The following is a 56,846-nucleotide window of genomic DNA, read 5'->3' as shown; positions in this document are numbered from 1 at the left end:
GCAACGGCGTGATCCAGCGCTACGGCCACAAACACGGTATTGCGGTGCCAATCAGCGATGTGGTGGTGCCGCTGCTGGCGGCGGGGAGTGAAGGGCCGGGTTGAGGAGCGAAGAAAGATCCGGCCGTTGTGCGCTGGGTAACGCTTACTTAGCCTGACGGGCTTTATCTGCTTTTAGCTCTTGCATGGTTGCCTCCAGGATCCAGAGGCACTGAGCACCCTCAAACGTTTCCAGCAGCGCCTGCCGGGTGCGCTGATAGAACGCATCGATTTCAGCAGGGGATTTCTCTAAAGGCGGGGTGCAGACGATATCGCTGCCGACCATGTGCGGCCACTTTCCGGCGTCAAGGGTGCGTAGCGCTTTCAGCGTGGCGTTGGTGTTTGCTGTGAGCGCTGCGGCAAGCGCATCCTCCAGCTGCTGCGCCTGGTTACCATCAGCCGTGGCTGCCAGCGCTGGGGCTTGCTCAATCCAGCGTGTATCTCCTGATGCGATTCCCTTTAGTGCTGAAGACCAGTCAGTGCTGGCTGCAATGGCTGGGACAGTAAGAGCACAAAGTAGCAGAGCGATCGGGTATTTCATCGCACCACCTCAAGCTCACCGCCGTCGCGAAGTATCTTACGTCTCGTTGACGGTGAAAGGATAATGCATCCCTCGGACGCAAAACCGGCGGGACCATATTTGTGATCACCATGAATACGGAATTCTGAGCGACCAAAACTTTCTCCCGAGGTTTGCTCAAGAATGATGGTAATTGGTCCTTTTGAATTCGAATGACCTGCAATTTTATACGTCCCGCGAGGTAATGGCCCCAGGCCCTTCACATGCTGACGGTCTGGGTTGTTTTTATTCGTCAGAGCGCCGGAGTACCCGGTCTCAATTAATTTGCCGTCTTTATACATCTTGCCGGTAGACTGCTCATACTTCCATCCCATATCGTTCTCCTTATGCTGTCTTACGCTCATTCCAGCTATCTGAATGCATGATGTTACCGTCGACATAGCGCCAGGTAATTCTTTCGTACAACAGTTCCACAAGTTCCAGATGATTATGTTTCTCATAGTCAGGGTCTTTAATGTCAAGCATCATTGGGCAGACGCTGACGATCGTCACGCCCTCCATAAGCGTGGAAAAATATTCCACTTCCTGACCTGCATCGTTGATATGGTAAAATTTAATCTCTGCAGACTTAAGCTTCTGGCCCGTGCTGACAGCCTTGTACAAGTAGGGGCTGGAGGCATCAATCTCTTTATCGAAAGAAAAGGGGGAATGGACGCGAATACCGGTCGCCTTGCCGTTATGCTTGTCGGTGGGCTGCATCACGCCGTGATTGAATCCGATAACCTCGATACTTCCTTCACGACCGTATATATCGACAGAGCCTTTGATGTCGGCACCACCGTCGTCTTTAAGCCATAAATAAGCGGGAATAGCCATTTTTTTGAAACTCCGTTTAAGAAAATCCTAAAAAAGACCTATAATTCAGTTTTTTCACGTAACGAGCACAACGCTAGCGCTTACAAAATAATGCGTCAATTTATGTACGGTGTGGATATAAAAAGATCTGCGTTTTCGTTGACGTAAATTAAGAAATGATGGGGTCTTAAGGTTTGGAACGGGTTTATTGTTAATGAATAGTACGGTGGTTTTACTTAATTCTTGATTAAGTCAATGTTAATTGAATATGTAATAAATAGTGGGGCGGTTATTAGATTTATAGTAATTTGACGATTTATTAGATGATTAAAAGCACATAACGGCTTGTCGAAATACCCGCCATCCCTTGGCGATACGCCTGAAAACGGTTGAAGCAGTACAGCAGAAAATTCTCCTCCTGCTGCTTTTATGGACGGGTGGTTTGCTGCCAGTGTGATGTCGTGCTCAACGGCGGCGATAAGGGCGGAGGAGTCCTGGCTCAGGTCGTAGCCCGGCGGGTTGACCACCTGGCGTTCAAGCTCAATGCCAGGAGTGTAAGGATCAGAGGAAAGAAAGTCGGGTAAAGGCATGGCGTACGCCGTTGTCTGGTTTTCAGTGAGCATAGACAACCAAGCCGTTTGCCTTAGCAACGTGCTGGCACGCTCCCGCGCAGAAGCGGCAAAACCGTAAACAGAGTTGATATATTTCGTCTGTTTTTTAACCCAGGAAAACGATTGCAGAAAAATTATGGCCTTTAATCACGAACGGCTAAGCGCAAAATTTATCAATTTCACCTTTTAAATCTAAATAGCTAACGATTTATGAACAAATAAATTACCTAGTACATCAAATTAAAATAGTCATCTAAATCAATTAGTTTGGTGAATGATTAAAAAGCGTCAACCGGCGGCGTGGGTTGGATATTGACTCTTAAATTTACCTTTTGTAATGTGCTGACGCAATACGTCACTGCGTATCGCCATTCCCTTCGAATTTAGTAAATTTAACGATTTTGCTATGAAATAATATAATGAAGAACAAGCTTAACTTTACCAAGCCATTAAATCTTATCTTTATGGGCATCATCATCGCCCTTGTTGTTATCTGCTTATTTGTCACTCGAGGACAATGGCGAGAAATCTACGACTCTTATCATGATAACAATGAAACGCATTTGCATAATATCAACAGCTATTTAAACGATATCTTTGATAACTACAAATATTCTCTGTATGGCGTGGTGAAATCAACGACCGGTCTGTCAATGGCGTCGCCTGAGCAAAAAATCAAATTACGTAAAAGATTAATGGACCAGCTGTACTCCATTCCGCATATCAGCGGCATCAGCCTGGGCGACCTTTCCGGTAATTATATTCGTGTTCCCCAGCCCGGAGTTAACCCGGAAGAACTGGCGAACTTCGACCCGCGCACGCGCCCGTGGTTTAGCAATCCGTCCAACAACTCCAATGAGATTGCGTTTACGGACCCGTACAAAGATTTAGCGCTAAAAAAGAAAATCATCTCGCTCTCCCTGCCTGTACTGGATGAGAACTCCACCACGCAGGGCGTTATCGCGCTGGATATCGACTACACGTTTTTGCTCGGCTTTTTTAATCGTCTGGAGCATCCGGTGGAAGGTTCGGTGTTCATTCTTACCAGCAACGGCCAGGAGGTTCTGAAAGACATCAGCCTGCAGTCGCCTGAAATCATCAAAAAGATCTTTAATAAAGTCAGCACCAGCGATGGCTATTTTTATCTGGAAGACAATGATTCATATTACTACCATAAAACCTTAAGTAACCCGGACTGGGTCATTTTTTATCGGGTCAGTAAAGAGAAGCTCGACAACATCGTGTTGAATGAAACGCTCAGAGTGACCTACGGGGCAACGTTTGCGCTCATTATCGCGCTGTTTGCCTGGTGGATTATCAATACCAAAATTAATAACATTTACTTAGCCATTGCCAATGGCCTGCGTTATGGCGACCTGAAAAATAAAAAAGCCTCAGATATGCTTTTGGATGAAATTAAGCATACCGCTGAGCATATCGTGCATATGACGGAAGAGGTGCAAATAGATGGCCTGACCGGGCTGCTTAATCGCCGGGCGTTTGATAAAGACCTTAAACGCGTTAACGCGTCTGAAGATTGCTTTATTGCCATGGTGGATATCGACAATTTCAAATCCATTAATGATACCTACGGCCACCAGACGGGCGATGCGGTGTTAAAAAGCGTGGCAACGCTTGGAATGATTCATGAGAGTGAAGATATCACCCTGTATCGCTACGGCGGGGAGGAGATCGCCGCGATCATGAAAGGGGTCACACGCGACGAGGCCTTCACGATTATTGATGCATGGCGAAGCGACGTTGAGAAACGTAAGTATCGCGAGCCTGGCCTGAAAACCACCTTCAGCGCAGGCCTGTGCGACATGGCGGGCGGTACCGCAAGCGAAGCCTTAGCGAAAGCCGACGCGTTACTGTACGCGGCCAAACGCGCGGGTAAAAACCGGGTCTGTACCCGCGTTGATTCCTGAGGTCAGCACATTTTAGCTGCAACAAAAATCCGGAACTGCTATACTGTATATAATTACAGTTTGGAGGTGCAGAATGGCTGTTGAAACAAAATTCGTTGTCGTTAGAAAAGGTGAAGAGAAAATGACATTTGCCAGTAAGAAAGAGGCTGACGCTTACGACAAAATGCTCGACATGGCAGATGCGTTCACCGACTGGCTGTTACAAAGCGAAATGCAGTTGGATGAAACCCAGGCTGAAAATCTGGGGCTGTATCTTGCCGAGCAGAAAGAGGCCGTGCAGCATATTCTGCGTACCAGCAAGCTGCCCGATCTGAAGGCGGCCACTGCAACAGATAACCCCGAGTCAGAGGCGGCTGGCAGTAAAAAAATCAGAGCCGTGAAAGCAGCCTGAGCGCCAGACCAAAACGCTGAACCTGCCGCCGCGAGCTGTTAACCGCTCGCGGCGTTTTGTTGCGCGCCGGGAGCCACCACGGCGTTGTCTGCGCCCGGCATGACGTCGGTTAATCGGAACCGTGATGCTCGCTGATGGCCTGCGCCGCGCAGATAAGGGCGAGATGGCTCAGCCCCTGGGGCATATTGCCCACCCATTCGCCGGTGCGGGTATCAAACATCTCATTGAAGGTTTCGACATTGCCGCGATGGCACAGCGTCTTCAGAATCTCCTCCATGATCTCTTCGGCCACCGCCGGATCGCCCATCGACGCCCAGGCCTCTGCCAGCCAGAATGAGCAGGCGATAAAAGTGCTTTCCTCCTGCTCAACGCCGCTGTAGCGGTAGACCATCGCGCTGTTATGACCCAGCTCGCGCGCAATAGCCCGATAGGTCAGCTTCATGCGTTTCGGGTTGACCTTCACACCGTAGCGCGAAACCAGGGCAAGTGAGGCGTCCAGCTTCCCGCCGTCCCCCACGTAAAAGCAGTAGGACTGATGGGCTTCGGACCAGCAGTGCTCTTCAACCCAGTCGCGGATGCGGTCCCGCTCGCGTTTCCAGCGGGCCTTCCAAGTGGGTTCGATGTGGCTGGCCTCCGCCAGCACCACGGCGCAGTCCAGCGCCAGCCAGCAGGACATTTTGGAATGGGTGTAATGCTGCTCGTCCGGCAGCTCCCAGATCCCGGAGTCCTTCATGCGCCAGCGGTCGGCGCACTGATTGGCAAGGTGCCCGAGGAAGCGTGACGTGCCCGTATCCAGAATATGGCCCGCCTCAACAAACAGCTTTGCCACCCCAAGCATATCGGCATACATGCTCAGCTGGCGCTGGTTGCGGGCGTTATTGCCAATGCGCACCGGCTGCGAATTGCGGTAGCCCTGCAGTTCTGCGTACTGCTCCTCCGGGACCAGCTCGCCTTCGAGGGTGTAACAGGCCCGCATCTCCGGGCCGTGTTTGATAATGGTTTTCGACAGCCAGGAAAATGCTGCCTTACACTCTTCAAGCGTGCCCAGATAGGTAAAGGCTTTAATGATCAGGCAGGCATCTCTGACCCAGGCAAAGCGATAGTCATAGTTTTTTTCGCCGCCGATCCCTTCCGGCAGGGAGGTGGTGGCCGCTGCGGCCAGCGCGCCGGTTGGCGAATACCAGAGGAACTTCAGCGCCAGCGCAGAGCGGATAACGTGATCTTTGTACAGACCGTCATATTTAAGCCCGTTCACCCAGTCCTGCCAGGCGGTGTGGCTGGTTTCGATGCGGTTATCAATAGCCTGAATGTCCGGCACGGCCAGCGGTTCGCTCTGGGTCACGAGCAGGGCGACTACCTCCCGGCTTCCCTTCTTCAGGGTGATCTCCGCTTCGATCTCCTCGTCATCGGCACGGGTGATGACGACGTTTTCGCTGGTGTGCAGCATCGCCATGAGATCGCCGATATGGTAAACGCTGCCCTTAAAGGTGTCTGACCGCCAGGGCGATCGCGTTTCGATCATCGTGCCGAACCGCAGATGCAGCCGGAAAGGGACAGTCCCGCGCACGCCCTCGAGCCGCCGCGCCAGTTCACTCCAGGGCAGGCGTCCTGCCAGGGTGCTGTTGATCGATTCCGTTAACAACACCGCGCCGTCATCCGTCTCAAAGCGGGTTTCCAGCACGTTGCTGTCCTCGCGATAAGCGCGGGTGACGGTGTAATCAACCGCAGGTGTCAGGCTGAAAAAGCCGCCAATGGTCGGGTCCAGCAGGCGATCAAAAAGGGGCGGCGAGTCGAGATTCGGCGCCCCCCACCAGTCGATCGAGCCATCCGGCGCGATGAGCGCCACGGAGCGGCCCTCGCCGATCGCGGCATAATCCCCCAGACCAATAAACCCTTCCTCGCGTAACGGCATTGTGTATTTTGCATTTTTCAAATGAGTCATCCCTTATGTCCGGCACAGCAGACCGCGTTGTCGTCACGTTGTGATGGTGCCCATAAAGCCTGGCATACTGTGATGGATATCGCGCTTTCAGGAGGAGGATTTGAGCATTGAGCGGGGTGGAGAAGGGGAGAAGACAGCATGTACCCCGGGCCTGGCGATAGCCAGAAGCGGTCCTTCGCATTGTGCGCGCCATGCTGCCTGGTGGGCGTTCAGGACGCAGCACCCTGCGCCCGGTGAGCGACCCGTTTACTTATCTGCGGACAACTTCATCTTTTCTGCAGACTCGAGATGCTGCTCAACAACCGGGGTGTGCGCGTCGGCCAGAGCCTTCACGTCCGGGTCCTTGATATTTTTGGCGTCGCTCTGCAGTTTTGACAGCACCATCTTGTGGTCTTTGGTACCGGCGTTTTCCATATACATTTTGTCAAAGGCGTTGCCGCTCTCTTTTTCCAGCTTGTCGGCCATCGCCTTGTGGCTGGCATCTGGCTCGGTTGGCAGGGTGACGCCTTTTTGTTTAGCGACCGTCTCTACTTTTTCCAGCGCGCTGCCGTGATCGTCAACCATCTTCTGCGCGAAGGCTTTCACCTCGCTGCTCTGGGCCTTGTCCAGCGCGATTTTGGCCGCGGCGACCTCATTGATATTGGCCTGCGCCATGTCCTTGAGCGCTTTTTCGTCACCGGAACTGAGCTTAGCCATCGATCCCGTTGAGCTGGTCTGGGCGGAGGCGTCACTCTGCGCGGCGCTCGTTGTCTGGGCATACGCGCCGAAAGTGCTGAACATCGCGGCTACAGTTGAGGCAACGAGCAGCCCTTTTACGGTTTTACACTTTTGCATGTCGTTCTCCTGATGGTCATGGGTAGGGTTGATGTCAGGTAAAGAGTCGTGCAATGGTCAGTATAGTGTATTGACAGGGGGCGGCAGCAGATTGCGCTTTTATCCTGGTAGAAGGGCGGAAGAAATGACTGATGCAGGGGAGCTTTCGCCATGCCCGATGCGGCGAAACAAACCCAGCTCATGCAAGCGCCGCACCGCCGTTACGCCGCGCTCAGCATCGCCAGGAATCGTTTTACCGTGCGGGAACGTTCAAACCGCCGCCAGCAGATGGCGATATCAGTAAACAGGTCGGGGGTGGTCAGCGCGTGATAGGTCACATCCGGCGGAGAAATTGCCGCCATTGACTGTGGCACCAGCGCGAATCCGCCGCCTGCCGCAACCATACTCAGGGAAGAAGAGAGCTGCGAGGCCTGCAGCGTGGTGTGCATATTGATGCCCGCGCGTGCGCAGTAGTTGTAAACCCGATCGTACAGCCCCGGCGCGACCTCCTGCGGAAACAGAATCACCGGCGTGTCCCGCAACGCCTCCAGCGCCAGCGCATCACGGTCTGCCAGCGGATGGGCGCGATGCAGCGCCACCACCATCGGCTCCCGATCGAGGATTTTCAGGTCAAACGCCTTGCTGCTGTCGCACGGCAGACGCACGAAGGCGATATCCAGCTCCCCCTCCGCCAGCATCGCCATCAGCGATGCCATATTGGCTTCCACCTGGTGAACCGTCACCGCCGGGTTCTGCACCTGATACTGGCGGATCAGGGTGAAGATTTTGGGGTGAAAGGCATCTGAACTGGTGATGCCAATCGACAGGCTGCCGTTCAGCCCGCGTGCGATCCCCCGTGCTTTTTCCAGCGCGGCGTCGCTCATCGCCAGAATTTTACAGGCGTCCTCGTAGAAGGCTTCCCCCGCCTCGGTCAGCTCAACGCCGCGCGTGAGCCGCCGGAACAGCGGGGTGCCCACCTCCTCCTCTAGCCGCTTGATCTGCTGACTCAGCGGAGGCTGCGAAATGCCCAGCGCGTTGGCCGCTTTGGTGAAGTGTCGCTCGCGTGCAACCGCGACGAAATAGCGCAGATATCGAAGTTCCATATCAAAAACGTCTCAAACCAGCATGGTTTCTATATTGGAACTCTCTGCTGAATCGGGTCAACATTTATTTAACCTTTCTAATAAAAGTTGAAGAGGACGCATGATGACTCATTCATCTGCCTGCGACTGTGAGGCCAGCCTGTGCGAAACCCTGCGAGGGTTCTCTGCGCAGCATCCTGACAGCGTGATCTATCAAACATCGCTCATGAGCGCCCTGTTGAGCGGCGTTTATGAAGGGGAGACCACAATAGCCGATCTGCTCCGGCACGGCGACTTTGGGTTAGGGACCTTTAACGAACTGGACGGTGAAATGATTGCCTTCAGCAGCCAGGTCTACCAGCTGCGCGCCGACGGCAGCGCCCGGGCCGCGAAGCCCGAGCAAAAAACGCCGTTCGCGGTGATGACCTGGTTCCAGCCGCAGTATCGTAAAGTCTTTGATGCGCCCGTGAGCCGTCAGCACATTCACGACGTCATCGACCAGCAAATTCCCTCCGATAACCTGTTTTGCGCCCTGCGTATCGACGGCAATTTTCGCCACGCGCACACCCGTACCGTGCCGCGCCAGACGCCGCCGTACCGCGCAATGACCGACGTGCTGGACGACCAGCCGGTGTTCCGCTTTAACCAGCGCAAAGGCGTACTGGTCGGGTTCCGTACGCCGCAGCATATGCAGGGCATCAACGTGGCGGGCTATCACGAGCACTTTATCACCGACGACCGCCAGGGCGGCGGTCATCTGCTGGACTACCAGCTTGAAAACGGTGTGCTTACCTTCGGGGAGATCCACAAGCTGATGATTGACCTGCCCGCCGACAGCGCGTTTTTACAGGCCGACCTTCACCCCAGCAACCTTGATGCAGCGATCCGTTCCGTCGAAAACTAACAGGAGAACACCGTGAACAGTGATAAACAGTCACGTCAGTGGGCGCATGGCGCCGATATGATTGTCGCCCAGCTGGAAGCGCAGGGCGTGAAGCAGGTTTTCGGCATCCCAGGCGCAAAAATCGACAAGGTTTTTGATTCTCTGCTCGACTCCTCCATTGAGATCATCCCCGTTCGTCATGAGGCAAACGCGGCGTTTATGGCCGCGGCGGTCGGGCGTCTTACCGGCAAAGCCGGGGTGGCGCTGGTCACCTCCGGGCCGGGCTGTTCGAACCTGATCACCGGTATTGCCACCGCGAATAGCGAAGGCGACCCGGTGGTGGCGCTGGGCGGAGCGGTGAAGCGTGCGGACAAAGCGAAGCTGGTGCACCAGAGCATGGACACCGTCGGCATGTTCAGCCCGGTCACGAAATATGCCGTTGAGGTGAACTCGTCCGAAGCCATTGCCGAAGTGGTCTCAAACGCCTTCCGCGCCGCCGAGCAGGGCAGGCCGGGCGGAGCGTTCGTCAGCCTGCCGCAGGATATTGTCGATCAGCCCGTTACCGGGGCGATTTTACCTGCCAGCACCGCCGCGCTGATGGGGCCGGCACCGGCGTCTGCCATTAACGACGTGGCGAAGCGTATTCAGAGCGCCAAAAATCCGGTGATCTTGCTGGGCCTGATGGCCAGCCAGCCCGCCAACAGCGCCGCGCTGCATAAGCTGCTTGAGAAAAGCCGTATCCCGGTCACCAGCACCTATCAGGCCGCCGGAGCGGTAAATCAGGAGCACTTCACCCGCTTCGCGGGCCGCGTGGGTCTGTTTAATAACCAGGCGGGCGACCGGCTGCTGCATCTGGCGGATCTGATCATCTGCATCGGCTACAGCCCGGTAGAATACGAGCCGTCGATGTGGAACCGCGGCGACGCGACCCTGGTGCACATTGACGTGCTGCCTGCCTATGAAGAGCGCAACTATGTGCCCGACCTCGAACTGGTGGGGGATATCGCCGAAACGCTGAACCTGCTGGCCAGCCGCATCGATCACAAGCTGGAACTCAGCCCGCGCGCGACCGAGATCCTCGTCGATCGCCAGCATCAGCGCGATCTCCTCGACCGCCGCGGCGCGTCGCTTAACCAGTTTGCCCTCCATCCGCTGCGCATCGTGCGCGCGATGCAGGACATCGTGAATAACGACGTGACGCTCACCGTTGATATGGGCAGCTTCCACATCTGGATCGCCCGCTATCTCTACAGCTTCCGGGCACGTCAGGTGATGATCTCCAACGGCCAGCAGACCATGGGGGTGGCGCTGCCGTGGGCGATTGGCGCCTGGCTGGTCAACCCGGGACGCAAGGTTGTTTCCGTCTCCGGCGACGGCGGGTTCCTGCAGTCGAGCATGGAGCTGGAAACCGCCGTGCGCCTCAACGCCAACGTGCTGCACATCATCTGGGTGGATAACGCCTACAACATGGTGGCGATCCAGGAAGAGAAAAAATACCAGCGGCTTTCCGGCGTCGAGTTCGGCCCGGTCGATTTTAAAGCCTACGCCGACGCCTTTGGCGCGAAGGGCTTCGCCGTCGAGAGCGCAGACGCGCTGGAGCCGACGCTGCGTGCAGCAATGGATGTCGAGGGGCCAGCCGTGGTGGCGATCCCCGTCGACTATAGCGATAACCCGCTGCTGATGGGCCAGCTCCATCTCAGCCAGATTTTGTGAATCACGATAAGGATACAGATATGCAAAAAGTGGCTCTCGTCACCGGCTCCGGCCAGGGGATCGGTAAAGCAATCGCGCTTCGTCTGGTGAAAGACGGTTTTGCCGTTGCCATTGCGGATTACAACGAAGAGACGGCGAAAGCCGTCGCCGAAGAGATTGTCCGCAGCGGCGGGAAAGCCGTCGCCGTGAAGGTGGACGTGTCGAACCGCGAGCAGGTCTTTGCGGCGGTGGAAAAAGCGCGTACCGCCCTGGGCGGATTCAACGTTATCGTTAACAATGCGGGCGTGGCACCCTCGACGCCGATTGAGTCCATCACGCCGGATATTGTCGACAAGGTTTACAACATCAACGTGAAAGGGGTGATCTGGGGCATCCAGGCCGCGATTGACGCGTTTCGTAAAGAGGGGCATGGCGGCAAAATTATCAACGCCTGCTCGCAGGCGGGCCACACCGGGAACCCTGAGCTGGCGGTCTACAGCTCCAGCAAGTTCGCGGTGCGTGGGCTGACCCAGACCGCCGCGCGGGACCTCGCGCCGCTCGGGATCACCGTTAACGCCTACTGCCCCGGTATCGTCAAAACGCCAATGTGGGCCGAAATCGACCGTCAGGTTTCCGAGGCGGCGGGTAAACCGCTCGGCTACGGAACGGAAACCTTCGCCAAACGCATCACCCTTGGCAGGCTTTCCGAGCCGGAAGACGTGGCGGCCTGTGTCTCCTACCTCGCCGGGCCGGATTCCGACTACATGACCGGCCAGTCGCTGCTGATTGACGGCGGGATGGTCTTTAACTAATAACATTATGCTCTGACATGAGTTTCCCCTGCCTGAAGGCAGGGGCTTTTTTTTGTCTGTACGGCCATTGTGCATTACACTGCGCGCTGCAAAAATTGAGTTAACGATCGACAGACAGGCGGAAGCAGCAATGAACGGTACAATCACCACGTGGTTTAAAGATAAAGGCTTTGGATTTATCAAAGATGAAAACGGCGACAACCGCTATTTTCACGTGATTAAGGTTGCCAACCCCGATCTGATCAAGAAAGACGCGGCGGTGACCTTCGAGCCGACCACCAACAACAAAGGCCTTTCCGCCTATGCGGTGAAGGTGATCCCGGAAAGCAAACACCTCTATATCGCGGGCGAGCGCGTGAAGCTCACCTCGATCAAATCTTTCGTGGTGTTCAGCGAAGAAGAGCCGGTTGAGACCAAAATCGACAAAGAGAACGCGGTGCTGTCGGTAGGGCTGCTGATGAACAGCATCAAACCGAAATCCGACAAAAAACCGGGCGAGATGCGTTCGGTGAAGAAGCTGGCGATCACCACCTTCCAGAACACGACAATGATTTTCACCGAAGATGAAATTGACATCGACGCCACGGTGAAACTGCTGAAGTAATCTTTTTGCCGGGTGATGTTAGCGCTTTACCCGGCCCCCATTTCTGGTCTTTTCGTTCTCTTTTTAACCTGCTATAACCATTCCCTTACCTTTCAGGGAGTCAACGCCGTGCCCGAAATCAATCAATATGGTCAAACCGTTAACGATATCGTTCCCGACTGGAAATGTGCGCGGGCGCTAACCCGCACGCCGCTGGTGGGCCAGTATTGTCGCCTGGAGCCGCTGGATGTAGACCGCCACGCGGCGGATCTGTTTGAGGCCTACGCGCTGGGGGATGAAAGCGACTGGACGTGGCTTGCCAGCACCCTGCCTGCCAGCGTGGAGGCCACCGCCCACTGGATCCTCGGTAAAGTGCTGGATGACGACCTGGTGCCTTTTGCCGTCATTGATTTACACACCGGGCGCGCGGTGGGGCTGGTGAGCTATATGGCGATTGAGCGGATGCAGGGGTCGGTGGAGATCGGCCACGTCACCTGGTCGCGCAAGATGAAAGGCACCCGCATCGGCACTGAAACGGTATGGCTGCTGCTGAAAAACGCCTTCGAACACCGCTACCGACGGCTGGAGTGGAAGTGTGATTCGATGAATACCGCCTCGCGCCATGCGGCTGAACGGCTGGGCTTCGTCTGGGAAGGGCGACTGCGCCAGAAGCTGGTACGCAAAGGACGCAACCGCGACAGCGATATGCTTTCGATCATTGACCGCGAATGGCCGTCGCGTGACGCGGCGCTGCGCGCGTGGCTGGCGGCCGAGAATTTTGACGCGCAAGGGCGGCAGCGTCAAAAGCTGGAGGCGTTTCGCTAGCTAAAAGGTACTCGGGGGCAGCGCAGTAATCGCCTGCGCTGCCCGTCGGGCTTATTTCTCAATCATCTGCACAATCTGGTCCCGGTTAATAGCATGCTCATTACCGGCGACGTCTTCATAGGTAATTAACCCGTTGTCATCATCTACCTCGGGTTTCCCGTGGGTGATAATCATCTCCCCGTTTTTCTTCTGTAAAACATAATCGCTGGAACACCCTGCGATGCTGAGGGTGATAAATGCCAGACTCATAATTGCGACAACTTTTTTCATCTTAATACCTGTTGTAATAAGGCCTGTCGTGGCCGAATGCGTGAATAACTTTCTGGTTAGCGAAATTGCGTGAACAGCAATACGCCATAGATGACCAGGATAAAAAACAGCGAGCCTGCGACAACGCGCCGCTCAAGTGTGGTGACCTCTTTTTTTGGATGACTTTCTGATGTTGGTAACACAGACATTTTCCCCTTTATCCGGCCAGCGTACTCGATACCCGTACGGGCAGGCCGATATGTTGAGCAATGCGCAGGACGTTATCCAGATTTGCGGAATAACAATTCCACGCGTATTCCCTGTTGAGTAATGTGTATTTCCCTGTCCCAAAGCGATGGTAAGGCAATAATTCAACGCCCAGTACGTTGTCCCGTCCGTGGATTAAAGAATAAATAAGTGTCAATAATTGCTCTGCTGATTCCGGCGCGTCATTAAAATCGGGGATGACCGGGATACGAATAATTATCTTGCGCCCCTCGTCAATGAGCCGGACCAGATTGCGCACGATGATTTTATTGCTGACACCGGTAAAGCGCTGGTGCAGCGCGTCATCCGCGCTTTTAAGATCGTACAGAATAAGATCGCAGCCCGACGTGACCTGATGGAGCGCACGCCAGGAGGCATAACCCGCCGTTTCAATCGTGGTGTGAATATCTTCAGCCTTGAGCCGGGCGATCAGCGCCTGGGCAAAATCCGGCTGGGTAGCCACTTCGCCGCCGCTCAGCGTTACGCCCCCGCCAGACTGCCGAAACCAGATCTCATCAGCCATCACCCGGTCAAACACCGTTTCAACGCTGAGTGGTTCGCCAACCATGTTGAGGGCGGCGGCGGGGCAGCGTTCTTCGCACAGCCCACAGCCCGTGCAACTGCGGTCGCGGTTCAGGCTGTGCAGCCCGTCCTGCCAGCTGTGCAGCCCTGTCGGGCACAGCTGCGCGCATTGTCCGCAGTGCAGGCAGCGTTCGGCATGGAAAAAGATCTCCCGACCGGGGTGAAGCCCTTCGGGATTTGCACACCAGGCGCAGCGCATCTGGCACCCCTTGAAAAAGACGATACTGCGGATCCCTGGCCCGTCATGTAATGAAAACCGCTGAATGTGGGTGATCCAGCCGGTGACCTGTTCAGAAGTGCCGTTGCGTGGTTCGGCTGATAATTTCATCCTGCACCTCCTTGCTCAGCTCCACGAAGAAGGCGCTGTAACCCGCCACCCGAATCATCAGATTGCGATAGTCGCCGGGGTTCTGCTGGGCCTGGCGCAGGGTGTCGTCGTCCACATAGCTGAACTGCAGCTGGGCATTCCCGAGGATGCTGACCGTGCGCAGCAGGTGGATGAGGCTGTTCTGGCCCTCCGGTGTTTCCAGCATGCCGTACATCAGCTTGATATTGTGCACCATGCCAATATCCATCTCCTCGACGTTGATCCGGCTGCTGGAATTGATGATGGCCGTCGGCCCCAGATAATCCGTCTGTTGAGAGGGGCTGATCCCATCGGCCAGCGGCTTGCCCGCCAGTCGGCCCGAAGGCAGCGCACCGGTGATAAGGCCAAACGGCGTGTTATTCGAGATAGAAAGCGTGCCGAAGGCAAAAGGCGCATACAGCATCCGATACTGACGGTGCTCCTGCTCCAGGAAACGCACCAGCTCGCGGGCGATCTCATCCACCGCGCGAATGTCATTACCGTATTTGGGCGCTCTCAGGCAGGCGGTCAGAATGTCGTCGTGGCCGACAAAGTTGTGTTCGAGCGCGTCCACCACCTGCTGCAGCGTAAAGCGTTGGGTCTCAAAAACCAGCGTCCTGATGGCCATCAGCGAGTTAACGCAGTCTGCCAGCCCGGTCCAGATCAGCCCCGGCCCGGCGTTGAGCGCCGCGCCGCCCTGGGTGACGTCTTTGGCTGTCGCCATGCAGCCGTCGATCAGGCTCGACATCAGCGGTTTTCGGGCGTAATCGGCATGCAGCTTTTGCACAATCAGCGTGGCCTGCGCGGCTTTCCTGACGATGGCGGAGAGTTGCGTGCGAACGGCACGCTCCACGTCGTCATAGCAGCTGAACGCGGACACCTCACCCGTTGCCGGACCACAGGGTTTACCGGCTGACGATCGCCCGTTACGCAGCGCCAGTTCGATGGCGGCGGTGAAGGTGGTGTAACCCACCGACGTCCACTGATACATTTTGCCTGCCTTCTGCGGCTCAACGCAGCCCATCAGGCAGTAGTCGCGGGCATCCTCATAGCTGAAGCCTTTGTGCAACATCATCCGGATATGCGCATCGTCGAAATGGCAGGCCGGGAAACCCATTCCGCTGCGCACCACATCGACCACCTTGCGCATAAAGGGCTGAGGCGACTGGTTGTGGATCCGCACGGCCAGGCCGGGCTGATAGATTTTTAACTGCGCCGAGCAGTCCATGATCATCAGGGTCAGCGGATTGGTGGCATCGCCGCCCTCACGCTTCTGGCCCCCGACCACGAGGTTGATAAACGGCTGATAGCCGGCGAAATACATCGCCGTAGATTCACTGCAAATCCACAGGATCTCGGCCATCTTGATCAGCCAGCAACAGAGCAGCTCTTTTGCCTGCGCGTGCGTCAGTACGCCGTCATTAAGATCCCGTTCCAGCAACGGCCAGAGGTATTGATCGACGCGGCCCAGGGAGATACCGGTTTGGTTTTCTTCCAGGGTAAAAAGAGAATGGACGAACCAGATAGCCTGCAATGCATCGTGAAAATGGCGCGGCGGCTGTTCCGGTACGCGACGGCAGATGTCCGCCAGATGCTGCAGCTCGTCCTGGCGAAGCGGGTCGCCTTCGGTTTCAGCCAGCTCGCTCAGCCGGGCCGCGTAACGGTGGGCATAGGTCAGCACGCCATCGCAGGTGTGCAGCATCGCCGTGTAAAAGTTGAACGCCTCTGCGCCTTCCGGTGACGCCGGATCAACCGCGGCAAGCCGGGCTGCCGCCTCTTCACGGATCCCTTTTATCCCTTTAGTGAGCAGGATATTGTCGTACCCGGGGCAGGAGTCACCTCCGCCGTTTTGCGTCTTGATGGTCACATCGCAAATGCCGTCGTCGTGACACCACTCCCACAGCCCCAGAACCTGTAGCTGCGTTTGCGCCATCTCATCCAGCGAGCGGCCTTCCCAGTAGGGGAACACCTCTTCGCGAAGCAGGCGCTTTGTTTCGTCATCAATCTGATACGGGTCCTGCGCCCGCTGCGGGAGGGTATCCAGCTCGTCGGCGACCCAGCGCCAGCTGATTTCCGGCGATATCTCGCCGCCGCGTGCTCCTCCAGCCGGATGGCTCACGATCAGTTCATTATCGGCCACATACAGGGGCGCATTCTCACAGGCGCGGCGAAAAGCCAGCGCCCGGAGGAGCGTGTTATCCATGCCCGGGTTTTCTTTATAAACCCGGGTGACGCTGATCGCCCGCCGGGCAGAGACAAAGGGTTTGGCCTGCAGGTAGTTATCACGAAGCTGGCGCACCCGAAGTGAAAGCGCATCGATTTTCATTTTTTCTCCCGTTAAACCGCTATCACAATCAGACCGGCCACGATGCAGCAGATCCCCACCTTTTCCAGCACGCTGCTGCGCATCTGATAAAAGATGCTGCTCATCAACGCGATCATGACAATGCCAAAACCTGACCAGACGGCATAAGCGACTACCGGTGTTACCGCATCCATCAGCATTGACAGGGCATAAAAGGACATGACGTAACAGACCATGCATAAAAGCGTCACGGATTTATTTTTAAAGTTATCCGTTTGGGGTAGCAGTAGCGTACCAATAACTTCCATGGTGACTGAAATAATCAGCCAGAAGAGGTAAGTCAATAGTGTAAACATCATGATTCGTCGCGTGAGTTATTTTTGCTTAATAGCCAGGTTTAAAATTATCGTGCCGCTTATCACAAGGCAGACGCCGATCCATGCGCTCTGCGTCAGAATATAATCGAAGCAGCGTGTCTGAATATAGGTAATACTGAGTATGCCCACCGCAGACCAGATGGCATATGCTACGCCAATGTGAATTCTGCGTAACGCGACGGATAAGAAATAATAACTTATGCCATAAAGCAGTATTGCCGTCATGCCAATGGTAGGGCGCTGAAAACTATTGGATAACGATAATAACGTTGTGGCAATAATTTCTATGGATACCGCAGCAATTAGCGCGGTAACGCTTTTGGATAACGTCACGGAAAAATTCTCATGCTGATTAATAATGGGTTATGTCTTTTTTGCTAAAAAAATAGTAATTCGTCTTTGATAATAATAAAGAAAAAACACACGTCCGTGTGTTTACAGAATATATGCGCCTTCGATAATCAGACATGCCTCACCGGAGAGTGCGACGCGTCCGTTATCTTTTATCTCGCAGGTCAGCTCACCTTTGCGGCTGCCGCCCTGCTGCGCATGCAGCGTTTTTTTCCCGAGCTTCTCACTCCAAAGCGGGGCGAGGAAGGTGTGTGCGGAACCCGTGACCGGATCCTCGTTCACGCCAACCTGCGGGCCAAACCAGCGGGAGCGGAAATCGACGTCGCGTGACGCTACCGTGACCACAACGCCGCGGGTATCGAATTTTTCCAGCGCGTTGAAATCCGGCTTCAGCAAATCCAGCGAGTTTTCATCATTAATAACCACGATAAGGTCGGATGCCTGCCAGACTTCGCCCGCGTCCTCGTGAAGCCCCAGCGCCGCGAACAAGCCTTGCGGTGGGGCGATCCTGACGGGCGTCACAAGCGGAAAATCGAGTGTATAAACGCCGTTGCAGGCGGTGACGGTCAGCACGCCGCTGCGCGTATGAAAGCGCATCCGCTCGCCCGCCTCGTTACGGCTCAGCAGGACACTGGCCGCCGCGAGCGTCGCATGACCACAGAGATCCACCTCTACCGCGGGCGTAAACCAGCGCAGCCCGAAATCGTCGCCCTGTTTAATGACAAACCCGGTTTCAGAAAGATTGTTTTCCGTGGCGATGCGCTGCAGAACTTTGTCATCCGGCCACGCATCCAGCAGGCAAACCGCCGCCGGATTGCCCGTAAAAGGCCCGTTAGAGAACGCGTCTACCTGGTAAAACGGAATGCGTTGCTGCCCGTTATTTTTCACCCAATACCTCGAGATCGTTATAAACCGTATAACGTGTTATGCCCAGGGCCTGAGCCGCGTGCTGAACGCCGCCCCGCATTTTGAAAATGCCTTTAGCGTGCATTTCAGCAACGATTTTAAGCCGCTGCGCTTTCTGGATTTTCTTACCCGGAACCGAATGCTTATCAATAATTTCCTGAATAGACTGCTCAATCAGACCGCCGAGATTAATATCCTGAGCGTCTGAATCGGGACGCGTGCAGGCCATCACGGCGTCCAGGCTTTTGCGCATTTGTTCATACGGCGAGGTGTCCACGTTGATGCAGAAGGCCATCAGGGGAATACCGTCTTCGCTGAAATAGAGCGTCGAGGCGCTGTTGAGGATCTTTCCTGATAACGTCGCGGTTTTATAATCTTTTACCGTGACCGGGGTACTGTCCTGGCGGTTTTTAAGCAACAGGGCGAACCCTTTGTCCTTCTCAGGGCCGGACAGGAGATTGTCACCGGCCTTTCTGCCGCTAACGTGGCCGTTGATGATTTTGACAACCGAGCACTCCGGCCTGGTGAGGTTATGCAGCACCACCTCCTGATTGGCCGATAATGTGCTTGCCAGCGCATCCATTGCCGCTTCCAGCGGCCCGGAAATCAGTTCAATCTCTTTGGCGTAATCTGATTTCATTTTTACTCCCTCGTATGCAGCGTTGTCAGATGACAGTGTAGACCTTCATGTTGATCGCCATCCCGTACGGTTGAAGGAAATCAGAAAAGCCTGGTCACGGTAAATTATACGCTCTATGTGTAATAATCAACAAAAAGTTGTATTTTGATATTGCGGCATAAAGCCTTACGGCAAGGGCATGTCGATGGGGACAGAAGGGCGTAAACAGAGGCTGAAGGGCAAACGCGGGACGAATTGTTGAATAATGCTAATCAATGCATTGAGGAGGCCAGAAGAAACAGGCCTCTGCAAGAGAGGCAGACTGATGAACAGGTTGTGATTAACCTATGCGCTTACGGGCTTCTCTTTGCCGTGAGGGCAGGTAGTAAAGATACATCGCGCTGTGGAGGTACAGTGCATGTTCTCGGGTTCGGTGTCGCCTGGGCAGCTGGACATGTTCTGCATTACCCGCCAGAGCGTGGCGCTATGCTTATCTATCTGGATGATATTGATTTGCCGTAACTGGTCGGCAATAAGAAAGCCGCTGTTACAGACTTTGATCAAGTCGCCGGTTTTAATGAGATAGTCGCCCTTGTACCAAAGTACATATTTATGATTATGCTGAGTAATGATTGTCGTAAAAAATGTTCCTGTAATTGGACTGACAATGGTACCTAATGAAATCCAATTTTTCGACGTTACCATTAATTTACCTTCTGTTAAAAACATGCTCTTTTTTAACAGGTTATCTATATTGGTAAAACGTGCAAAATAGTTATCCCCTATCAATTTGATTCTATTGTAAAAGCATCTGGCGGGCATCCTGTCAAATATTTACTGCCATAAATGCAATAATAAAAAATAAAGTGGAAAAATTAACAAAATGAAGAGCGTATTCACAACATTTCGTTGGTTTTTTTACATGATGGAATAGGTTCACCGACCCGGGCGGATAATAAATGATCAGTGCAATGTGCTTCTTTCTTTCGGGTAGTGCAGCGTTATCGTTGCAATGTCGAGAGCGCTTAAACGAGAAATGCTCTAGCCTGGTTAGTTTTCATCCCAAATTGTTAAAACTTCCTCAACATTCCTCACGCCGTCCCGGAAATAATTGACGTGGTTTTTTTCAATAAGCACGATTTCAATGCAGGCGATGATCAGAACGATCAGCAGAGAAAAGGTGACAATCTTTTTAATCATAGTGGTGTTCCGTAAAACAAAATCGGTTTATCAACTGAAGAACGGTGCCGCAGGGCGTAACCTGTCACCCTGTGCACCATGCGCAGGATGACATTGTTTCTGCCGACTTAGGCCTGCTTATAGAGAGAGAATTTTTTGGTCACACATGCCATTGAGTCGGTATCGCCGTAAAGCGCGATAGCCACAAACTCGAGCGAATCCAGGGCGGCTTTTTGCGTGTCGCGGATCTGAATTTCGCTGGAAGGCCCCAACATGGTGGTGGTAAAGAAATTGGTTTCTATGCCCGCCTCCTGACACTTAAGCAGCGCTGTTTTTAATTGATTGCTATTTTTTGCCTGCAGGATCACCACCGGATAGTGGCTAAGCGAGGCACGCAGCCCGCTCTCTGCATTCGGATAATCATTAAACAGCACGTCTTCGGCTTTGCGCATGATACCGGCCGCGACATGGGCGGTGGCATTCAGAAGCAGTGCCGGATCCTGTTGACGATTGACAATGATGTAGAGCTTTTTTTGGTTGTCTTCAAACATACTCCATCCCCGATAACGATGTTCTGATACGCACTGGCCTGGCCATCAATGATGGTGATGGTAGCCATGATAATGTGAGGACTCATGGTGCCAGGAATGATGGTCCGGGTGATGGCGATCGTGGGAAGCGTGCCCGCCGATCACACAGCCACTGAGCATCAGGCTCATGGAAAACAGAGTGGCCTTCAGCAGGGCCTTAACGTTCAGCATTCTTTCTTTACCTCAATGACGGTCCGGATTGCGAAGAAAATACTAACAAAAAGTTGTGTTTTCAACAAATGATTGATTGTATCTTGACCTGTAACAAGGTGAGTGGTTTTTTGCTATCCAGAAGGGGTAGAGTTTATGGTCACCAGATGGGTAGGGATGAAAGTGGTGCGTCATCAGACATGTATTTCCAGAAGATGGGACAGTCGCTAAATAAAAATTCAGATAACGGTCTGCCATTATTTTTGTAGTGGAAGTAAACATCCATAAAATATAAATAAGGACTCTGGAAGTCTGATGCAATTTAACGGAAAGGTGACATTATCCTAAAGCTAAAATTTAGTTTAATTATGCACATTTAGTTGAATTCAGGAGTCGGATTTCCGTTGTTTTGCGTGTTTTATCGCCACTTGCTGTTGCTGATAGTGAGCATTGTTAAAGATTGAGTAACAATTATGAGATATTTAATCATTGCGTTTAAAATATACCTATCACATCAATCATCCATTCAATTAACTCCTTTTTCTTATTAACAATAATCCAAAATAATAGCGAAATTAATGTGTAAATTCGCAGGAATGGCTATTGTTACGGGTAACTTAAAGGTATAGAGTTTTCGCCCTGCCAGGGAGGTCCGCCTCTCTGGCTAAAAAGATATGACTCTCAACGCGCTCTTTTTGTGAGTTTATATATTGCATATACAGGTTAATGAAATGACGCCACGATTACAGTTCATAATTTCATTTATTATCTTTATTCTTAGCCCGATGTGTCTGTTCATAGGCTATAAAAAAACAGACAAAGAGATGAATGACACTGAGCAAAAAATCAATATCCTGATAAAGAAAAATGCGCTAATCGAGGCGATAGGCGAGGATTTCCTGTACTCTTCCACCCCCAATCCCAATCAGGGGGGGAAGTTGCGCGCTACCTATCAACACTATATCACTGCGCTTAAGAGCAGTGCGCTGCCTGCGTCTATCGTTAGCCCTGAACTTGATAAAACGAAGGCGATGATGCTGGCCGCGAGCCGGCATGATATCGCTAAAATGAGGACGTACTTTGCAACGGATACCTTTGCCAGGGAAATTCAATCTGTTAACCAGCGCTCTACCCGCAGAACGACCTGGATTAAGCTATCACTGCTGCTTTGCCTCCCGCTGTTAATTTCCCTGGTGCGGACGGTTTATCATTATTACCTCACCACCCGGTTCAAGTTACTGGCAAAGGATTATTATCGGGACTCGCTGACCAAAGTGTATAACCGGAATTATCTGGACGTGGCGTTGAAATCGCACCAGTCGTCACATCTGCTCATCGTAGACGTTGATGATTTCAAACGGGTCAATGATAAATATGGCCACTACACGGGAGATGTGGTTCTGGCGGAAATTGCCCGCAATATCTCTCAGTCCGTCAGGAGTCATGACATTGTCATTCGGTTTGGCGGCGATGAGTTCCTGGTCATGCTGCATGACACCACGCTCGAAGAAGCCAAAAAGATCGCGCGCAGAATCGCCAGGCCGGAAAAAAAGACGCTGATGGTGAACCGGGAAGAAATCACCCTGCCGACCGTTTCTATCGGTATGGCTAACTTTAATGATTCATTCGTCAACAGTTTTAATTTAGCCGATAAAGCTATCTATAAAATGAAAAATAATGGCAAGGGAGGGGTATATCATGAGTAATGCGTTTAACGCCAGGATCTATCCTCTGACATTGTTGCATACCATTCTGCTGTTTTTAGCGATCACCTTCGCGACGGTTTTCTGCACCGTGTTCTTTATGCTCAAACATGCCAGTCAGGACATACTGAACACCATGAGCGATAAGATCATCAGCTCAAAGGGGGAAACGATAAAAAATACCATCAATTACTATATTGATACCCCGCGTCAGGTGAATTCCATTATTACGCATGCGCTGCAAAAGAATACCCGCGAGCATGTCGATCTGGTGAAGGTCCGTTCCGAACTGCTCAACGTCATGGAAACTGTTTTTGCAGATAACTATTACTTAAGCTCAACGGCATTTGGATCGGTTGAGGGCGACTATGTCGGTATCGCCAGGGAGTTAAGCGCACAAAACAAAGAATACCTGACGCAAAAGTCAAAAAGCACGGGTAATAACCTGACTTTTTATAGCGGCACCTCGGAAGCCTCAGGCATTGATGATGTGATTTCAGGCTATGATATGTTTCAGCGGCCGTGGTATGCCCAGGTGTATAAAGAGAAAAAATCGTCCTGGACCAATGCCTACCGCGACATGAACTCGACCAGCGCGGTAAGTATCTCTTACAGTTCACCCACCTACGATCTCAACGGGAAGTTCATCGGTGTGGTTTCAAGCGATCTTCGCTTAACGGAGCTCAATAAGTCTCTTGAGAAGATCAAACCCTTTGACGGCAGTATCCTGATCGTGGTGAATGAAAATAATCAGATTGTGGCCGCCTCTGACAGCTCTTTAACCCGGGGAGACAAACATGGGCGATTAACCGATCAGCACGGTTTTGATATCCCCTATTTGAAGGACTCCTCCCTGCCGGTGGTAAAAAAGGTAGGGCAGTTAATTGACCATAAACTACCGGCGCGTGTATCACGTATCAGTGTAAACGATTCGCAGTATTTTGTTCTGGTACTGCCATTAATGGATAATAACCATCTGTTGAACTGGAAAAGCGTGATTATTGTTCCTGAGAAAATCATGCTTAAAGAGCTGGAGAACTTTAAATACCTCGGCTTTTTAGGCTTGTTCGGGATATTTTCGCTGGGGTTAATACTCATACTCGTTGTGGTATCAAAAGTGATATCCCCGCTTCGCGCGATATTAAATAAAACAGATGAACTTACCAGCTACCGCTGGACGTTACCGGAAGATAAGTGGGTTTTTCCCGAAATTGCCCAGCTTGAGCAATCCTTCTGGAAGCTGTCTCGTCACCTGGCGAAAAGTTTCGACGCGCTTGAAAAGCAAATCAACCTGGATGCCACCACGGGACTGCTCACGCGTGCAGGCTTAACCAGTAAAGAGGAAACCTTTGCGCAAAGGAATCTCCTGGCGGTTATCAGTGTTGATAATATGAACGCGATTACAAACTCCCTTGGATATGAGTATGGCAATGAATTTATCCGGGCGTTTATCGATAAAATGCAAACGACTTTTCCTCAGGGTACCCTGATATGTCGCGATGCGGTCGATAAATTCATTGCCATTTTCCCCGGGATGCATCAACACGCTGATGTGGAATGGTATCAACAGCTCATCACCAACCTGTTTACTGATAAATACCACCCGAAGGAGTCCCTGCCTAAGAAGTTTGTTTTTACCGGTTATGCGGGGGCTGTCCTGAGCCGGGTGACGAAAAGTACGCTGACGGAAGCGATAATGAACGCCGGGATTGCGCTCGAATACGCCCGTAAAAGCACGACCTGTCATGCCATGCTGTTTACAGAGTCCATGCACGCTCAGGAAGTCTATAACCTTCAGTTACATGAAAACTTAAGCCGGGGCATCTATAACCAGGAGTTCCATCTGGTTCTGCAGCCTATTGTCGATCTCAGCACCGGGCAATGCACTGAGGGCGAGTGCCTGATACGCTGGCATTCCAAAGAGATGGGGATTGTGCCGCCTGACAGGTTTATCGCGCTTGCGGAAGAGACGGGATTAATATTGCCTTTAGGTAACTGGATTATTGAGCGCGCCTGCCTTGAGCTGGCGGATCTGATTACGCGTGGCGCGTCAGACGATTTTAAACTGCATATTAATATTTCCGCCAGACAGCTGCTGAGCGCGGATTTCGCCTGGTTTTTACTGGACGCCATTAAATCAAACGGTTTGAAGAACCAAAATATTTGCATCGAAATCACCGAAACGGTACTGCTTCAGGAAATTGAGCGTACCCGGAAAACGTTGCAGTATCTTCGCCGACACGGCATCACTGTGGCTATCGATGATTTCGGCTCAGGCTTTTCCAGCCTCTCTTACCTGAATATTTTACCGTTTGACGCGGTGAAGATAGATCGTACCTTTACGGCGGGTGTGTTAACCGATCAAAAATGCGAGTCAATTATCTCCTCTATCGTGACGTTAACCAACGGGTTTTCCGTTCCGCTTATCGCTGAAGGCATTGAAGATGACGCTACACGGTTGAAATTAATTGACCTGGGGTGCATGAAAGCGCAGGGCTATTATTTTAAAAAACCCGCGCCGTTCAGCGACTTTGTATGCAGTAACGGCAACATTATCTTATAAAATTTTTTGCTTCTGAGTGGTTCAGGGGCGCATTACGTAACGGGAAATAACATGAGATTTGTGTGTTTGATCGTCTTCGCCACGATCCTGACGGCATGCGGCGTGCTGCATCCCTTCGGCAATTCCGCGGTGTATCAATCCTATTACGCATCTGCAGAAACGGGGCTGGAGGGGCACTATATCTGTATGCGAAATCTGCTTAGCGCCGCGGGGTATGAGGTGGAAACCATTATTCCCGAGCGGGACAGCCCTAACTTTTTTGATATTGAGAAAGGGGGCGAGCGGATTGCGCAGATAGATATGTATCAGCTGACGGGGGAGAAGGGGATTAGCATCACCCTGATTGCGGGGTCGAAACAGACCAGCGCGGACATTGACCGGACGATCGCCTCGTGCGTTAACGATTAAGCGGTAACAGGGGCCTGCGTTAGCAAGCCCCTCGGCACGTTACCGGCGCACCGGTGCGCCGTTCGCCACATAATAGGCTGCCGTGCTTTTCGCCAGCGGCTCGCGCCCGCGGATCGCATCGGCAATTTTCTCGCCAATCATAATGGTGGTGGCGTTCAGGTTGCCGGTGATGATTTGCGGCATGATCGACGCATCCACCACGCGTAACCCTTCCAGCCCGTGAACACGGCCTTCGCCATCTACCACCGCCATCTCGTCGTAGCCCATCTTGCAGGTGCCGCACGGGTGGAAGGCGGTTTCAGCGTGGTTACGCACGAACTCGTCCAGCTGCTCGTCGGTCTGGCACTCCACGCCCGGGCTGATTTCCCGGCCACGGTATTTGTCCAGCGCGGGCTGGTGCATGATCTCGCGGGTGATGCGGATCGCGTCGCGAAACTCCTGCCAGTCCTGTTCGTGGGACATGTAGTTAAACAGGATCGCCGGATGCTGATGCGGGTCGCGGGATTTGATCCGCACGTGCCCGCGGCTCGGCGAGCGCATGGAGCCGACGTGACACTGGAAACCGTGCTCTTTCACCGCGTTCGAGCCGTTGTAGTTAATCGCCACCGGCAGGAAGTGGTACTGAATATTCGGCCACGCGAACTCCTCGCGGCTGCGGATAAACCCGCCCGCTTCGAAGTGGTTGCTTGCGCCCACGCCGGTGCCGCCAAACAGCCACTCCGCGCCAATTTTCGGCTGGTTCCACCACTGCAGGGCAGGGTAGAGGGAGACCGGCTCTTTGCACTCGTACTGGAGATACATCTCCAGGTGATCCTGCAGGTTCTCACCCACGCCGGGTAAGTCATGCACCAGCGGAATGTCGAACTGCTTCAGGAGTTCAGCGTTGCCCACGCCGGAACGCTGAAGGATCTGCGGAGAGGCAATCGCCCCCGCGCACAGCAGCACTTCTTTGTTCGCCGTTGCTTTCGACGGGATAGTGCTTTCGCCCTCCAGCCACTCGACGCCCACCGCACGTTTGCCGTCAAAGATAATGTGATCGGTCATGGCGTGAGTACGGATGGTCAGGTTCGGGCGCGGTTTCGCCTGGTCCAGATAGCCGCGTGCCGTGCTGGCGCGTCGGCCCTGCGGCGTGACGGTGCGATCCATCGGCCCGAAGCCTTCCTGCTGGTAGCCATTGAGATCGTCGGTGCGCGGATAACCCGCCTGCACGCCCGCTTCCACCATCGCCTCAAACAGCGGGTTCACGCCCGGTTTGGAGGTGGTAACGCTCACCGGACCGTCGCCGCCGTGGTAGTCATTCGGCCCCACGTCGCGCGTCTCCGCCTTGCGGTAGTAGGGCAGGCAGTTGAGATAGCTCCAGTGCTCCAGCCCGGCTTCCTTCGCCCAGTTATCCAGATCCATGGCGTTACCGCGCACGTAGCACATGCCGTTGATCAGCGATGAGCCGCCCAGCCCTTTACCGCGTCCGCACTCCATGCGGCGGTTGTTCATATACGGTTCTGGCTCGGTTTCATACGCCCAGTTGTAGCGCTTGCCCTGCAGCGGAAACGCCAGCGCGGCGGGCATCTGGGTGCGGAAGTCAAAACGGTAATCCGGGCCGCCCGCTTCAAGCAGCAGTACGGTGGTGTTCGGATCTTCAGTCAGTCGTGTTGCCAGCACGTTGCCGGCAGAGCCGGCTCCAATAATGATGTAGTCAAATTGCAAATAAACCTCCCGGTTAAAATATGGACTGGAATTTACCCATCTCAACCTGGATGGACTTCACCTGGGTATAGCTCTGGAGCGTCATCACCCCGTTCTCGCGGCCAATGCCGGAGTGTTTATAGCCGCCGACCGGCATCTCCGCAGCGGATTCACCCCAGGTGTTGATCCAGCAGATGCCCGCTTCGAGCTGGTGGATTGCACCGTGGGCGCGGTTCAGATCGGCGGTGACGATGCCCGCCGCCAGGCCGTAGTCGGTGTCGTTGGCGCGACGAATGGCTTCTTCGTCAGTGTGATAGGTGAGAATGGACATCACCGGCCCGAAGATCTCCTCGCGCACGATGGTCATCTCGTCGGTGCAGTCGGTGAACACGGTCGGGGCCACCCACGCGCCGTTGTCAAAGCCTTCACCTTTCAGCACGTCGCCGCCGCACAGTACGCGCGCGCCTTCCTCTTTGCCTTTGGCGATGTAGCGCAGCACGTTGTTGCGGTGCGGGAAGCTGACCAGCGGGCCAAAGTTGGTGTTTTCATCGAACAGATCGCCCGCACGGATGCGACCCACGCGCTCGACAATTTTCTGCTCAAATGCGGCTTTGTATTTCGCAGGCACAAACACGCGGGTGCCGTTGGTGCACACCTGGCCGGAGCTGAAGAAGTTGGCCATCATGGCGATGTCTGCCGCGAGATCGAGATCCGCATCGTCGAAAATAATCAGCGGTGATTTGCCGCCCAACTCCATCGTCACCTCTTTCAGGGACGAGGCCGCCGAGTTTGCCATCACCTTTTTGCCGCTGGCGACGCCGCCGGTAAAGGAGACCTTCGCGATGCCCGGATGTTCGGTCAGGAACTGGCCGGTTTCTGCCCCGACGCCCGGCAGGACGTTAAACACGCCGTCCGGCAGGCCAGCCTCGGTGTAAATTTCGGCAAGCTTCAGGGCGGTGAGCGGGGTGACCTCGCTCGGTTTGAAGATCATCGCGTTGCCCGCCGCCAGCGCCGGCGCGGATTTCCACAGGGCGATCTGGATCGGGTAGTTCCACGCGCCGATCCCCGCCACCACGCCTAACGGCTCGCGACGGGTGTAAACGAACGAGGTGTCACGCAGTGGGATCTGGCTGCCTTCCAGCGCCGGGATCAACCCCGCGTAGTACTCCAGCACGTCCGCACCGGTGACGATGTCCACAGTGCTGGTTTCAGAAAACGCTTTACCGGTATCCAGCGTTTCGAGTTTTGCCAACTCGTCGTTACGCTCGCGCAAGATCTCCACGGCGCGGCGCAAAATGCGCGAACGCTCCATAGCGGTCATCGCCGCCCAGATCTTTTGCCCGCGCTGTGCGCTTTCTACCGCGCGATCGACATCCTCGCGACCTGCGGCCTGCACCGTCGCCAGGACGTCACCATTGGCCGGGTTGATGGTCTCGAAGGTGCGACCGCTGGTGGCGGATGTATAACCACCATTGATATAAAGCTGCTGTTCTGCCATTCGGGACATACTTTCTCCTCGGTTAATCGGTCGGTAAATGCTGGCTGATAAAGTGGCTGGTGAGCGACTGGGCCAGGGTTTTATCCAGCGGTTTGCCGCTGAGGGCAGCGCGTAGCCACAGCCCGTCGATCAGGGCCGCCAGCCCGTAGCCTGCCTCCTGCGCCTGGTCACGCGGCAGTTCACGACGAAACTCGTACACCAGGTTCGACAGCAGGCGGCGGCTGCTCACCTGCTGCAATCGGTAAAGCATCGGCTGGTGCATGCTGCTCGCCCAGAAGGCCAGCCAGGCTTTCATTGCTGCGCTGCTGACCTGGGTTTCATCGAAGTTGCCGCTGACAATTGCCTGCAAACGCTGTTCGGCGCTGCCGTGCGGCAAGGCGTGCAGGCGGTTCAGCACCGCGTCGCGCAGCTGGCCCGTGATGTCGCGCATGGTCGCTTCCAGCAGGCCGTTTTTGTCTTTGAAGTAGTGGCTGATGATCCCCGTGGATACCCCCGCCCGGCGGGCGATCTGCGCCACGGTGGCGTCGTGCATTCCCACTTCATTAATTGCTTCCAGCGTGGCGTCGATCAGCTGCCTGCGCCGGATCGGCTGCATCCCCAGTTTGGGCATTTTTGCCACTCCATTCATCAGCGTTGGTAATACATTAAAGCGGTTTTTGATTGGACGTTCAATATAAAATGTGTCTTAATTGTTGCGGATTTGGATTTCAATAGTTACAAAAACAGTGGGGATACTGGATGACAGACCTTTCACAGGACAGAGAAAAAGACAAAATCAACCCGGTCGTTTTTTATACTTCCGCCGGGCTGATTTTGTTGTTTTCCCTGACGACGATCTTCTTTCGTGATTTTTCTGCCGAGTGGATCGGGCGCACCCTCAACTGGGTGTCGAAAACCTTCGGCTGGTACTATCTGCTGGCGGCGACGCTCTATATCGTCTTCGTGGTGTGCATTGCCTGCTCGCGCTTCGGTTCGGTGAAGCTCGGGCCAGAGCAGTCAAAGCCCGAATTTAGCCTGCTGAGCTGGGCCGCCATGCTGTTTGCTGCAGGCATCGGTATCGATTTGATGTTCTTCTCGGTGGCCGAGCCGGTGACACAGTATATGCAGCCGCCGGAAGGGGCGGGGCAGACCATTGAGGCCGCGCGCCAGGCGATGGTCTGGACGCTGTTCCACTACGGCCTGACCGGCTGGTCGATGTACGCCCTGATGGGGATGGCGCTCGGATACTTTAGCTATCGTTATAATTTGCCCCTGACCATCCGCTCTGCGCTCTATCCCATTTTCGGCAAAAAAATTAACGGGCCGATTGGGCATACCGTGGATATCGCGGCGGTGATCGGTACCATCTTCGGCATCGCCACCACGCTGGGGATTGGCGTGGTGCAGCTCAACTACGGGCTGAGCGTGCTGTTTGATATCCCGGATTCGATGGCGGCCAAAGCGGCGCTGATTGCACTGTCGGTGATTATCGCCACCATTTCGGTTACCTCCGGCGTGGATAAAGGGATCCGCGTGCTCTCCGAGCTGAACGTCGCGCTGGCGCTGGGGCTGATACTGTTCGTGCTGTTTATGGGCGACACCTCATTCCTGCTCAACGCGCTGGTGCTTAACGTCGGCGATTACGTGAACCGCTTTATGGGCATGACGCTGAACAGCTTCGCCTTTGACCGCCCGGTGGAGTGGATGAACAGCTGGACGCTGTTCTTCTGGGCGTGGTGGGTGGCCTGGTCGCCGTTTGTCGGCCTGTTCCTGGCGCGTATTTCGCGCGGGCGCACCATCCGCCAGTTCGTGCTGGGAACGTTGATTATCCCGTTCACCTTTACGCTGCTGTGGCTGTCGGTGTTCGGCAACAGCGCGCTGCACGAGATTATTCACGGCGACGCGGCCTTTGCCCAGGAGGCGATGGCGCACCCGGAGCGCGGCTTCTACAGCCTGCTGGCTCAGTATCCGGCGTTTACCTTTAGCGCCTCCGTGGCGACCATTACCGGCCTGCTGTTCTACGTCACCTCGGCGGATTCCGGCGCGCTGGTGCTGGGGAACTTCACCTCGAAGCTGAAGGACATCAACAGCGACGCGCCAAACTGGATCCGCATCTTCTGGTCGGTCGCCATTGGCCTGCTGACGCTCGGCATGCTGATGACCAACGGTATTTCCGCCCTGCAGAACACCACGGTGATTATGGGGCTGCCGTTCAGCTTTGTTATCTTCTTCGTGATGGCCGGGCTGTACAAATCGCTGAAGGTGGAAGACTACCGCCGCGAAAGCGCCAGCCGCGACACCGCCCCGCGCCCGATGGGCTCGCAGGACCGCCTGAGCTGGAAAAAACGCCTGTCGCGCCTGATGAACTACCCCGGCACGCGTTACACCAAACAGATGATGGAGACGGTCTGCTTCCCGGCAATGGAAGAGGTGGCCCAGGAGCTGAAGCTGCGCGGCGCGCACGTCGAGCTGAAAAGCCTGCCGCCGGAAGAGGGCGAAACCCTGGGGCACCTGGATCTGCTGGTGCATATGGGCGACGAGCAGAACTTTGTCTACCAGATTTGGCCGCAGCAGTATTCCGTGCCTGGGTTTACCTATCGCGCACGTAGCGGGAAATCGACCTACTACCGGCTTGAGACGTTCCTGCTGGAAGGCAGTCAGGGCAATGACCTGATGGATTACAGCAAGGAGCAGGTGATTACAGACATTCTGGATCAGTATGAACGGCACCTGAACTTTATCCACCTGCACAGGGAAGCGCCGGGAAATAGCGTGATGTTCCCGGATGTGTGAGGAGTGAAATGAAGTGAAAATGCGGGGCCGAGGTGATACCACGTTGGCCCCGTTTTTATGCATATTCATATGCGACAAATGGGTTCGACGTGTAACCCGTAGCGCTTATGCCGGGTGTCGACGATGCCTTACCCGGCCTACAATCCACTCAGAGAAGCAGAATAATACTCAATGAGGTTTTCTTGTCGCGAGTTTTTTACCCGAAAGTCGAATATATTTCTGCTTTCCGGGTACCTGGCGCTGTATCCTAATAGAGAGATATTGCGTCTTCAAAATAATTAGCGCGGATTTTATTAATTATGGCGTGCTTTCTTCTTTCTGCGCGGGTTTCATCCATGCATCCCCATAAAGGATATTCCCTTTTACATAATTCCATTGAATACTTCGGAATCGTAGTCCTACCACTTCATGCATATTCGGCGCTGAGCTGCCGGGGTAATAGACATGTGTGAAATCCAGAGATGAGATCACCACGCTGTCAAGCGTAATGGTGTAGATCTCTCTTTCTGCTCCCGCTTCAACAATTTCATAATATTTGATAATGGCTTTTTGCAGACGTTTGCCCTCGCAAGCAGCAACGGCAAGATAGGGGCTGACTTTATCTAATTGCTTATGCAGAGTAAACGGTCCGTGCTGCCGTGTTCCGGTCATATTGCCGGTATGACTGTCGACTGCCCGCTTTATGCCGTAACTGCTGTTCATGATCTCGATAGCGCCTTCACGGCCTGGCATCATGCAGTCGCCCCGGACAAGCATTCCATTCTCATCGTAGAGAAATAAGTAAGCGGGTAAAGACATTACAATCCTCCTAAATTAGTAAGTTGGCCATCATTATCAATAAAGAATTCATGATGATAATTTTTATTATTTAAACCATAGCTAATAACATAGGTATAGCCATACGCCCAATTCACCTTTATGCAACTATCAGGATAAGACAAATTTAGTATATTACGACCCGAACTATCGATATTAGTGATATCAGGGCCTTTGCTGGAATCAATAGTGTAATAGTTCACGACATCTTTTTTATCAATACTAAAACATATATGGTCGCCGTCAATAAAAGTAGCTCTGGGGTGAGATAAAGACGGGCTACCAGGACACCCCGTCAGGATAATAACTAATGGGAAAATGAGTGTAATAGTTTTCATCCTGGAAATCCTTTTAAAACTGTTTTATATTTTTGCAGGAGAGAATAAACGGGTTCATTCGAATTAATATCTCGATATTTTGGCAGGAATTTATACTTTTCAAACCCATAAAATTGTAATAACCAGTAGTCACTTACGATCGATGCTTGCTGTTCTAATCCGTAATGCAATAGATCGACTTTATCTAAGCTGTAGGAGTAGTCAGCAACACCAGAGAATAATCCCCTTGTTCTGACAAACATCCCTTTTTGGGCTTGCCAGACATGCATCATTTCATGCATGAAGAGATGTTTTTTATCTAGCAGTGTTTCTAATGAAAAATCTGGGGAATAGGTGTCTTCTCTAAACCACATTTCACCGTTGGGAGTCATCGCTACGTTTACAGGTTGCAAATTAAAGGGAAGATAACTTTCCCTGTGCACCCACACCAGATGATAAAGGATGCTGTAACCATAAAGCGTCTTCGCGAGGGCGATTTCACCAATCGTGAGCTGTCGGACCCCTCCCGGGTTAATCGGCGTTCCCGATGTGGGGTAAATCCTTTCGTTAACAGGCATGCCAAATCCCTTTATTTTTTATGGGTATTGGCTGTAAATCTTACTCCGGAGTGAGAGAGAAAAAAGAACGCACTATTCCTAAAACTACCCACTGACAGCCATCGCTGACATAACTTTAATGATAACCATTTTCATTTAAATATAGCCTGTGCTATACAATATAGCACGGGCTAATTATGCTTTGATTTTAACCATATCAGGAGACGTCTGCGATGCACCCACTGCAAGGATTGAAAAGACTGCTGCTTGGCGCGCTGTTTACCGCCGTGACCACCACTGGCGCGGTAGCGGCTGAAAAGTTCCAGGTCATCACCACCTTTACCGTTATCGCTGATATGGCGAAAAACGTGGCAGGGGACGCCGCAGAGGTCACCTCTATCACCAAACCGGGCGCGGAAATCCATGAGTATCAGCCGACGCCGGGCGACATCAAGCGCGCTCAGAAGGCGCAGCTAATCCTCTCTAACGGCATGAACCTTGAACTGTGGTTTAAGCGCTTCTATCAGCACCTCAACGGTGTGCCGGAGGTGGAGGTGACGAAAGGCATTACGCCGATGGGCATTACCGAAGGGCCGTATAATGGTAAACCGAACCCACATGCGTGGATGTCACCCGATAATGCGCTGATCTACGTCGATAATATCCGCGACGCGCTGGCGAAATACGATCCGGCTAACGCCGATATCTATGCCCGCAACGCCGAGGCCTACAAGCAGAAAATCACCCACACCCTTGAGCCGCTGCGCAAGCAGGTGGCGGAGATCCCGCAAGACAAGCGCTGGATGGTGACCAGCGAAGGGGCGTTCTCCTATCTCGCCCGGGATCTGGGGCTGAAGGAGCTGTATCTCTGGCCGATCAACGCCGATCAGCAGGGCACGCCTCAGCAGGTGCGTAAGGTCATCGACAGCGTTAAGACGTATCACATTCCGGCGATATTCAGCGAAAGCACCGTCTCCGACAAGCCTGCACGGCAGGTGGCGCGCGAAACGGGTATCCACTACGGCGGCGTGCTGTACGTGGACTCCCTGAGCGCGGAAAACGGCCCGGTACCCACCTATCTTGATCTGCTGAACGTCACCACCCGCACCCTGGTACAGGGCATCCGCGACGGCATGAAGGAGTAACTATGCACGAGGGGATTGTCGTAAAGGACGTCACCGTCACCTACCGCAACGGCCACACTGCGCTGCGCGAAGCGTCGTTCAGCGTGCCGGGCGGGTCGATTGCCGCCCTGGTCGGGGTGAACGGGTCCGGTAAATCGACGCTGTTCAAGGCGGTGATGGGCTTTGTGCGCGCCACGGGTACGATTTCCATTCTCGGGATGCCGCCCTCGCTGGCGCTGCGCAAGAATCTGGTGGCCTATGTTCCGCAATCCGAGGAGGTCGACTGGTCATTTCCGGTGCTGGTTGAGGACGTGGTGATGATGGGGCGCTACGGCCACATGGGGTTTATGCGCCGTCCCAAAGAGAACGACCGGCGCATCGTGGCGCAGGCGCTGGAGCGTGTCGATATGCTCGATCTGCGCCACCGGCAGATTGGTGAGCTGTCCGGCGGGCAGAAGAAACGTATCTTCCTGGCGCGCGCCATCGCCCAGCAGGGGGAGGTGATCCTGCTCGACGAGCCGTTTACCGGCGTGGACGTCAAAACCGAGGCTAAAATCATCGACCTGCTCCGCGAGCTTCGCGACGAGGGCAAAACCCTGCTGGTGTCGGCCCACAACCTTGGGTCCGTGACCGAATTCTGCGATTACACGGTGATGGTCAAAGGCACCGTGCTGGCGAGCGGCCCGACGGAAACCACCTTCACCGCAGAGAACCTTGAACGCGCGTTTAGCGGCGTGCTGCGCCACGTGGTATTGAGCGGCTCGGAGGAGCGCATCATCACCGATGACGAGCGGCCCTTTGTCACGCACCGCCGGGAGGGAGCATGAACGCGCTGCTGGAACCGTTTGGCTATGAGTACATGCTCAACGCGATGTGGGTCTCGGCGATGGTGGGCGGGCTATGCGCGTTTCTCTCGTGCTACCTGATGCTCAAAGGCTGGTCGCTGATCGGCGATGCGCTGTCGCACTCGATTGTGCCGGGCGTTGCGGGAGCGTATATGCTCGGGCTGCCGTTTTCGCTCGGGGCGTTTTTATCCGGTGGGCTGGCGGCGGGCAGTATGCTGTTTCTTAACCAGCGCAGCCGCTTGAAGGAGGATGCGATAATTGGCCTGATCTTCTCCTCCTTCTTCGGGCTGGGGCTGTTTATGGTGTCGCTGAACCCCACCTCCGTGAACATCCAGACTATCGTGCTGGGCAATATTCTCGCCATCGCGCCGGAAGATATCCTCCAGCTGTCGATCATCGGCGTGGTATCGATGCTGGTCCTGCTGTTCAAATGGAAGGATCTGATGGTCACCTTTTTCGATGAGAACCACGCGCGGGCGATCGGCCTGCGTCCGGAACGGCTGAAGATTTTGTTCTTCACGCTGCTGGCGGTCTCGACAGTGGCGGCGCTGCAAACCGTCGGTGCATTCCTGGTTATCTGCCTGGTGGTGACGCCCGGCGCGACGGCGTGGCTGCTCACGGACCGTTTCCCGCGGCTGCTGATGATTGCGGTTGCCATCGGGAGTATCACCAGCTTCCTCGGCGCGTGGGCGAGCTATTATCTCGACGGCGCGACCGGCGGCATTATCGTGGTGGCGCAGACCCTGCTGTTTCTGCTGGCGTTTGTCTTTGCGCCGAAGCACGGCGTACTGGCTAACCGCCGACGGGCGCTTGCGGCGCTGGAGGTGCAGCCATGATGACCCTGTTACTGGAACCCTTCCAGTTTGCGTTTATGAACAACGCATTGCTGATTTCGCTGATGGTCGCCGTTCCCTGCGCGCTGCTGTCAGTATTCCTGGTGCTGAAGGGCTGGGCGCTGATGGGAGATGCCATGAGCCACGCGGTCTTCCCCGGCGTGGTGCTGGCGTGGATGGCCGGTCTGCCACTGGCGGTCGGGGCTTTTGTCGCCGGGCTGTTCTGCGCGGTGGCAACGGGTTATCTCAAGGACAACAGCCGCATCAAGCAGGACACCGTGATGGGCATCGTCTTTTCCGGTATGTTCGCCGCCGGGCTGATTTTGTACATAGCCGTGAAGCCGGAAGTGCACCTCGACCATATTCTGTTTGGCGATATGCTGGGCATTAACGGGGCGGACATGCTGCAAAGCGGCATCGTCGCCGCGCTCATCGCGCTGGTTATCGGCGTGAAGTGGCGGGAGTTTCTGCTGTTTTGCTTTGATTATCAGCAGGCGCAGGCCAGCGGATTACGCACGCGCTGGCTGCACTACGGCCTGCTGTGCATGGTTTCGCTGACCATTGTCGCCACGCTGAAAGCGGTGGGGATCATCCTGTCGATTTCACTGCTGATTGCCCCGGGGGCGATTGCGGTGCTGCTCACCCGACGCTTCCACGTCGCACTGCTGGTGGCAGTGGCGGTCTCCGGGCTGGTGTCGGTCTGCGGGGTATATCTCTCGTTCTTTCTCGACAGCGCGCCCGCGCCGACCATCGTGGTGCTGTTCGCGCTGGTCTTTATTGTCACCTTTGCGGCAACCAGCGTTAGCGCGAAGCGGCGGGAACGGGCGGGAGCAGTGTGATCAGCGTGTTGCCGTCGCGCAGCCAGTACAGCGTGAAGGCATCATCCTGCGCAAACCCGGCCAGCGGGCGGGTCAGCGCCAGCGTCAGACTCGTCTCGTCGAGCGCCGTGACGCGGGCGCTGTCAAAGCCCATCATCGCGTGAACCTGTGAAAACAGCGCCTTAAAGAGGCTCTCTTTGGCGCTAAACGCCAGCGTCAGCGCCTGCGCAAACGGCAGGGCGGCGTGGCGCAGCAACGCGTCCTCGGCGGGACTCACTATCCCGTCTTTGATCTCCTCCGCTTCGTCATCCGCGAGGATGATTTCCCCGTCGATACCCGTTAGCCCGCTTTGCGTGACAACGGCCAGCGCCCGCGTGGCCGTATGACTGATGCTGCCCGTCACGCCGACAGGCCACAGCGGCTCCCCGCTGCTGCCGATAGCCGGTATGGATGTGATGCCGTAGTCCCGCAGGGCATGGGCGGCGGCGAGGCGGCCGGCCAGGTGTTCGGCTTTCCGTTTGGGCGCGGCGTGAGCCAGCGTATCGTGATGGGGAAGCCAGAGAAGATCGGCGTCGGTGACGGTTGCAGGGTTGAAGATGATTTGATGGACCGCGTGTCCGGCAAGACGAAATGTGGAGTGGGTGGTGCGCATATTTTTGTCCTGACGTTGTGGAATAGTGCGGCCTGATGCCCTCACCCCGACCCTCTCCCACAGGGAGAGGGAGAAAAACGAAACCCCGCTCGCTCTATCAACTCCCTCTCCTCTTAGGGGAGAGGGTAGGGGTGAGGGGGAACATGCGGCCTGATAGCGCCACCCGGGCACTCTACCTCAAAAACAAGAGCAAAAATTAAAAACGGCAACCGAAGTTGCCGTTTTGCGTTCACCTTAGAAGTGCGTATTCACGCTCATGTACCAGGTTCGGCCTGGTTCATTATACGTATAGGCACCCGCCCCGTACATATACGCCCCGGTAGTGGCGTTGCCGGTAGTCTGGGCATTCCCCGCGCGCCACTGGCGCTTGTCGAACACGTTATCCACGCCGCCGGTCAGGCTGACGTTTTTGGTCACGTCCCAGGTCGCGCTCAGGCCAACAATGCTGTACGGGCTGACTTCGTCTTTCTCAGACCCGGTAACCGGCTGGCCCTTGTAGTTGTACTTCTTCGGCTGCTGCTTGCCGTACCAGGTGAAGGTCGACTGCAGGGAGACATCCTGACGCACCTGCCAGCTCAGCGTAGAGTTCAGCGTGTACTCCGGGATAATCGACAGACGGTCGCCGGTCTCTTTGTTCTTACTCTGCAGCATGTAGGTAATGTTGTTGGTCCAGTTGATCGTGTCGCTGACCGGCACGTTCAGGGAGCCTTCAAGACCTTCTACCACCGCTTTCGGCACGTTTTCCCACTGATAGATATCGGTGGTCACTTTGCTGGTGGATGTCTGGCCGATTGGTGCATAGCCCGCTTCAATCTTGTCGCGGTAGTCGTTGCGGAACCAGGTCACACCGGCCAGCCAGCCGTCGTGTTTCCACTCAAGGCCAATCTCTTTGTTGATGCTGGTCTCGGCTTTCAGATCGTCGTTACCCATCATGTAGCAGCCCACGCCGTCGGAACTTGCGTAGCAGCCCTGGCCTTTACTGTACAGCAGGTAGTTCGGGTTGGTCTGATACAGGCTCGGGGCTTTATAGGCGCGCGCGATACCCATCTTCAGGGTGAAGTCGTCGCCCAGACCTTGCGACAGGTTCAGGGACGGGCTCCAGTTGTTGCCAACGATGGTGTGATGGTCGAAGCGCAGCGCCGGGGTCAGCATGGTGCTGTCGGTCAGCTCCATGTTGTTCTCGGCAAACAGCGAGAAGATCTCCGCCGAGGAGTACGGGCTGCGATCGTCGCTCATGCCGGGAATGGTGCCGCCCTGCTGGGCCTGCGTATTAGAGGTCGAGTCCTTCATACGCTGCTGGTTCCACTCGGTGCCGAGCGTCAGGTTCTGGTTGACGAGGAAATCAATGGGCAGGTTGATCTCACTGTGCAGCATCACGTCGGCCAGGTCGGTGTCGGTGAATTTATTGCTGTTGAACAGACCTTCAAGGCCGCCCGCCAGGCCTTCGCCCAGACGCGAGTTGCGGGTGTGCTCGTACTGCGCCCAGTTGCTGGTGGTAATGCCGTTATCCCAGCCGCCGTTCCAGGTCACCGCGAAGTTCTGGCGATAAATACGGTTAGTCTCTTTACCGTAGTTTTTCTTCACCAGGCCGCTTGAGCTGTTGTCGTTGTTGGTGTTCTGGGTGTCGCCGGCGTAAAGGTTGTTCTGGCGGCTGTAGCCCGCCTCTAACTCCAGGGACTGCATAGGCGCAAAGTCCCAGCGCACCACGCCGTTGATGTCTTTGTTCTCGACCCCTTCACGGCCTGCCGGCAGCGTGTCGGCGTAGGCACCGGTACGGTCGGACTGATGGCCCTGGTTAATGTCCCATGCATCGGCCTGGGTTTTATCGAGGTTACCAAACATGCGGAAGCTGAAGTCGCCGCCCAGTGGGCCGCTCAGGCTGAAGTTGGTGCGCTTGGTAGACCCTTCGTCCTTGTGTTCCGGGGCGTTCAGGTAGGTGTTCCAGGAGCCATGCCACTGGTCATCGAATTTTTTGGTGATGATGTTCACCACGCCGCCTGCCGCACCGTTACCGTAGCGGGCTGCAGCCGGGCCGCGGATCACTTCGATACGTTCGATCATCTCTGGCGGCACCCAGCCGGTGTCACCGCGGGTATCGCGCTCGCCGCGCCAGCCGAGTCGGATCGAGTTGCGGCTGGTAACGGGCTTGCCGTCGATCAGGATCAGGGTGTTTTCCGGCCCCATGCCGCGAATGTCGATCTGACGGTTGTTGCCGCGCTGGCCGCTGGTAGAGTTACCGGTCAGGTTGACGCCCGGCATGGTGCGGATGATTTCGGCGACGTCGCGAGCGGGCGGGTTTTTACGGATTTCATCAGCCGTGATGGTTGATACGCCGGGTGCCTGCAGGTTCTGCTCTGCGGCGGTGATCACCATCGTGTCTTCGTGCTGCGCGCTGGCGGCGGTGTCGTCAGCCAGCGCAGGCATCGCGACGCCGTAAATCCCTAAGTTGACCAGCAAGGCCAGGGAGTGAATCTTCTTATTCATTGTACGTCCTGCTTTTCGCGCCGCATCCCCTGGTCTCCGTTCCCGAAAGGGAGAGGAGGCGGCATGTTGTCACCCGCCATTGCGTAAGCAGCCCTGTCCTCGAGCGCACACAATTCGTGGCATGATTAATTTATGAGCGCGCTTCCCACAGCGCGGGCACTACGCTATTGCAAATGCAAATAGTTATCAATAATATTATCAATAATTTTTGTCTTACAACAAAAAATGACTCGTTAAACATGAGGTTATAGTGACGGCGTTAACAACGGGAAGTGAAGCCTGGTGGCAGTCGAAAACCGGGCCGGAGTGGGTCCGCGATGGAGAGAAGTATCGCGTCACGTTCTGGTGGCGCGATCCGGCGGGCACGCAGGCCACATCGGCGACGCAGCGCGTCTGGCTCTATATCACTGGCGTCACCGATCACCATCAAAATGCTCGTCCGCAGTCTCTCGAACGCCTTCCCGATACCGATGTCTGGCAGTGGCGGGGCGATTTCAGCCCCGAATGGCGCGGCAGCTACTGTTTTATCCCTTCTGATAACGAACACGATTTTGCCGATGCGGTGTTTGCAGGCGAACAGCCGGACCGCATGGCGCTGCGTGAAGGCTGGCGCAAGCTCCTCCCGCATGCGGTATCCGACCCGCTGAACCCGCAGAGCTGGCGCGGCGGGCGCGGTCACGCCGTCTCGGCGCTCGAAATGCCCGAGGCCCCGCTACAGCCGGGCTGGAACCATCCTGAAACGCCTTACACCCAGCCTGTTTGTATTGAATGGAATAGCGCGCGGCTGGGCAACTGCCGCCGTGTCTGGATTTTTACCACCGGTGACGCCAGCCCCGAACGCCCGCTGGCGGTGCTGCTCGACGGCCAGTTCTGGGCCGAAAGTATGCCCGTATGGCCTGCGCTGACGGCGCTTACCGCGGCACGCCAGCTGCCGCCTGCGGTTTACGTGCTGATCGACGTCATTGATACCGCGCACCGCAGCCGCGAACTGCCCTGCAACCCTGCGTTCTGGCTGGCCGTGCAGGAAGAGCTTCTCCCGCAGGTGAAAACCATGACGCCCTTCAGCGACCGTGCCGATCGTACCCTGGTGGCGGGGCAGAGCTTCGGCGGGCTTTCCTCCCTTTATGCGGGCCTGAACTGGCCGCAGCGGTTTGGCTGCGTGCTCAGCCAGTCCGGCTCCTTCTGGTGGCCGCACCGTGGCGCGCAGCAGGACGGACTGCTTATCGAACAACTCAAAGCGGGTGAAATAACCGCACACGGGCTGCGCATTGTCCTTGAGGCCGGGCGCAACGAGCCGCTTATCTTCCGCGCAAATCAGGCGATTTACGCCGAACTACAACACACACAGCAACCGGTTATCTGGCGTCAGGTTGACGGCGGACACGATGCGCTTTGCTGGCGCGGTGGGCTGACGCAGGGGCTCATGACCCTCTGGCAGCCGCTTATTCACTAACGGAGTCTGTATGGAATTCAGCAATCCTTTCGATAATCCGCAGGGACAGTTCGCCATTTTGCGTAACGACCAGGCGCAGTACAGCCTGTGGCCGCAGCAGTGCGATCTGCCCGCAGGCTGGCACGTGGTCTGCGAGCCGCAGTCTCAGGAAGCGTGCCAGCAGTGGCTGGCCGAACACTGGCAAACCCTTGTGCCGTCTCATTTTGCGAAGGAGAGCGCATGAACCGTCTTCCTCTCGTCGCCGCTCAGCCGGGCATCTGGATGGCAGAGCAGCTCTCCTCCCTGCCAAACGCCTGGAGCGTGGCGCACTACACCGAGCTTAAGGGCGATATCGACGCGCCGCTGCTGGCAAAAGCCATCGTCGAGGGCATGATGCAGGCCGATACCCTGCGCACGCGTTTCACCGAAGATAACGGCGAAGTGTGGCAATGGGTTGATGAATCGATGATTTTAGCGGAACCGTCCGTAGTGCGCGTCGGTTCGCATGACGAAGCCGTGGCGCTGATGGAGGCCGACCTTCAGCAAAACCTGCGCGTGGACGGCGGTCAGCCGCTGGCGTTTCATCAGCTGATTCAGGTAGGCGAGGGGCACTGGTACTGGTATCAGCGCTATCACCACTTAGTGGTGGATGGCTTCAGTTTCCCGGCCATTACCCGCCAGATCGCCGCGATTTATCGTGCCTGGAAAAACGGTGAAGCTACCCCAGCCTCGCCGTTCACGCCGTTTGCCGAGGTGGTGGAAGAGTATCAGCGCTATCGCGACAGCGACGCATATCAGCGCGACGGTGCCTTCTGGGCCGAACAGCGCAGGCAGCTGCCGTCTCCGGTCTCGCTTTCCGCCGCGCCGTTGCCGGGCCGCGCGGCCACCACCGATATTCTGCGACTGAAAATGGATGCTGACCGCCACGCGTTTAGCCAGCTTGCGCAGGCTGCAGGGCAGGTGCAGCGTACCGATCTGGCGCTTGCGCTGGTGGCCCTGTGGCTGGGCCGCCTGACCGGGCGACTGGACTACGCCGCCGGGTTTATCTTTATGCGCCGCATGGGATCCGCAGCGCTTACCGCCACCGGGCCGGTGCTCAACGTGCTGCCGCTGGCGGTAAATATCGATCCGCAGGCGCGCCTGCCGGAGCTGGCGCTGCGCCTGGCGAACCAGTTAAAAAAAATGCGCCGTCATCAGCGCTACGACGCCGAGCAGATCGTCCGCGACGCCGGGCGTGCGGCGGGAGACGAGGCGCTGTTTGGCCCGGTACTGAACGTCAAGGTGTTCGATTACCAGTTGAATATCGACGGCGTGGAGGCCACCACCCACACGCTGGCGACCGGCCCGGTTAACGACCTTGAACTGGCGCTGTTCCCGGACGAGCAGGGGGGGCTGAGCATTGAGATCCTCGCCAATAAACAGCGCTACGATGAGGCGACGCTTAAGCGCCACGTCGCGCGCCTGAACGCGATGCTGGCCCAGTTTGCGGCCAATCCGGACCTGCGCTGCGGTGAGGTCGAGACCGTTTCGGAACCAGAGTACGCACAGCTCGCGCGCATCAACGACACCGGGCATCACGTACCGGCAACCACGCTGGCAGCACTGGTCGCGGAGCAGGCGAGCAACACGCCGGACGCCCCGGCGCTGGCGGATGCGCACGTTGAACTGAGCTATCGCCAGATGCGCGAGCAGGTCGTCGCGCTGGCGAAACTGCTGCGTGAACGCGGCGTGAAGCCTGGCGACAGCGTGGCGGTGGCGCTGCCGCGCTCGGTGTTCCTGACCCTGGCGCTGCACGGCATCGTCGAAGCAGGCGCCGCATGGCTGCCGCTCGATACCGGCTATCCGGACGATCGCCTGCGGATGATGCTGGAGGACGCGAAGCCGTCGCTGTTGATTACCACCGACGAGCAGCTGGCGCGCTTTAGCGATCTGCCTATCGCCTCCTTTAGTTACAACACACTATTGCCGGGCACGGATGTTGAACCTCTGCGGCTGGCGACGCCGGAGCAGACCGCGTACATCATCTTTACCTCCGGTTCGACAGGCCGCCCGAAAGGGGTGATGGTGGGGCATACCGCCATCGTCAACCGCCTGATGTGGATGCAGGATCACTACCCGCTGACCGCGCGCGACGTGGTAGCGCAAAAAACGCCGTGCAGCTTTGACGTATCGGTGTGGGAGTTCTGGTGGCCGTTTATCGCCGGGGCGAAGCTGGTGATGGCCGAGCCGGACGCGCACCGCGATCCGCAGGCGATGCAGCGCTTTTTCGCGCGCTACGGCGTGACCACCACCCACTTTGTGCCGTCTATGCTGGCGGCGTTTGTCGCCTCGCTGACCCCGGAAACCGCTGGCTGCTGTAAAACGCTCGATAAGGTGTTCTGCAGCGGCGAAGCGCTGCCAGCCGGGCTGTGCCGCGAGTGGGAGCAGCTTACCCACGCGCCGCTGCATAACCTCTACGGCCCCACGGAAGCGGCGGTGGACGTAAGCTGGTATCCGGCGTTTGGCCCGGAACTGGCGGCGGTCGAGGGCAACAGCGTGCCGATTGGCTTCCCGGTCTGGAACACCGGCCTGCGTATTCTGGATGCGATGATGCGCCCGGTGCCGTTTGGCGTGGCGGGCGATCTCTATCTTACCGGCATCCAGCTGGCGCAGGGCTATCTTGGCCGCCCGGACCTCACCGCCAGCCGCTTTATTGCCGACCCGTTTGCCCCCGGCGAGCGGATGTACCGCACCGGCGACGTCGCCCGCTGGCTGGAGAACGGCGCGGTGGAATATTTGGGGCGCAGCGACGACCAACTGAAAATTCGCGGGCAGCGTATTGAGCTGGGCGAAATCGACCGCGCGATGCTGTCGCTGCCGGACGTAGCGCAGGCCGTGGCGCACGCCTGCGTGATCAACCAGGCGGCAGCCACGGGCGGCGATGCCCGTCAGCTGGTGGGCTACGTTGTTTCTGAATCCGGCCTGCCGCTGGATCGCGATGCGCTGCTGGCAGCGTTGAAAGCGCAACTGCCGCCGCACATGGTGCCGGTGGTGCTGCTGCAAATCAGCGCGCTGCCGTTAAGCGCCAACGGCAAGCTGGATCGCAAGGCGCTGCCGCTGCCGGATCTGACCCGTACCCCCTCTGGGCGCGCACCCGAAACGGCAACCGAAATCGCCGTTGCCGGGGCGTTCTCCGCGCTGCTGGGCTGCGAGGTGAAGGATATCGAGGCCGATTTCTTTGCCCTCGGCGGACACTCGCTGCTGGCGATGCGCCTGGCGGCACAGCTGAGCCGCACGTGTGAACGCAAGGTCACGCCGGGGCAGATCATGGTTGCCTCGACGGTCGGCAAGCTCAGCGAACTATTGGGATCGCAGATGAGCGACGAGCAGGCGCAGCGTCTGGGGTATGAAACCCTGCTGCCGCTGCGCGAAAGCGACGGTCCGACGCTGTTCTGCTTCCATCCGGCGTCCGGTTTTGCCTGGCAGTTCAGCGTGCTGGCGCGCTATCTCAGCCCGCGCTGGTCGATTATCGGCATTCAGTCCCCGCGCCCGAACGGGCCGATGCAGCAGTGTGCGGATCTGGACGGCGTAATTGAACATCATCTGAAGACGTTGCGTAAGCAGCAGCCGCACGGGCCGTACTACCTGTTTGGCTACTCGCTGGGCGGCACGCTGGCGCAGGGCATTGCCGCGCGCCTTAGCGAGCAAGGTGAAACGGTGGCGTTCCTCGGCCTGCTCGATACCTGGCCGCCGGAAACCCAGAACTGGGCGGAGAAAGAGGCCAACGGTCTGGATCCGGACGTGCTGGCTGAAATCGAGCGCGAGCGCCAGGCGTTTATTGCCGCGCAGCAGGGGCAAGGCTCCAGCGAGCTGTTTACCGCCATTGAAGGCAATTACGCCGATGCGGTGCGGCTGCTCACCACGGCGCACAGCTCGCGGTTTGACGGCAAAGCGACGCTGTTTGTCGCCGAGCGCACGCGAACGATGGATCCGCAGGTCGCCTGGGCACCGTGGGTGGGTGAGCTGGAGGTCTACAGCCAGGACTGCGCCCACGTGGATATCATTTCACCGCAGGCGTTTGAGGGGATAGGACCGGTGTTGAAGGGGATATTGGGGTAGAGCATATGCCCGGTGGCGCTGCGCTTACCGGGCCTACGGGGGCAAAATGTAGGCCGGGTAAGGCGAAGCCGCCACCCGGCGATTACCGCCGACCCAGCGGCACCACCAGCGGCGTACCCGCCACCGGATCCTCAATAATCATGCAGCGCATGCCGTAGATCCGAGCGATCAGATCCGGCGTCACAATCTCTTTCGGCGCGCCCTGCGCCACGATCTCGCCGTCGCGCAGCGCAATCAGGTGCGTGGCGTAGCGGCATGCCTGATTCAGGTCGTGCAGCACCGCCGCCAGGGTATAACCCTGCGTGCGGTTCAGGTCGCTCAACAGCTCCAGCAGGTCAATCTGATGGCTGATATCCAGCCACGTCGTCGGTTCGTCCAGCAGCATGATCGACGTCTCCTGCGCGAGGACCATCGCAATCCACGCGCGCTGGCGCTGGCCGCCGGAGAGGGTATCCACGCTCTGCTGAGCAAGATCGGTGATGCCCGTTGCGCGCATGGCCCGGTTGACCGCGTCGTCATCCTCTTTGCGCCAGCGGGTGAACAGCGGCTGGTGCGGGTAGCGCCCGCGCGAGACCAGCTCCTGCACCGTGATGTCGCCCGGCGTCGTCGCGTTTTGTGCCAGCAGCCCAATACGTCTGGCCACTTCTTTGCTGGCGAAACGCTGGATCTGCTCCCCGTCGAGGAACACGCTGCCCGCCACCGGCGTCATCAGGCGGCTGAGGGTGCGCAGCAGGGTCGATTTACCGCAGCCGTTGGGGCCGATAATCGCCGTAAAGTGGCCGTCCGGAATGGCGACGGTCAGGTCCCGGGCAACGATCTTTTTGCCATAGCCGAGGGTTAAGTTTTCGCCGCGCAAGCGGGGGGTTGAGTCTGTCATTTCTTGCGTGACTCCTGAACGAGCAAGACGATGAGGTAAATCCCGCCAAGGCTGACGGTCACTACCCCCACCGGAAGTTGATACGGCATAAACAGCTGCTGGGCGCAGAGATCGGCGGCCAGCAGCAAAAGCGATCCGCACAGCGCTGCCTGGGTTAAGCCCCAGCGCGCGGTGCCGCTGACGCGCCGCGCTATGTGCGGGGCCACCAGCGCGATAAACGAAATCGGCCCGGCGATGGCGGTGGCGGCGGCGGTGAGCAACACGGCGACCAGCATCAGCAGCAGGCGTGAGCGCTCGACGCCCACCCCGAGTGCGCTCGCGGTGTCGTCGCCCATCTCCAGCAGGCGCATACGCCGCACCAGCAGCAGCGCGCCGATGAACATCAGTAAAATCAGCGGCGCGGCGGGCCAGACTTTGCCCCACGTCAGGCCGTTAAGCGAACCGGCGTACCACAGCCCGGCGGAGACCGCGGTCTCCAGCGAGGCCTGTAACAGCAGCCAGGTGTTGAACGCCATCAGCATGGCGCGGATGCCGATGCCGATGATGATCAGCCGGAAGGTGTCGATGCCGTTGCGCCAGGCCAGCGCCCAGATAAGCAGCGAGGTTAAAATCCCCCCGGCCATTGCCGTAAAGGTGATGGCCGTCAGGTGCTGACCAAACAGCACCATCGCCACCAGCACGCCGCTCCACGCCCCGGTATTAAGGCCCATCACGTCCGGGCTGCCAAGGGGGTTGCGCATCAGCGACTGGAAAATCGCGCCGCTGACCCCGAGCGCCGCGCCGACGAGGATCGCCATCGCTACCCGCGGCAGTCGCCACTCCGTGACCACCATAGTGATATTCCGCGGCGCGCTGCCGATCAGGGCATGTAAGACCTGTGTGAAATCGAGCGTCACCGCGCCGCTGCGCAGGCTCCAGGCCGCAAGCAGCACGATGGCGACCGCCAGCAGAGACACGCTGACCGCTAAACGACGGGAAGGGGCCATCATGCGCCACCTCCGCGCCTGCGGCGGACAAGGAATATCAGCACCGGCGCACCGATAAAGGCGCTCACCACCGAAACGCGCAGTTCGCCGGGCACCAGTACGCGCCCCAGAATATCGGCGAACAGCAACAGGGCCGGGGTTGCCAGCAGGGTGACGGGCAACGACCAGCGGTGATCGGCCCCCACCAGCCAGCGCGCCATGTGCGGCATCATCAGGCCGATAAAGGCAATCGGGCCCACCACCGCCGTGGCGCTACCGCACAGGACGGTAATCGCCAGTAAGCCGATTAACTGCGTGCGCGCCACGCGGTTGCCAAGCGCGGTCGCGGTGTCGCTGCCAAGACTCAGGCTGTTCAGCGCCCGGCTTAAAAACAGCGCCACGGCGGCGGCAATGATCACCGGGATCACCACCACGCTGAGCGTTTCCAGGGTGCGGATATCCAGCGAACCAGCCTGCCAGAAGCGTAATTGATCGTAGACGTCGGGGTTAAGCAGGGCGATGCCGTTAGATAACCCTTCCAGCACCGCCGCCAGCGCCACGCCTGCAAGGGTTAAACGCACCGGGCTGAGCTGGCCGCCGCCCTGGCTGCCGGTAAAGGCGACCACCAGCGAGGCCGCCAGTGCGCCGCAAAAGGCCATCACCAGCTGTTCTGACGGTGAAGTGAAGCCGAACAGCGCCGCGCCAAGCACGATGGCAAAGCTGGCACCGGAGTTCACGCCGAGAATACCGGGGTCGGCTAATGGATTACGGGTAAGGGTTTGCATCAGGGCACCGGCAAGGCCGAGGGCGCCGCCCGCCAATAGCCCGGCAAGGGTGCGGGGTAAACGGGCATCAAGCACGATAATGCAGTCGGCGCTCTGACAGCTGCCGGACAGCGCATCAACAATCACCGACGCGGGAAGCGGCTTCGCGCCGACCAGCAGACTGAGTGCCATCGCGAGGAGTAACAGCAGCAATAAAACGGGCACGGCAATGGCGCGCACCGCAGAAGAGGAAAACGACATAGCAACATCCATGATTTGATAATGATAGTAATTATCGTTATCTATCTTATTTGGCTATGTTAGCATGTGCCGCCATGAAATTGGTAGAAATACACTCAAGGCCTTGTCATGAATCAAAAATCCTGGCTGCTCAATCTAAGCCTGCTGAAGACCCACCCGGCGTTTCGTGCCGTCTTTATCGCCCGCTTTATCTCGATTTTATCCCTCGGCCTGCTCGGTGTGGCCGTGCCGGTACAGATCCAGGCCATGACCCACTCCAGCTGGCTGGTGGGGTTGTCCGTCACCTTAACTGGCGGGGCGATGTTTATCGGCCTGATGGTCGGCGGCGTGCTGGCGGACCGATACGAGCGTAAAAAGCTGATCCTGCTGGCGCGCGGGACCTGCGGGGTGGGGTTTGTCGGGCTGTGTCTGAACGCCATGCTGCCGGAGCCATCGCTGATCGCGATTTACGCGCTGGGGCTGTGGGATGGCTTCTTTGCCTCGTTAGGCGTGACGGCGCTGCTGGCGGCCACGCCTGCGCTGGTGGGGCGCGAGAATCTGATGCAGGCCGGGGCGATCACCATGCTTACCGTGCGTCTCGGTTCGGTGATTTCGCCAATGGTGGGGGGGTTATTGCTCGCCACCGGCAACGTGGCATGGAACTACGGGCTGGCAGCGGCGGGGACATTTATCACCACGCTGACGCTGCTGCGTCTGCCGCAGTTGCCGCCGCCGCCGCAGCCGCGCGAGCACCCGTTGAAATCGCTGATGGCGGCGATCCGCTTTCTGTTCAGCAACCCGCTAATTGGCGGCATTGCGTTGATCGGCGGCCTGCTGACGATGGCGAGCGCGGTGCGTGTGCTGTATCCGGCGCTGGCGGGCGAGTGGCAGATGAGCGCTTCGGAGATGGGTATATTATATGCGGCGATCCCGCTCGGCGCGGCCTGTGGCGCGCTGACCAGTGGAAATCTGGCGCACAGCGCGCGGCCAGGGCTGATCGTGCTGCTGACGACCCTGGCGGCGTTTATCGCGATTGGCTTCTTCAGCCTGATGCCGGTGTGGGCACTGGGCGTGCTGTGTCTGGTCATTTTCGGCTGGCTCAGCGCAATCAGTTCGCTGCTGCAGTACACCCTGATCCAGACCCAGACGCCGGAAGGGATGCTGGGCCGCATCAACGGCCTGTGGACCGCGCAGAACGTGACGGGCGATGCGATTGGCGCGGCGATCCTCGGGGGATTAGGCTCAATGATGACCCCGGTGGCGTCGGCGAGCAGCAGCGGGTTTGCATTAGCCCTTATTGGCGGGATTTTAGTGCTGGCGCTGGTGGAGTTGCGGCGGTTCAGGCAGCAGAGTGCTCCGGCGTGATTTTCCGGGTGGCGGCTTCGCCTTACCCGGCCTACATTTTGCACCCGCAGGCCCGGTAAGCGAAGCGCCACCGGGCGCAGGCATTACCCAAAAATTGCCTCTAAACGCTGCAACACCAGCATCGCGCTGTAATAATCCAGGCGGAAGGTTTCCGTGCCCAGCGCCCAGACGCGCTTGTTTTTCACCGACGGTAAATGGGCCAGCAGCGGATTGGCGTAAATCGCCTCTACATCCTTCTGGTCACCGGCAAACAGGAATAACCCTTCACCGTTCAACCCCGTCGCCAGGTTTTCTCCCCCCAGCTGAATTATATCGTGGCGTTTTCCCTGGCTTTTAGAGGTTTGCAGCCCGGCGGGGAGGTCGGCCAGCGTAAAACCCAGCTGGTGTAGCAGCTTGCCCTGCGCGGACTCCGGGGTCCACAGGTTGGCGCTGTGCGCGGCGGCTGTGTAAACGATGGCGTTCACCGGCTGCGGCGGCAGCGTCATCTGCTGTTTCACCTGCGCGAGCTGTTTATCAAACGCGGCGATGCGCCCGGCGGCCTGCTTTTCCTGACCGGTAATGGTCCCCAGCTGTGTCAGCAGTTCCTGCCAGCTCTTGTCGTCGTAGTTAATGACAAGCGTCGGCGCGATGGCGGAAAGCTGGTCGTAAAGCGCCAGCGCGGAATCCCCGCCGGTGGCGCTGATCAGGATCAGGTCCGGCATCTGGGCCGCTACCGCTTCGGCGCTCGGTTCGCCAATGTATAACCGCGCGAGCTTACGTTGTCTGGCGACATCCCCCCACTGACGCAGAAATCCTTGCGCATCGGCCACGCGGTTGTTTGGCGTGGTGGCTCCGCTGGCAACCACCGGCGCGTCAATCGCCAGCAGGGAGCCGGTTAAGGTCACGCTGGTAGAGACAATGCGCGTCGGTTTGCTCTCAAGGGTGTGAACGCCGTGGCTGTCGCTCACCTGACGAGGCCAGTCGGCGGCGGCAGCTGAGGTTAGTCCTAAAACAAAAAGTGCTGTTAAAAGAAGGGCATTACGGCAAATGGCAGGGAATTTCACAACGCGGCATCCTGTTTTTGTTGAAGTTAATGCTTCTCATTTTCATGATTGCGCGAGAGGGATGCAAGCGTTAGTCGCACAAGTTGCTTGCTCTGCGGTTGACACCGGGGCGCTGTGCGATTAGGTTAGCCGTCGAAAATATAAATGATAATCATTATTACTGCTTTTATCATTTTAGGAGGATGATATGGATACGTCATTGGCTGAGGACATCCAGCACACCGCGACCACGCTGCAATCAGACAGCTTTTTCTTTATGTCGCCTTATCGCAGTTTTACCACCTCAGGCTGTTTTGCCCGTTTCGCTGAGTCCGCCGTCGGCGGCGACGATCCGGCCGGCCATTTCCAGCAAAAATTAGCCCAGGCTTTCGGGCACGCAAAAGCCAGCGGCATTGCCCATCCGATCATGGTGGGTGCCATCCCGTTCGATACCCGCAAACCGTCGTCCCTGTTTATCCCACAACGCTGGCAGACCTTCTCTCGCCCGGCGCGCCAGCAATCTTCCCGCTATTTCTCCGGCGCACAGACGCTGAACGTGGAAAAGCGCACCGAGATCCCTGCTCAGCCCGTGTTTGAAGAGATGGTCGCCCGCGCTGCGGCGCTAACCGCGACCCCGCAGGTGAATAAGGTCGTGCTGTCGCGCCTGATTGATATCGATACCGACAAAACCATTGATAGCGGTGCGCTGCTTGAGCGTTTGATCGCACAGAACCCGGCAAGCTTTAACTTCCACGTTCCGCTGGAGGACGGCGGTGTGCTGCTTGGCGCCAGCCCGGAGCTGCTGCTGCGCAAAGAGGGCGCGCACTTTAGCTCGCTGCCGCTGGCAGGCTCCGCGCGCCGTCAGCCGGACGATGTGCTGGATCGCGAGGCGGGCAACAAGCTGCTGGCCTCTGAAAAAGACCGCCACGAGCACGACCTGGTAACCCAGGCGATGAACGCCGTTCTGGCACCGCGCAGCCATCAGCTGACCATGCCGTCTTCTCCGCAGCTGATCACCACGCCGACGCTGTGGCACCTGGCTACCCCGATTGAAGGCGAGGCGCGTGAAAACGAAAACGCCCTGACTCTGGCCTGCCTGCTGCACCCGACCCCTGCGCTGAGCGGTTTCCCGCATCAGGCGGCTAAACAGCTGATCGCCGAGCTGGAGCCGTTTGACCGCGAGCTGTTCGGCGGCATCGTCGGCTGGTGCGACAGCGAAGGCAACGGTGAGTGGGTGGTGACCATCCGCTGCGCGCGCCTGCATGAAAATACCGTTCGCCTGTTTGCCGGTGCGGGCATTGTGCCTGCCTCCTCGCCGGTGGGTGAGTGGCGTGAAACCGGGGTGAAACTCTCCACCATGCTCAACGTATTTGGCTTGCACTAAGGACGCATCATGACCATTCCCTTTACCCGCTGGCCCGAGGATTTTGCCCGACGCTACCGTGAGAAAGGCTACTGGCAGGATCTGCCGCTGACCCACATCCTGACGGATCAGGCCAACAATGACGCCGTGGCCATCATTGACGGCGAGCGTCGGCTGACCTATCGCGCGTTCAATCAGCAGGTCAACAACCTGGCCTCTGCGCTACAGGCTCAGGGGATCGTGCGCGGTGAAACGGCGCTCGTTCAGCTGGGCAACGTGGCTGAGTTTTACATCACCTTCTTCGCCCTGCTGCAAATCGGCGTTGCGCCGGTGAACGCGCTCTTTAGCCATCAGCGCAGCGAGCTGAACGCCTACGCCGCGCAGATTAAACCGGCGGTGCTGATTGCCGATCGCCATCACCCGCTGTTTGCCGATGAAGCGTTTCTCAATACCTTCGTGGACGAACACCGCTCGGTCCGCGTGGTGCTGCTGCGCGGCGATAAAGGCGAACATGCGCTGGAAACGGCGATTGCGCGCCCGGCGGATAATTTCATTCCGACCCCGACGCCTGCCGATGAGGTCGCTTTCTTTCAGCTCTCCGGTGGTAGCACCGGCACGCCGAAGCTGATCCCGCGTACGCACAACGACTACGATTACAGCATTCGTCGCAGCAACGAGATTTGCGGCATCACCGCCGATACCCGTTACCTGAACGCGCTGCCCGCGGCGCATAACTACGCCATGAGCTCGCCGGGATCGCTCGGCATCTTCACCGCTGGCGGCTGCGTGGTGCTGGCAAATGACCCAAGCGCTACGCTCTGTTTCCCGCTGATTGAACAGCATCAGATCAACGTCACCTCGCTGGTGCCGCCTGCGGTCAGCCTGTGGCTACAGGCGATTGCCGAAGGGGCGGGGAATGCGCAGCTGCGGTCTTTAACGCTGTTGCAGGTTGGCGGCGCTCGTCTGTCTGCCACCCTTGCCGCGCGTATTCCCGCCGAAATTGGCTGCCAGCTTCAGCAGGTGTTCGGCATGGCCGAGGGGCTGGTGAACTACACCGCGCTCGACGATACGCCGGAGCGCATCATGAATACTCAGGGCCGCCCGATGTGCCCGGACGACGAAGTGTGGGTGGCGGACGAGCACGGTAATCCGTTGCCGCGCGGAGAAGTCGGACGTTTGATGACGCGCGGGCCGTACACCTTCCGCGGATATTTCAACAGCCCGGAGCACAACGCCAGCGCCTTTGACGCCGACGGTTTTTACTGCTCCGGTGACCTGATCGCCATCGACGAACAGGGCTATATCACCGTGCAGGGGCGCGAGAAAGATCAGATCAACCGCGGGGGCGAGAAGATCGCCGCTGAGGAGATCGAGAACCTGCTCCTGCGCCACGAGTCTGTGATCCACGCAGCCCTGGTGAGCATGGAAGACAGCCTGCTCGGCGAGAAAAGCTGCGCGTATCTGGTGGTCAAACAGCCGCTGCGCGCGGTCGAGGTGCGTCGCTTCCTGCGCGAGCAGGGCGTTGCCGAATTCAAACTGCCGGACCGCGTGGAGAGCGTTGACGCGCTTCCGTTAACGCCGGTCGGTAAAGTCGATAAGAAACAGCTGCGCCTGTGGCTCGCGGAACGCGCACAGGGCTGAGGAAAAAAATATGGCTATCCCAAAATTAACCGCTTACGCGCTGCCAACCGCCGCAGACCTGCCGAACAACAAAGTGAACTGGACCTTTGAGCCAGAGCGCGCCGCGCTGCTGATCCATGATATGCAGGAATACTTCCTGAACTTCTGGGGCGAAAACAGCGCAATGATGGCGCAGGTGGTGGCGAACATCGCGAGACTTCGCGATTACTGCAAAGAACACAACATCCCGGTTTACTACACCGCCCAGCCGAAAGAGCAGAGCGACGAAGACCGTGCCCTGCTGAACGACATGTGGGGGCCGGGCCTGACCCGTTCGCCGGAGCAGCAGCGTATCGTCGCTGAACTGACGCCGGATGAAGCCGATACCGTGCTGGTGAAGTGGCGCTACAGCGCGTTCCACCGCTCGCCGCTGGAGCAGATGCTCAAGGAGACCGGCCGCAACCAGCTGCTGATCACCGGCGTTTACGCGCATATCGGCTGCATGACCACCGCCACCGACGCGTTTATGCGCGACATCAAGCCGTTCTTCATCGCCGATGCGCTGGCAGATTTCACCCGTGACGAGCACCTGATGTCGCTCAGGTATGTGGCAGGGCGTTCCGGTCGCGTGGTGATGACCGACGAACTGCTGCCGTCCGTTCCGGCTTCGAAAGCCGCGCTGCGTGAGCTTATCCTGCCGCTGCTGGACGAATCCGACGAGCCGATGGATGACGAAAACCTGATCGACTACGGACTGGACTCGGTGCGCATGATGGCGCTGGCGGCGCGCTGGCGCAAAGTGCATGGCGACATCGACTTCGTGATGCTGGCGAAAAACCCGACCCTTGATGCCTGGTGGGCGCTGCTTTCCCGCGAGGTGAAGTGATGGCGGGATTTGATTTTACCGGCAAAACCGTCTGGGTTACGGGCGCGGGTAAGGGCATTGGCTACGCGACGGCGCAGGCCTTCGCGGAGGCCGGCGCACAGGTTACCGGGTTCGATCTGGCGTTTACCCGGACGCATTATCCGTTTGCCACTGAAACGCTGGACGTGGCCGACGCCGCGCAGGTTAAAGCGGTGTGCGGACGGTTGCTGCAGAGCACCGCGCGTCTTGACGTTCTGGTGAACGCCGCCGGGATCCTGCGCATGGGCGCGACTGACCAGCTCTCGCAGGAGGACTGGCAGCAGACCTTCGCGGTCAACGTCGGTGGTGCGTTCAACCTGTTCCAGCAGACGATGGACACGTTCCGTCGCCAGCGGGGCGGGGCGATTGTCACCGTAGCGTCTGACGCGGCGCACACTCCACGCATCGGAATGAGCGCCTACGGTGCCTCGAAGGCGGCGCTGAAAAGCCTGGCCCTCACCGTCGGGCTGGAACTGGCGGGCAGCGGCGTGCGCTGTAACCTGGTTTCCCCAGGCTCCACGGATACCGATATGCAGCGCACCCTGTGGACCAGCGACGATGCTGAACGCCAGCGTATCCGTGGCTTTGGCGAGCAGTTCAAGCTTGGCATTCCGCTGGGTAAAATCGCCCGTCCGCAGGAGATCGCCAGCACCGTGCTGTTCCTGGCGTCCGATGCCGCAAGCCATATCACCCTGCAGGATATCGTGGTGGACGGCGGCTCCACGCTGGGGGCGTAAGATGATCTGGAAACGTCATTTGTCGCTTGAGGCACTGAACGCCACCAGTCAGAACACGATGGTGGCGCATCTGGGCATTGTCTATACCCGCCTTGGTGATGACAGCCTGGAAGCTGAGATGCCGGTGGACGCCCGCACCCATCAGCCGTTTGGCCTGCTGCACGGCGGAGCCTCCGCTGCGCTTGCGGAGACGCTCGGTTCTATGGCCGGGTTCCTGATGACCCGCGACGGGCAGAACGTGGTGGGAACGGAGCTGAACGCCACGCACCACCGCGCCGTGGCGCAGGGCAAGGTGCGCGGCGTGTGTCAGCCGCTGCATCTGGGGCGCACCAGCCAGAGCTGGGAAATCGTGGTGTTCGACGAGCAGGGACGGCGCTGCTGTACGTGCCGGTTGAGCACGATGGTGCTGGGGTAGGGTTGGGCCTGAATTGCCGGGTGGCGGCTTCGCCTTACCCGGCCTACATGCAGAGAGTAGGCCCGGTAAGCGAAGCGCCACCGGGCGGTGCCTTACAGCATCGAAACAACCCGTTTCAGCAACCGGATCCGCGGTTCAATCGACGTTTTGTCCAGCCACTCCGCCGGGCTGTGGAAGCCTGCGCCAATCGGCCCTAAGCCGTCGAGCGTCGGAATGCCGAGCGCCGCGGTATGATTGGCGTCGCTGCCGCCGCCGACCGCCTGCCAGGTGATGGCGATGTTTTCTTCTTTCCCCGCGTTCTCAACGAGCTGCATCAGCTGCTGAGTTGACTCCCCGGCCGCCATGGCTGGCTTATGATTCACGCGGCTTAGGGTGGTGGTCACGCCCTCTAAAAAGCCTTTTTCGCACAGCGCTTCAAGCGCCTGATTCACCCGGTCGTATTCATCGTTTTCCCAGAAACGCACGTCGAGTTCAGCCGTGGCGCTGTCGGCCACCACGTTGGCCGCACTGCCGCCGTTAATAACCCCGACGTTCAGGGTGGTGCCGCGCGTCCAGTCGGTGAGCGAATTTATCGCGGTAATCGCGTGTGCCAGCGCGGTGATGGCCGAGCGGCCTTTTTCCGGATCGTTACCCGCGTGCGCCGCCACGCCGCTAAAGGTGAGGTGATAGCCCGCCATGCCTTTGCGCGCCTTCACCAGCGAGCCGTCGGCGCGGGCCGCTTCGCACACCAGCACGCAGCGAGCGCGTTTTGCCAGCCCGCCGATCCATTCATGGGAATAGACCGAGCCGGTCTCTTCGTCCGGGTTCATCGCCACCGCAATCGACAGACGATCCTTGTCCGCCGCGTCCAGCGCGCGCATTGCCCACAATATATTCAGAAGACCGCTCTTCATATCCGATACGCCGGGGCCGTACAGCCGCGTCTCATCCTCGCGCATCGGGCGTTCGGCCACGGTGCCGGGGGCAAACACGGTATCGAGATGGCCAACCAGCAGCACGTCAAACTGCTCCGCTCCGGGACGGTTGCTGACAAACACGCCGGGGCCGACCTTGTCGCCCAGATTAACCTGCTCGG

At 57.0% G+C, this 56,846-nt stretch carries 54 protein-coding genes and 1 pseudogene (2 of these 55 running past the window's edge); 25 read left to right on the top strand and 30 right to left on the bottom strand.

The window, feature by feature from the left end; all coding sequences use genetic code 11:
* Positions 1-104 carry the 3' portion of an oxidoreductase gene (locus tag ACWKX3_RS10150; RefSeq protein WP_454541694.1) on the top strand. The gene continues 787 nt to the left of window position 1, outside the view, so the window shows 104 of its 891 coding nt (coding positions 788-891); the start codon falls outside the window, past its left edge; it ends in the stop codon at positions 102-104.
* 40 nt (positions 105-144) lie between these two features.
* Here the strand turns inward: ACWKX3_RS10150 and ACWKX3_RS10145 are convergent, their stop codons facing one another.
* The 4 genes and pseudogenes from ACWKX3_RS10145 to ACWKX3_RS10130 form a co-directional block, all read right to left on the bottom strand.
* Complete coding sequence (locus ACWKX3_RS10145) at positions 145-579, bottom strand: hypothetical protein (protein ID WP_454541670.1); 435 nt, start codon at positions 577-579, stop codon at positions 145-147.
* Positions 576-932, bottom strand: a complete 357-nt coding sequence (locus ACWKX3_RS10140) for a tlde1 domain-containing protein (RefSeq protein WP_014830982.1) — start codon at positions 930-932, stop codon at positions 576-578. Before ACWKX3_RS10140 ends, ACWKX3_RS10145 begins: the two co-directional genes overlap by 4 nt.
* Before the next feature lie 10 nt (positions 933-942).
* Positions 943-1,434 carry an Hcp family type VI secretion system effector gene (locus ACWKX3_RS10135; protein WP_454541669.1) on the bottom strand — a complete coding sequence of 164 codons (492 nt, stop codon included), beginning with the start codon at positions 1,432-1,434 and terminating at the stop codon, positions 943-945.
* Between the two features lie 431 nt (positions 1,435-1,865).
* Positions 1,866-2,003: pseudogene (locus ACWKX3_RS10130) on the bottom strand (YbdK family carboxylate-amine ligase); the annotation flags it as partial.
* Between the two features lie 440 nt (positions 2,004-2,443).
* Between ACWKX3_RS10130 and ACWKX3_RS10125 the strand changes: the two are divergent.
* Together ACWKX3_RS10125 and ACWKX3_RS10120 are read left to right on the top strand one after the other, a co-directional pair.
* Positions 2,444-3,952, top strand: a complete 1,509-nt coding sequence (locus tag ACWKX3_RS10125) for a sensor domain-containing diguanylate cyclase (RefSeq protein ID WP_454541668.1) — start codon at positions 2,444-2,446, stop codon at positions 3,950-3,952.
* A gap of 73 nt (positions 3,953-4,025) precedes the next feature.
* On the top strand, positions 4,026-4,343 hold the full coding sequence (locus ACWKX3_RS10120) for a YebG family protein (protein ID WP_006177030.1): 318 nt from the start codon (positions 4,026-4,028) through the stop codon (positions 4,341-4,343).
* Positions 4,344-4,452: 109 nt separating this feature from the next.
* On the opposite strand, the gene ACWKX3_RS10115 is transcribed toward ACWKX3_RS10120, so the two are convergent.
* From ACWKX3_RS10115 to ACWKX3_RS10105, 3 genes are all read right to left on the bottom strand, one after another.
* Entirely contained in the window at positions 4,453-6,285 is a 1,833-nt protein-coding gene (locus ACWKX3_RS10115) for a glycoside hydrolase family 15 protein (RefSeq protein ID WP_400443012.1), read from the bottom strand.
* A gap of 246 nt (positions 6,286-6,531) precedes the next feature.
* Positions 6,532-7,119: a DUF4142 domain-containing protein gene (locus ACWKX3_RS10110; RefSeq protein WP_006177033.1), complete on the bottom strand. Its 588-nt coding sequence runs from the start codon at positions 7,117-7,119 to the stop codon at positions 6,532-6,534.
* A 200-nt stretch (positions 7,120-7,319) separates the two neighbouring features.
* A complete protein-coding gene (locus ACWKX3_RS10105) occupies positions 7,320-8,201 on the bottom strand; it encodes a LysR family transcriptional regulator (RefSeq protein ID WP_006177034.1) in 882 nt (293 codons plus the stop codon).
* A gap of 103 nt (positions 8,202-8,304) precedes the next feature.
* On the opposite strand from ACWKX3_RS10105, the gene budA reads away from it, so the two are divergent.
* The 5 genes from budA to ACWKX3_RS10080 all read left to right on the top strand — a co-directional run bounded on the left by budA (position 8,305) and on the right by ACWKX3_RS10080 (position 12,975).
* Positions 8,305-9,084, top strand: coding sequence for an acetolactate decarboxylase (gene budA / locus ACWKX3_RS10100; protein WP_072208916.1), 780 nt, complete (start codon positions 8,305-8,307; stop codon positions 9,082-9,084).
* A gap of 12 nt (positions 9,085-9,096) precedes the next feature.
* The gene (gene alsS, locus ACWKX3_RS10095; protein ID WP_400401916.1) at positions 9,097-10,776 is read left to right on the top strand and encodes an acetolactate synthase AlsS; all 1,680 of its coding nucleotides are present in this window, start codon (positions 9,097-9,099) and stop codon (positions 10,774-10,776) included.
* A gap of 20 nt (positions 10,777-10,796) precedes the next feature.
* On the top strand, positions 10,797-11,567 hold the full coding sequence (locus ACWKX3_RS10090; RefSeq protein ID WP_042320920.1) for a (S)-acetoin forming diacetyl reductase: 771 nt from the start codon (positions 10,797-10,799) through the stop codon (positions 11,565-11,567).
* Between the two features lie 130 nt (positions 11,568-11,697).
* Positions 11,698-12,171 (top strand): cold-shock protein, encoded by a 474-nt coding sequence (locus ACWKX3_RS10085; protein WP_042320923.1) that lies wholly within the window; start codon positions 11,698-11,700, stop codon positions 12,169-12,171.
* Between the two features lie 108 nt (positions 12,172-12,279).
* Positions 12,280-12,975: a GNAT family N-acetyltransferase gene (locus tag ACWKX3_RS10080; protein WP_042320926.1), complete on the top strand. Its 696-nt coding sequence runs from the start codon at positions 12,280-12,282 to the stop codon at positions 12,973-12,975.
* 51 nt (positions 12,976-13,026) lie between these two features.
* On the opposite strand, the gene ACWKX3_RS10075 is transcribed toward ACWKX3_RS10080, so the two are convergent.
* From ACWKX3_RS10075 to ACWKX3_RS10030, 10 genes are all read right to left on the bottom strand, one after another.
* On the bottom strand, positions 13,027-13,245 hold the full coding sequence (locus tag ACWKX3_RS10075; protein ID WP_006177040.1) for a YgdI/YgdR family lipoprotein: 219 nt from the start codon (positions 13,243-13,245) through the stop codon (positions 13,027-13,029).
* A gap of 196 nt (positions 13,246-13,441) precedes the next feature.
* Positions 13,442-14,401, bottom strand: coding sequence for a glycyl-radical enzyme activating protein (locus ACWKX3_RS10070; protein ID WP_454541667.1), 960 nt, complete (start codon positions 14,399-14,401; stop codon positions 13,442-13,444).
* Entirely contained in the window at positions 14,364-16,745 is a 2,382-nt protein-coding gene (cutC, locus tag ACWKX3_RS10065) for a choline trimethylamine-lyase (RefSeq protein ID WP_454541666.1), read from the bottom strand. Before cutC ends, ACWKX3_RS10070 begins: the two co-directional genes overlap by 38 nt.
* Positions 16,746-16,756: 11 nt before the next feature.
* Positions 16,757-17,080, bottom strand: coding sequence for a DMT family transporter (locus tag ACWKX3_RS10060; protein WP_206566704.1), 324 nt, complete (start codon positions 17,078-17,080; stop codon positions 16,757-16,759).
* 18 nt (positions 17,081-17,098) lie between these two features.
* Positions 17,099-17,434, bottom strand: a complete 336-nt coding sequence (locus tag ACWKX3_RS10055; protein WP_158300383.1) for a DMT family transporter — start codon at positions 17,432-17,434, stop codon at positions 17,099-17,101.
* A gap of 102 nt (positions 17,435-17,536) precedes the next feature.
* A complete protein-coding gene (locus ACWKX3_RS10050) occupies positions 17,537-18,340 on the bottom strand; it encodes a PhzF family phenazine biosynthesis protein (RefSeq protein WP_006177046.1) in 804 nt (267 codons plus the stop codon).
* Positions 18,330-18,998 (bottom strand): helix-turn-helix transcriptional regulator, encoded by a 669-nt coding sequence (locus ACWKX3_RS10045; protein WP_006177047.1) that lies wholly within the window; start codon positions 18,996-18,998, stop codon positions 18,330-18,332. The genes ACWKX3_RS10050 and ACWKX3_RS10045 overlap by 11 nt, the downstream gene beginning before the upstream one ends.
* A gap of 1,029 nt (positions 18,999-20,027) precedes the next feature.
* Positions 20,028-20,177 (bottom strand): hypothetical protein, encoded by a 150-nt coding sequence (locus tag ACWKX3_RS10040; RefSeq protein ID WP_006177050.1) that lies wholly within the window; start codon positions 20,175-20,177, stop codon positions 20,028-20,030.
* A gap of 107 nt (positions 20,178-20,284) precedes the next feature.
* Complete coding sequence (locus ACWKX3_RS10035) at positions 20,285-20,707, bottom strand: DUF2000 domain-containing protein (protein ID WP_088207735.1); 423 nt, start codon at positions 20,705-20,707, stop codon at positions 20,285-20,287.
* A gap of 45 nt (positions 20,708-20,752) precedes the next feature.
* Positions 20,753-20,917, bottom strand: a complete 165-nt coding sequence (locus tag ACWKX3_RS10030; protein WP_153681403.1) for a hypothetical protein — start codon at positions 20,915-20,917, stop codon at positions 20,753-20,755.
* Between the two features lie 710 nt (positions 20,918-21,627).
* Here ACWKX3_RS10030 and ACWKX3_RS10025 point away from each other — a divergent pair.
* The 3 genes from ACWKX3_RS10025 to ACWKX3_RS10015 are packed head-to-tail and all read left to right on the top strand — an operon-like array spanning position 21,628 to position 25,570.
* Positions 21,628-22,602: a GGDEF domain-containing protein gene (locus ACWKX3_RS10025; protein WP_454541665.1), complete on the top strand. Its 975-nt coding sequence runs from the start codon at positions 21,628-21,630 to the stop codon at positions 22,600-22,602.
* Positions 22,595-25,162 (top strand): bifunctional diguanylate cyclase/phosphodiesterase, encoded by a 2,568-nt coding sequence (locus ACWKX3_RS10020; RefSeq protein WP_176399411.1) that lies wholly within the window; start codon positions 22,595-22,597, stop codon positions 25,160-25,162. Before ACWKX3_RS10025 ends, ACWKX3_RS10020 begins: the two co-directional genes overlap by 8 nt.
* A 51-nt stretch (positions 25,163-25,213) precedes the next feature.
* Positions 25,214-25,570 (top strand): hypothetical protein, encoded by a 357-nt coding sequence (locus tag ACWKX3_RS10015; RefSeq protein ID WP_006177056.1) that lies wholly within the window; start codon positions 25,214-25,216, stop codon positions 25,568-25,570.
* Positions 25,571-25,609: 39 nt separating this feature from the next.
* Here the strand turns inward: ACWKX3_RS10015 and betA are convergent, their stop codons facing one another.
* From betA to betI, 3 genes are read right to left on the bottom strand one after another with little or no spacing between them, the layout of a single operon-like run.
* Positions 25,610-27,274: a choline dehydrogenase gene (gene betA / locus ACWKX3_RS10010; RefSeq protein WP_006177057.1), complete on the bottom strand. Its 1,665-nt coding sequence runs from the start codon at positions 27,272-27,274 to the stop codon at positions 25,610-25,612.
* A gap of 13 nt (positions 27,275-27,287) precedes the next feature.
* The gene (betB, locus tag ACWKX3_RS10005) at positions 27,288-28,760 is read right to left on the bottom strand and encodes a betaine-aldehyde dehydrogenase (RefSeq protein ID WP_454541664.1); all 1,473 of its coding nucleotides are present in this window, start codon (positions 28,758-28,760) and stop codon (positions 27,288-27,290) included.
* Positions 28,761-28,773: 13 nt separating this feature from the next.
* Positions 28,774-29,361, bottom strand: a complete 588-nt coding sequence (betI, locus tag ACWKX3_RS10000) for a transcriptional regulator BetI (RefSeq protein ID WP_042320939.1) — start codon at positions 29,359-29,361, stop codon at positions 28,774-28,776.
* Positions 29,362-29,489: 128 nt separating this feature from the next.
* Here betI and betT point away from each other — a divergent pair, with 128 nt between their 5' ends.
* On the top strand, positions 29,490-31,523 hold the full coding sequence (gene betT, locus ACWKX3_RS09995) for a choline BCCT transporter BetT (RefSeq protein ID WP_006177060.1): 2,034 nt from the start codon (positions 29,490-29,492) through the stop codon (positions 31,521-31,523).
* A gap of 297 nt (positions 31,524-31,820) precedes the next feature.
* On the opposite strand, the gene ACWKX3_RS09990 is transcribed toward betT, so the two are convergent.
* The 3 genes from ACWKX3_RS09990 to ACWKX3_RS09980 are packed head-to-tail and all read right to left on the bottom strand — an operon-like array spanning position 31,821 to position 33,234.
* Positions 31,821-32,321, bottom strand: coding sequence for an Hcp family type VI secretion system effector (locus ACWKX3_RS09990; RefSeq protein ID WP_454541663.1), 501 nt, complete (start codon positions 32,319-32,321; stop codon positions 31,821-31,823).
* Positions 32,321-32,677 (bottom strand): putative T6SS immunity periplasmic lipoprotein, encoded by a 357-nt coding sequence (locus tag ACWKX3_RS09985; RefSeq protein ID WP_454541662.1) that lies wholly within the window; start codon positions 32,675-32,677, stop codon positions 32,321-32,323. The genes ACWKX3_RS09990 and ACWKX3_RS09985 overlap by 1 nt, the downstream gene beginning before the upstream one ends.
* The gene (locus ACWKX3_RS09980) at positions 32,674-33,234 is read right to left on the bottom strand and encodes a type IV secretion protein Rhs (RefSeq protein ID WP_454541661.1); all 561 of its coding nucleotides are present in this window, start codon (positions 33,232-33,234) and stop codon (positions 32,674-32,676) included. The genes ACWKX3_RS09985 and ACWKX3_RS09980 overlap by 4 nt, the downstream gene beginning before the upstream one ends.
* A gap of 212 nt (positions 33,235-33,446) precedes the next feature.
* On the opposite strand from ACWKX3_RS09980, the gene ACWKX3_RS09975 reads away from it, so the two are divergent.
* The 4 genes from ACWKX3_RS09975 to ACWKX3_RS09960 are packed head-to-tail and all read left to right on the top strand — an operon-like array spanning position 33,447 to position 36,854.
* Positions 33,447-34,358, top strand: coding sequence for a metal ABC transporter substrate-binding protein (locus ACWKX3_RS09975; RefSeq protein ID WP_454541660.1), 912 nt, complete (start codon positions 33,447-33,449; stop codon positions 34,356-34,358).
* A 2-nt stretch (positions 34,359-34,360) separates the two neighbouring features.
* Positions 34,361-35,164 (top strand): iron/manganese ABC transporter ATP-binding protein SitB, encoded by an 804-nt coding sequence (sitB, locus tag ACWKX3_RS09970; RefSeq protein ID WP_454541659.1) that lies wholly within the window; start codon positions 34,361-34,363, stop codon positions 35,162-35,164.
* Positions 35,161-36,018 carry an iron/manganese ABC transporter permease subunit SitC gene (gene sitC / locus ACWKX3_RS09965; protein ID WP_454541658.1) on the top strand — a complete coding sequence of 286 codons (858 nt, stop codon included), beginning with the start codon at positions 35,161-35,163 and terminating at the stop codon, positions 36,016-36,018. The genes sitB and sitC overlap by 4 nt, the downstream gene beginning before the upstream one ends.
* Positions 36,015-36,854: a metal ABC transporter permease gene (locus ACWKX3_RS09960; RefSeq protein ID WP_006177066.1), complete on the top strand. Its 840-nt coding sequence runs from the start codon at positions 36,015-36,017 to the stop codon at positions 36,852-36,854. The genes sitC and ACWKX3_RS09960 overlap by 4 nt, the downstream gene beginning before the upstream one ends.
* On the opposite strand, the gene entD is transcribed toward ACWKX3_RS09960, so the two are convergent.
* Together entD and ACWKX3_RS09950 are read right to left on the bottom strand one after the other, a co-directional pair.
* Entirely contained in the window at positions 36,817-37,485 is a 669-nt protein-coding gene (entD, locus tag ACWKX3_RS09955; RefSeq protein ID WP_137849117.1) for an enterobactin synthase subunit EntD, read from the bottom strand. The genes ACWKX3_RS09960 and entD overlap by 38 nt on opposite strands.
* A 234-nt stretch (positions 37,486-37,719) precedes the next feature.
* Complete coding sequence (locus tag ACWKX3_RS09950) at positions 37,720-39,969, bottom strand: TonB-dependent siderophore receptor (RefSeq protein ID WP_454541657.1); 2,250 nt, start codon at positions 39,967-39,969, stop codon at positions 37,720-37,722.
* A 250-nt stretch (positions 39,970-40,219) separates the two neighbouring features.
* Between ACWKX3_RS09950 and fes the strand changes: the two genes are divergently transcribed.
* Genes fes through entF form a run of 3 tightly spaced genes read left to right on the top strand, consistent with a single transcriptional unit; the run spans position 40,220 to position 45,499 of the window.
* The gene (fes, locus tag ACWKX3_RS09945; protein WP_454541656.1) at positions 40,220-41,422 is read left to right on the top strand and encodes an enterochelin esterase; all 1,203 of its coding nucleotides are present in this window, start codon (positions 40,220-40,222) and stop codon (positions 41,420-41,422) included.
* A 10-nt stretch (positions 41,423-41,432) separates the two neighbouring features.
* Positions 41,433-41,645: an MbtH family protein gene (locus tag ACWKX3_RS09940; RefSeq protein WP_006177070.1), complete on the top strand. Its 213-nt coding sequence runs from the start codon at positions 41,433-41,435 to the stop codon at positions 41,643-41,645.
* Complete coding sequence (entF, locus tag ACWKX3_RS09935; protein WP_454541655.1) at positions 41,642-45,499, top strand: enterobactin non-ribosomal peptide synthetase EntF; 3,858 nt, start codon at positions 41,642-41,644, stop codon at positions 45,497-45,499. Before ACWKX3_RS09940 ends, entF begins: the two co-directional genes overlap by 4 nt.
* Before the next feature lie 82 nt (positions 45,500-45,581).
* On the opposite strand, the gene fepC is transcribed toward entF, so the two are convergent.
* Genes fepC through fepD form a run of 3 tightly spaced genes read right to left on the bottom strand, consistent with a single transcriptional unit; the run spans position 45,582 to position 48,366 of the window.
* Positions 45,582-46,376, bottom strand: a complete 795-nt coding sequence (gene fepC / locus ACWKX3_RS09930; protein WP_006177072.1) for an iron-enterobactin ABC transporter ATP-binding protein — start codon at positions 46,374-46,376, stop codon at positions 45,582-45,584.
* Positions 46,373-47,362: an iron-enterobactin ABC transporter permease gene (gene fepG, locus ACWKX3_RS09925; RefSeq protein ID WP_454541693.1), complete on the bottom strand. Its 990-nt coding sequence runs from the start codon at positions 47,360-47,362 to the stop codon at positions 46,373-46,375. The genes fepC and fepG overlap by 4 nt, the downstream gene beginning before the upstream one ends.
* Entirely contained in the window at positions 47,362-48,366 is a 1,005-nt protein-coding gene (gene fepD, locus ACWKX3_RS09920; RefSeq protein WP_042320944.1) for a Fe(3+)-siderophore ABC transporter permease, read from the bottom strand. The genes fepG and fepD overlap by 1 nt, the downstream gene beginning before the upstream one ends.
* A gap of 108 nt (positions 48,367-48,474) precedes the next feature.
* On the opposite strand from fepD, the gene entS reads away from it, so the two are divergent.
* Complete coding sequence (gene entS / locus ACWKX3_RS09915) at positions 48,475-49,710, top strand: enterobactin transporter EntS (RefSeq protein WP_337284751.1); 1,236 nt, start codon at positions 48,475-48,477, stop codon at positions 49,708-49,710.
* An 83-nt stretch (positions 49,711-49,793) separates the two neighbouring features.
* On the opposite strand, the gene fepB is transcribed toward entS, so the two are convergent.
* Entirely contained in the window at positions 49,794-50,753 is a 960-nt protein-coding gene (fepB, locus tag ACWKX3_RS09910; protein WP_137271750.1) for a Fe2+-enterobactin ABC transporter substrate-binding protein, read from the bottom strand.
* Between the two features lie 187 nt (positions 50,754-50,940).
* On the opposite strand from fepB, the gene entC reads away from it, so the two are divergent.
* The 5 genes from entC to entH are packed head-to-tail and all read left to right on the top strand — an operon-like array spanning position 50,941 to position 55,771.
* Positions 50,941-52,116 carry an isochorismate synthase EntC gene (gene entC, locus ACWKX3_RS09905; RefSeq protein WP_454541654.1) on the top strand — a complete coding sequence of 392 codons (1,176 nt, stop codon included), beginning with the start codon at positions 50,941-50,943 and terminating at the stop codon, positions 52,114-52,116.
* Positions 52,117-52,125: 9 nt separating this feature from the next.
* Positions 52,126-53,736, top strand: a complete 1,611-nt coding sequence (gene entE, locus ACWKX3_RS09900) for a (2,3-dihydroxybenzoyl)adenylate synthase EntE (RefSeq protein ID WP_088207720.1) — start codon at positions 52,126-52,128, stop codon at positions 53,734-53,736.
* 10 nt (positions 53,737-53,746) lie between these two features.
* Positions 53,747-54,601, top strand: coding sequence for an isochorismatase (locus ACWKX3_RS09895; protein WP_058610632.1), 855 nt, complete (start codon positions 53,747-53,749; stop codon positions 54,599-54,601).
* Positions 54,601-55,356 carry a 2,3-dihydro-2,3-dihydroxybenzoate dehydrogenase EntA gene (entA, locus tag ACWKX3_RS09890; protein ID WP_454541653.1) on the top strand — a complete coding sequence of 252 codons (756 nt, stop codon included), beginning with the start codon at positions 54,601-54,603 and terminating at the stop codon, positions 55,354-55,356. Before ACWKX3_RS09895 ends, entA begins: the two co-directional genes overlap by 1 nt.
* Before the next feature lies 1 nt (position 55,357).
* Positions 55,358-55,771, top strand: coding sequence for a proofreading thioesterase EntH (gene entH / locus ACWKX3_RS09885; RefSeq protein ID WP_006177082.1), 414 nt, complete (start codon positions 55,358-55,360; stop codon positions 55,769-55,771).
* A gap of 92 nt (positions 55,772-55,863) precedes the next feature.
* Here the strand turns inward: entH and ACWKX3_RS09880 are convergent, their stop codons facing one another.
* Positions 55,864-56,846, bottom strand: partial view of a M20 family metallopeptidase gene (locus tag ACWKX3_RS09880; RefSeq protein WP_202561823.1) — the 3' portion only. 130 nt of this gene lie beyond the right edge of the window; 983 of the gene's 1,113 nt are visible here — the last part of the coding sequence; its start codon lies off the right edge, out of view; the stop codon is at positions 55,864-55,866.

The sequence above is a fragment of the Enterobacter sp. UPMP2052 genome (genome assembly GCF_053709675.1).
Note: the sequence above shows the minus strand (reverse complement) of the source record. Positions and strands in the feature narration are given on the sequence as shown.

Coding starts and splice junctions, on each gene's coding strand:
- ACWKX3_RS10075 (WP_006177040.1), bottom strand. CDS start 13,245: ATGAAAAAAGTTGTCGCAATTATGAGTCTGGCATTTATCACCCTCAGC.
- entA (WP_454541653.1), top strand. CDS start 54,601: ATGGCGGGATTTGATTTTACCGGCAAAACCGTCTGGGTTACGGGCGCG.
- ACWKX3_RS10025 (WP_454541665.1), top strand. CDS start 21,628: ATGACGCCACGATTACAGTTCATAATTTCATTTATTATCTTTATTCTT.
- ACWKX3_RS10070 (WP_454541667.1), bottom strand. CDS start 14,401: ATGAAATTATCAGCCGAACCACGCAACGGCACTTCTGAACAGGTCACC.
- sitC (WP_454541658.1), top strand. CDS start 35,161: ATGAACGCGCTGCTGGAACCGTTTGGCTATGAGTACATGCTCAACGCG.
- ACWKX3_RS10020 (WP_176399411.1), top strand. CDS start 22,595: ATGAGTAATGCGTTTAACGCCAGGATCTATCCTCTGACATTGTTGCAT.
- ACWKX3_RS10090 (WP_042320920.1), top strand. CDS start 10,797: ATGCAAAAAGTGGCTCTCGTCACCGGCTCCGGCCAGGGGATCGGTAAA.
- ACWKX3_RS09980 (WP_454541661.1), bottom strand. CDS start 33,234: ATGCCTGTTAACGAAAGGATTTACCCCACATCGGGAACGCCGATTAAC.
- fepC (WP_006177072.1), bottom strand. CDS start 46,376: ATGACAGACTCAACCCCCCGCTTGCGCGGCGAAAACTTAACCCTCGGC.
- entS (WP_337284751.1), top strand. CDS start 48,475: ATGAATCAAAAATCCTGGCTGCTCAATCTAAGCCTGCTGAAGACCCAC.
- ACWKX3_RS09940 (WP_006177070.1), top strand. CDS start 41,433: ATGGAATTCAGCAATCCTTTCGATAATCCGCAGGGACAGTTCGCCATT.
- ACWKX3_RS10045 (WP_006177047.1), bottom strand. CDS start 18,998: ATGAAATCAGATTACGCCAAAGAGATTGAACTGATTTCCGGGCCGCTG.
- fepG (WP_454541693.1), bottom strand. CDS start 47,362: ATGGCCCCTTCCCGTCGTTTAGCGGTCAGCGTGTCTCTGCTGGCGGTC.
- ACWKX3_RS10030 (WP_153681403.1), bottom strand. CDS start 20,917: ATGCTGAACGTTAAGGCCCTGCTGAAGGCCACTCTGTTTTCCATGAGC.
- ACWKX3_RS09895 (WP_058610632.1), top strand. CDS start 53,747: ATGGCTATCCCAAAATTAACCGCTTACGCGCTGCCAACCGCCGCAGAC.
- ACWKX3_RS10115 (WP_400443012.1), bottom strand. CDS start 6,285: ATGACTCATTTGAAAAATGCAAAATACACAATGCCGTTACGCGAGGAA.
- ACWKX3_RS09975 (WP_454541660.1), top strand. CDS start 33,447: ATGCACCCACTGCAAGGATTGAAAAGACTGCTGCTTGGCGCGCTGTTT.
- entH (WP_006177082.1), top strand. CDS start 55,358: ATGATCTGGAAACGTCATTTGTCGCTTGAGGCACTGAACGCCACCAGT.
- ACWKX3_RS10085 (WP_042320923.1), top strand. CDS start 11,698: ATGAACGGTACAATCACCACGTGGTTTAAAGATAAAGGCTTTGGATTT.
- ACWKX3_RS10105 (WP_006177034.1), bottom strand. CDS start 8,201: ATGGAACTTCGATATCTGCGCTATTTCGTCGCGGTTGCACGCGAGCGA.
- ACWKX3_RS10135 (WP_454541669.1), bottom strand. CDS start 1,434: ATGGCTATTCCCGCTTATTTATGGCTTAAAGACGACGGTGGTGCCGAC.
- ACWKX3_RS09960 (WP_006177066.1), top strand. CDS start 36,015: ATGATGACCCTGTTACTGGAACCCTTCCAGTTTGCGTTTATGAACAAC.
- ACWKX3_RS10120 (WP_006177030.1), top strand. CDS start 4,026: ATGGCTGTTGAAACAAAATTCGTTGTCGTTAGAAAAGGTGAAGAGAAA.
- ACWKX3_RS10035 (WP_088207735.1), bottom strand. CDS start 20,707: ATGTTTGAAGACAACCAAAAAAAGCTCTACATCATTGTCAATCGTCAA.
- entE (WP_088207720.1), top strand. CDS start 52,126: ATGACCATTCCCTTTACCCGCTGGCCCGAGGATTTTGCCCGACGCTAC.
- sitB (WP_454541659.1), top strand. CDS start 34,361: ATGCACGAGGGGATTGTCGTAAAGGACGTCACCGTCACCTACCGCAAC.
- ACWKX3_RS10110 (WP_006177033.1), bottom strand. CDS start 7,119: ATGCAAAAGTGTAAAACCGTAAAAGGGCTGCTCGTTGCCTCAACTGTA.
- ACWKX3_RS10145 (WP_454541670.1), bottom strand. CDS start 579: ATGAAATACCCGATCGCTCTGCTACTTTGTGCTCTTACTGTCCCAGCC.
- entC (WP_454541654.1), top strand. CDS start 50,941: ATGGATACGTCATTGGCTGAGGACATCCAGCACACCGCGACCACGCTG.
- ACWKX3_RS10015 (WP_006177056.1), top strand. CDS start 25,214: ATGAGATTTGTGTGTTTGATCGTCTTCGCCACGATCCTGACGGCATGC.
- ACWKX3_RS10040 (WP_006177050.1), bottom strand. CDS start 20,177: ATGATTAAAAAGATTGTCACCTTTTCTCTGCTGATCGTTCTGATCATC.
- ACWKX3_RS09990 (WP_454541663.1), bottom strand. CDS start 32,321: ATGTCTTTACCCGCTTACTTATTTCTCTACGATGAGAATGGAATGCTT.
- cutC (WP_454541666.1), bottom strand. CDS start 16,745: ATGAAAATCGATGCGCTTTCACTTCGGGTGCGCCAGCTTCGTGATAAC.
- ACWKX3_RS09950 (WP_454541657.1), bottom strand. CDS start 39,969: ATGAATAAGAAGATTCACTCCCTGGCCTTGCTGGTCAACTTAGGGATT.
- entF (WP_454541655.1), top strand. CDS start 41,642: ATGAACCGTCTTCCTCTCGTCGCCGCTCAGCCGGGCATCTGGATGGCA.
- betT (WP_006177060.1), top strand. CDS start 29,490: ATGACAGACCTTTCACAGGACAGAGAAAAAGACAAAATCAACCCGGTC.
- ACWKX3_RS10060 (WP_206566704.1), bottom strand. CDS start 17,080: ATGTTTACACTATTGACTTACCTCTTCTGGCTGATTATTTCAGTCACC.
- budA (WP_072208916.1), top strand. CDS start 8,305: ATGACTCATTCATCTGCCTGCGACTGTGAGGCCAGCCTGTGCGAAACC.
- entD (WP_137849117.1), bottom strand. CDS start 37,485: ATGCGCACCACCCACTCCACATTTCGTCTTGCCGGACACGCGGTCCAT.
- ACWKX3_RS10140 (WP_014830982.1), bottom strand. CDS start 932: ATGGGATGGAAGTATGAGCAGTCTACCGGCAAGATGTATAAAGACGGC.
- betI (WP_042320939.1), bottom strand. CDS start 29,361: ATGCCCAAACTGGGGATGCAGCCGATCCGGCGCAGGCAGCTGATCGAC.
- fepD (WP_042320944.1), bottom strand. CDS start 48,366: ATGTCGTTTTCCTCTTCTGCGGTGCGCGCCATTGCCGTGCCCGTTTTA.
- ACWKX3_RS10125 (WP_454541668.1), top strand. CDS start 2,444: ATGAAGAACAAGCTTAACTTTACCAAGCCATTAAATCTTATCTTTATG.
- betB (WP_454541664.1), bottom strand. CDS start 28,760: ATGTCCCGAATGGCAGAACAGCAGCTTTATATCAATGGTGGTTATACA.
- ACWKX3_RS09985 (WP_454541662.1), bottom strand. CDS start 32,677: ATGAAAACTATTACACTCATTTTCCCATTAGTTATTATCCTGACGGGG.